Origin of the sequence: Cytobacillus praedii (genome assembly GCF_001439605.1) — a bacterium.
GTDB lineage: Bacteria > Bacillota > Bacilli > Bacillales > Cytobacillaceae > Cytobacillus > Cytobacillus praedii.
On the sequence record NZ_LMBX01000008.1, the window covers coordinates 1 to 57671 of the forward strand.

Below are 57671 nucleotides of genomic sequence, written 5' to 3' on the forward strand. Positions count from 1 at the left end.
TATTGTTCTATTTCTATTTTAAAACAAAAAAGACTGTAGGCAAACTCGATTTTCATCGAGTTTGTCTACAGTCTGAAGGAAGGAGCTAAGCTCCTTTCTTTTTTTTGCATTTATATACTAGATCTATAAATGCTAGATAAATTCAAAGGAATGCTAGAAAAACTTAAAAAGCTGCCAGATAAAAATAAAAAGCTGCTCGATAACTCTATAAAAATACTCGATAAACCCATCAACCTGCTAAAATAACTTAAATTCGCACAAACAACACTCTCTATAGCAAAAAAATTCTCATAACCCGTCCAATTTTTTCATATATTGAAGTAGCATCCCTAAAAAAGGTGAATCAGGTAAATTGTAGGAGGATTAAAAATCGGTATACATCGAGGGAAAGGAAGATGGGGATGAATAGAAAGTGGATTGTCCTGCTAATGACCGGGTCTCTCTTGACGGGGGCGGGCGGTACATATGCTGGAATGCAATGGATAAATAAAAGTGATCCTAAGGTAAGTGTAGAAAACCAATCAGCACCTACACCTGAAGGCCAAATCCCCATTTCGGCAGGTGATTTAGAAAAGGTAGAAAAAGCCTATCATTTAATATTAAGCAGTTATGTTGAAAAAGTGGAGGAAGAACAGCTGGTAGAAGGTGCTATTCAAGGAATGCTTTCCACGCTCTCTGACAAATATTCAGTGTATATGGATAAGGAAACGGTCGAACAATTTAACGAATCACTAGAATCCTCTTTTGAAGGGATCGGGGCAGAAGTAAGCATGGATGATGGAAAGGTTGTCATTGTCGCTCCATTTAAGGATTCTCCAGCGGAAAAAGCGGGTCTCAAACCAAGGGATCAAATTTTAAAGATCGATGGTGAGAGTATAGATGGACTTGACTTATTTGAGGCGACATTAAAAATTAGAGGGGAAAAAGGGACGAAAGTAAAGCTGGAAATTGCTCGTCAAGGCTTGGCTGATCCTCTAATTGTTGAAGTGAAGCGGGATGAAATTCCGCAAATTACTGTCTATTCCGATTTAAAAAGACAAAATGGCAAAGCGATTGGCTATATAGAAATCACCTCTTTCTCAGAGGATACAGCAGCAGAATTTGAAAAAAATCTTAGAGGTTTAGAGAAAAAAGGGCTAGAGGGATTAGTCATTGATGTTCGTGGAAACCCAGGGGGCTATCTGGATGCAGTCCAGGAAATTTTGAAAGGGCTTGTGACAAATGAAAAGCCAATGATTCAAATTGAACGCCGAAATGGGGAGAAGAAGAGATATTTTTCGGGCTTAACGAAAGAAAAAGAGTACCCTATTGCGGTCCTCATTGATAAAGGAAGCGCATCCGCTTCTGAAATCTTGGCAGGGGCGTTAAATGAGGCAGAAGGATATCCGCTGATTGGGGAAAAAACATTTGGAAAAGGCACCGTTCAACAGCCAGTACCGATGGGAGACGGAAGCAATATTAAGCTGACATTATTTAAGTGGCTGACACCGGATGGAAATTGGATTCACGATAAAGGGATCGAGCCTACACTTAAAGTTAAGCAGCCAGCTATTTTTAATACGCATCCACTGCAATTGGAAGAGACACTGGTACAGGATATGAATAATGAGCAGGTCAAAAATGCACAGGAAATGCTGGATGGACTAGGGTATTCTCCAGGAAGAAAAGATGGCTATTTCAGTGATTCAACAATGACTGCTGTTAAAGCCTTTCAAAAGCATTCCGGTATTCATGCAAACGGAAAGATCGATCAAAAAACGGCTGCTGCATTAGAAAAGGCAATCATTGATGAAATAAAAAAAGAGGAAAATGACATCCAGCTTCAAACCGCACTAAGATTCCTAGCACGTTAAGGCTTTTTTTAAAAGTCTTCCACGGATCACAACATTTAATAGAATGGGTATATCATTATTGGTTAGTTTTAGATAGCAGGGGGCATCCTCCTGCTATTTTTTTGTTTATTTCATATTGCAATAGGCTTTGGGTGGACATTTTGGTAGAATAAAGAGTAATAGATATTGATAACAGTGAATATTTCTAATGGAAATTTATTAATAGAGGTTGGTGGCTATGGTGGCTCAAGAATGGCTGATTGAAATCGTAAAGGGAGCGGGTAAGTTTTTTCTTCATCCTGTTTTCTATTATCTCTTCTTTTTAGCTGCTATTTTAGGTGTTTCTCGGGTGAAACGAGAGAGGGACAATTTTCATGTTCGGGCGGAGAATGCATACTTTGAGCTGAGGCAGCTCCTTCCGCTAGGCTTATTAATTGGACTTGTTTTGTCTCTAATTTCAATTGCGGCAGGTCTTGTTATCCCGCTGGAGACAATTGTCTTTACGGCAGTTTTAACCGTATTGTGGAGTTTCACAACGAAGATCCGCTGGATGGCGCCTGCTTATACGTTAGGGTTTGCCTTTTTTGCGACGATTTTTGCGGTCGAACAAAAGTGGCCGCTTCCGTCTTTCTTCACATCTATTTCTGATACGAAACCATCTGTTTTTCCAGCTATTGCTGTCCTTCTAGCTTTGCTATTAATTGGGGAAGGAATTCTTATTTTCAAAAATGCACGAAAGGGAACTTCCCCTAAGCTAATAAAAAGCAAAAGAGGACAAAGGGTTGGAATTCATGAGGTGAAGCGACTTTGGATGATCCCGTTATTCTTGGTGATTCCAGGTGAGGTACTTAAAAGCCCGTTTGAATGGTGGCCTGTTTTCTCCATTGCTGGCCATTCCTATTCTATCCTTCTTGTCCCTTTTGCGATTGGCTTTTTTCAGCAAATTCAAGGGAATCTGCCTATCGATGCGATAAAGGCAACTGGAAAAAAAGTGATTTGGCTTGGCTCGATTATCTTACTCTTATCCATTGCCGGCTATTGGTCGCCAATTGCTTCGATTGCGGTCGTAACCATTGCGATTGTTAGCAGGGAGATTATTACATTAAGACAGAGAATGGCAGATGAAAACCGTCCTTTCTTTTTTTCAAAGAGAAATCATGGTGTGATGGTATTAGGGATTATTCCTCAATCACCAGCTAATCTAATGGGATTAAAGGTTGGAGAAATTATTACGAAGGTAAACGGGATTCATGTCCATGATAAAATCGGCTTCTATGAAGCTCTTCTGAAAAACCGTGCCCATTGTAAACTGGAAGTACTTGATACAAATGGACAAATTCGCTTTGCCCAACGCGCCTTGTATGAAGGCGATCATCATGAGCTTGGCATTCTTTTTGTGCAGGATGAGAGAAATAGGGGCAGTGAAGCGGTTTAACGCAAGAGATTTATTCAGTCAGGTAAATTGGAAGATGGATACCATAGAGACAAGAACATCATTTATCAATGGTAAAAAACGGATGCGAGCCAGCATCTGTTTTTTTAATAACAACTGCCTATTTGGCTTAACAGTTAGTTTACTGAAATGTACATCGAATTTATGTCCATAAAACCCAGTAGAAAAAACCATATAAAACAATCGACAAAAAATATTAAATATCTGTACTATTAAAAGAAGAAATTAATAAATTGGAGAACAGGTGAATAGATAACTTAGAGAGCAGGGAGAAGAGACTATGAAGCATCGGCTATTACTTGTTGATGATGATCTTTCGATTAGTGAAATGGTAAAAAGCTATTTAACCAAGGAAGGCTTTGATGTGTCTATCGCATGTAATGGGGAAGATGGAGTATCAATGTTTATGAAAGATACATTTGATCTTATCTTAATTGACATCATGATGCCGAAGTTAGATGGAATTGAAGCAATCAAGATCATTCGAGAAAAAAGCTCGATTCCAATATTAATCATGTCTGCGAAAGACAGTGATATCGATAAAGCGTTAGGGCTGGGCTTCGGTGCAGATGATTATCTAGCCAAACCGTTTTCTTTGCTAGAGCTGTCAGCAAGAATAAAAGCAGCCATCCGGCGGGCAACAAAGTATTCTAATTATGAAGATTGTGGAGAAAGTAAGAATGAAATTACATTTGGTGAATTGAAAGTAGACATAAACAATTACTCTGTTTTCAAAGGGAAACAAGAGCTTAAGCTTACAGCAAAGGAATTTGAGCTGTTAAAACTATTTATTACAAATCAAAAGCGTGTATTTACAAAAGCACAACTTTACAACCTCGTTTGGAATGATGACTATTTCGGTGATGAAAACGTAATTAATGTCCATATCCGAAGGCTAAGGGAAAAAATAGAAGATGATCCATCCGAATCAAAGTATATCAAAACGCTATGGGGTATTGGCTACAAGTGGGATGGCCAATAATATGGCAATCTTTTTACTTATTATCATCCTAATTTTATGTTTAATTATCTTTGTGCTATATAAAACGAATAAAACGAGGAGTATGAATTTAAAGCAAATCCAAAGAAAATTACATGCCATTATATCCAATTCTACTAATGAAAAAGTCCTGCTTTTCACGGACGATAATGAACTTATTGCCCTTGTAAATGAATTAAATCAGCTGTTAGACGTTAATCTAAATGCATTAGCCAATTATAAAAAATCTGAGCAATCAATAAAAAAGATGATTTCTAATATTTCTCATGATTTAAAGACGCCATTGACGGTTGTATTAGGGTACATCGAAATGATTCAACTAGATAGTGAAATGAACGAGGAGGAGAAGAGCCTTTTATTATCTAAGGTTCATAAAAAAACAATTGAAGTCATTGATCTGATCCATAATTTTTTCGATTTGGCCAAATTGGAAGCTGAAGATAAACATATCTCGATGACAAGAGTACATATGAATGAGATTTGCAGAAAGAACATATTAGATTATTATGATGTTTTAACAGCTAAGGGGTTTACTGTCCATATTGAAATTCCTGATTCTCCAATCTATGCATTGGGTAATTTGGAAGTAATTGATCGAATTTTAAATAACCTCATTTCGAATGCTATTCAGCATGGGAAAGATGGGCGGACGATTGGTTTATCGTTACGAAATGAAGAGGAGCTTGTTTATATAGATATTTGGGACAGAGGAAAAGGCATAAATGAGATGTATAAAGATCGAGTGTTTGAAAGAATGTACACTCTTGAAGACTCGAGGAATAAATTTTATCAAGGAAGTGGATTAGGTCTTACCATTACTAAGAGGCTAGTTGAAAACTTGGGTGGATCCATTCAGCTGAGCAGTATACCTTATGAGAAAACAGTTTTTTCTTTTACATTAAAACGAATGTCATATTAAGAGAACTCGTTTCGTAAGTTAACGACGAGTTCTCTTTATTTGAACTTAAGAAAATTGTAAGAATTGCGTAAGGAAAAAGTGAATTCTGTTCCTTAATCTAAAAGTAAGAAATGAATTTGTAGCCATGCATGTATAATGCATCCCATCTTCACTGCAGCTTATGGCAATAGATAGGACACTGAAAAGATAAAAGGAGATTCTAAAATGACCTACATTGTAAGAACGACACAATTAACAAAGACGTATATGGGAAAAGAAGTTGTATCGAATGTCAATATGAATATTAAAAAAGGAGAAATCTATGGTTTTCTTGGACCGAATGGAGCGGGGAAAACAACGATCATGAGGATGATTACAAATCTGGTAAAACCGACGGGTGGAGAAATTGAGCTATTTGGTGAAAAATTAACGAATCACTCCTATCATCTTTTAGGAAGGATGGGAACGATTATTGAGTACCCAATCTTTTATGAAAAGCTTACAGCAAAGAAAAACTTGGAGTTTCATTGTGAGTATATGGGGTTTCATGAAAGCAAGGCCATTGATGAAGCACTCGATCTTGTACATTTGAAAAATGTGGATGATAAGTTAGTGAAGGAATTCTCTCTTGGTATGAAACAAAGGCTAGGCATTGCTAGAGCTATTATCACGAAACCGGAATTGCTTATCTTGGATGAACCGATTAATGGATTGGATCCTGTTGGAATTAAGGAAATTCGAGACCTTTTCAAATTATTAAGTGCGGAATATGGGGTAACTATCTTAATTTCTAGTCATATTTTAGGGGAGATTGAACAAATAGCAGATACAATTGGAGTAATTAACCACGGGAAGTTAATAGAGGAAGTAGCGATGGAACAGATTCGTGAAAAGAATACCGAATTTATTGAGTTTGTAACGAATGATTGCAGAAAATCCGTATTTGTATTAGAGCATATATTAAAGATTACTAATTTTAGAGTCATCGATAATCGTTTAATTAGAGTGTATGATTCCTCTGTACCACAAAGTGAAATAACAAAAACATTCGTTTTGAATGATATTATCATTGAATCTATCCATAAGAAGAATAGTTCGTTAGAAGATCATTTCTTAACGCTGTTGAACGGAGGTGGAATCAGTGCTTAAATTAATTAAATTGGAAATGAAAAAGTTTAAAATGGGAGGATATGTACGAAGCTCACTCATTACAAATGTTATTATACTAGGAGTCATTTGCCTTATTAGCTATGTGGAAAATTTGGAGGGTGCAGTAGTTTTCGAAGATTATGCTGTGGCATTGCAACTGATCGAAACAATCATCAGAGCAACATTTATCATATTTGCAGCGGTACTCATTTCAAGATTAGTCATTAATGAATATAAAAACAAATCGATAACAGTCCTTTTTATGTATCCAATAAACCGCAAATCTCTTATAATAGCCAAACTGCTAATTGTTGTTATTTTTACGTTCGTAAATATAGTAGCAGCTAACATTTTTGTAGGTGGCGGGTTTTATTTGTTAGACCAATTTGCTCAAATAGTCCCTGATCAGCTTACATTATCAGGTTTAGGAAAACATTCGGCAAGTGTTGTAATGAATGCTTTAGCAACAAGCTGTATGAGCCTTATTCCTCTCTACTTTGGGATGAGAAAGTTTTCCGGATCTACTACGATCATATCTTCCATTTTTATAGTATTAATTGTCTGTCAGGATATGAATGGTTTTACCTTAAACTCCATTGTCTTTGTACCGATTACACTCGCTGTAATTGGAGCTATTACTGCTTATTTAGCCATACGTAATATAGAAAATAAAGACGTGATTCATTAATGAATAGTAATTAAGTACCTAATCAGCCCATGAAAAATCATGGGCTTTGTTTATGCTGGTTAATAAAGGGAAATGGATGCTGGAACAAAATTAATATTATATAACTTGTTTGAAAATCTAAGGTAAGTCCTTTTTTTAAAAAAATAGACTAATAGTATTGAGACTCCTGTCAGATTAAGGTAATATGTATATTTGTTAATAGTTTCCTATTAATATATATTTTTAACTAGAGAGGAGAGAAGGATAATGAAAAAAATATTTAAAAGTGTTGCTATGCTTGTCATGGCTGTTTTCCTAGTTTCATCATTTTCAGTCAGCTCAGCATTTGCTGCATCGGACAGTGCAAAGAATTGTGTTCCTAAAAAGGTTATGTGGGGAAAAACAGAACTTAAAAGCGGTCAATTAGGAAAGGTTACTATTCTAAAAGAAACTAAGTTATATTCTTTAAAAGATAATAAACTTGTAGCCAATAAGTCGCTTCCTGCAAAAGGTGAATTTAGAGTCTACTCCTTCAAAAAAGTAGATAATAGTGATATTTATGGTGTTGGCGGCGGTCAATTTATTAAGAAGGATAGCTCTATTAAATACGAAACACCTTCGAAACGAAAGCTAGCAGAACTTAAAGCAGCTGCTTGCGCAGAAAATGAAGGCGGGTTCTTCTGGAAAGCAGAGAAGAATGGCAATACGGTCTATATGCTAGGTTCCATACATTTGGGAATCGAAGAATTTTATCCAATAAATTCAAAAATAATGAAAGCATTCAATGAATCCAAATATTTAGCTGTTGAAGCAGATATCCTTAACTTAAATCCTCTTGAATTCCAACAGACCATCCTTGAAAAGGCAGTCTATGAGGACGGTTCAACGATTGAGGATCATATCTCAAAGGAACTTTACAAGAAACTAACAGATACCTTTGTTAGCTATGGTGGAGATATGAATGAGATCAAGTATTTAAAACCTTGGTATTTAAGCATGAGTTTAGATAGTTTAAAAACAATGGATCCTAAATATAAATCTGAATTAGGAATTGATCATTATTTCTTATCTAAGGCAGGCAATAAAAAGGTCATTGAGCTAGAAGGGGCAGAATTCCAGATCAATATGCTGTCTGGATTCCCAGAAAATGTACAAATCAAGCTACTTGAAGACTCTTTAAAAACTGGTAATGCTAATGATGGACTAGCACCGCTTATAAAGGCTTGGCAAACGAGCGATGATACTGCCATTGAAAAATTGCTATTTAATGTTCCAGATAATAGCCCTGAATACAAAGTCTATATGACTGAAATGTTTGATAACAGAAATGTTGGAATGGCGAATAAAATTGAAAAGTACCTAACAGGAACTACAAAAGGAACGTATTTTGTCGTTGTAGGTGCTGGTCACTACTTCGGTGATATGAGTATTATCAAGCTGCTTGAAAAGAAAGGTTTAAAGATTGAAAAACTTCAATAGTACAATGTTTTAAGAAAAGCTAATTCCTAATGCAGAAAAGTAATAAATAACAAAGCCGCTGCCTAATAAGGCAGCGGCTTTGTTATTAACTAGTAAATACTAATTTTATTCCCTGCAATTAGGCAGCAGCACCGTAAGAGTAACAGTTCATGTTAAAGGAAACGCGTGTTTATGAGTAATAAATAGGATATTGTTTATCACTATAAAAGGTTCATTAATAACTCTTGTCTTTAGGTGGGGATTTCATATTATGAAAATTCAGAATTGTATTCCGATACTAGCTTCTATTATAATTAATGTTAAACCGTTTATCGCTGATTAACGGGCAGTAAAACATCTACTTTAGAAGAAAACCCCCGCTACTGGAAGTTTCACTTTATAGGCAGCATTTATCAAAATAACCTATCGTTGATCGAGATTGCTGATTACGAGAGGAGGAGATATTTTTGATCGGAGCCGTTAAAAAAGCATGCCAAATCATTAGCTGTTTTACAAACGAAACCCCTATATTAGGAATAGGAGAAATAGCTGCGAAGCTGGATATGAATGTTAGCACTGCACATCATTTAGTCAGCACACTCTGTAATGAAGGGGTATTAATGAAGGATAATCAAAAAAAATATCGGCTTGGCTGGAAAGTGCTTGAGTGGAATAATCATGTCATGTTTCAGCAGGATGTGTATGATAAGGCCATGCCATTAGTCAAGGAATTGATTCATAGATTCAAAGGCAGTGTGCACATTGCGATGTTTGATAAAGGGACAGTCGTTTTTGTTTTAAAGGTATCTTCAAAAGATACAACACCGATACATACGTACGTAGGATCGAGGAAACCAGCGTATGCAACAAGTTCAGGAAAAGTGCTGCTAGCTTATAACCCAGCCTATCTTCAAGAAACAATCGAAAGAGGGTTATCTTATCAGGCACCGAATACAATTACTGATATTGAACAATTAAAGGAAGAATTAAAATGGATACAGAGGAATGGATATTCTATAAGTAACAATGAAAATTCTGATGGGATGTATGGAATTGCAGCACCGATTTTATCCTATTCGAAGAAAATTATTGCAGCGATAAATTTAGTTGGTCCTGTTTCTTATATGCAAGATAGTCATCGCAGCATGATTATCCAGAGTGTTAAGAGCACGGCACAATTAATTTCGAAGGAATTGGGCTACATTGAGGTTTAATGCATTCTAGAATTTTAAATGAATAAGGAGTTTGTCATATGCCGATCATTCAAGTCCAAGTATTATCAGGGAGAGATCATGAACAGATCAAAAATTTAATTGCTGATGTAACAGATGCTGCAGTGAAAAATCTGTCTGTAAAGCCTGAACAAGTAAGAGTGTTGGTAACTGAAGTTCCCCATATGTATTGGGGAGTCGGTGGTCAAACGATGGACGAACGAAAGAACAATCCTGCTAATTCTGGAGAAAGAGATAGTCAATAGAAATAGGCATTCGATGAAAATAATGAAAAGTTACCCCAGTTTGGTCTATTGAACCGTTAAGGATTTAGTAGGCAGATGGGGTTTTTTGTCGAAATATTTATTCTTAAAATTCTAACTATTTCATAATGTGAAAAAACCTGATATGCCTATTTAACTGTTTTCACTATATTGATATTAGAATATCAAACACAAAGTGAAAGGGTGGAGAGAGAAATAGATCGATGTACGTAATCATTAGATTTATAAAGTAACAAAAATAAAATCAAAGGGAGTTTTTATAATGACAAAATCTGCAATATCTAAATTTAATGCATTTAACTTAATTAACTGGATTGAGGAAAATAAGGAGCAGCTAAAACCTCCAGTAAATAATAAGGTTCTTTGGGAGGATTCAGAGTTTATTTGTATGATTCTTGGAGGTCCGAATAGAAGACGTGATTTTCATGTGGATCCATCTGATGAATTCTTTTATCAAATTAAAGGGGATTGCTATGTTGAAGTGATCAATAATGGGAAGCGTGAAATTGTAACGATCAAAGAAGGAGAGGTCTTTATGCTTCCAGGCATGGTCCCTCATTCGCCGCATCGTGTTGAGAATACGTATGGCCTTGTCATAGAACGGAAGCGTGCTCAAGGGGAATTGGAGGATTTTGTTTGGTTCTGTGATCATTGTGATAAAGAAATGCACCGTAAGCGTGTGCAGCTGACGGATATTGAAACTCAAGTCAAGGGAGCTATTGAAGAGTTTAACAGCAGTGAAGATCTTCGCACATGTGAAAGCTGTGGACATGTGATGCCGGTAGAAGTGCAGTTATGGGATCCAAATACGACGAGAAATTAAATGATTTATGAAGTGGAGGAGAGGAAATGAGAGTAGATTTTCATACACATATCATTCCTGAGCATATTCCAAACTTTGTTGAGAAATTTGGCGGTGAGCGCTGGCCGACACTAGAAAAGACATGTTCATGTGGAGCGAATATCATGGTGGCAGGAAATGTGTTTCGCGAGGTGACCGATCAAGTATGGAGTCCTGAAAAAAGAATAAAGGACATGGATGCAGAAGGGGTAGATATCCAGGTGCTTTCTCCCATCCCAGTAACCTTTTCTTATTGGGCAGAATCTGAAGCGGCAGAAGAAATGTCGAAGACACAAAATGATTTTATAGCAGAAACCGTTAAACAATATCCGAAACGCTTTATTGGTTTAGGGACGGTTCCATTGCAGGATGTACATGTCGCTATCAAAGAAATGGAACGCTGTATCCATACACTTGGATTAAAGGGCATTGAAATTGGGACGAATATTAATGGGAAAAATCTCGATGATCCTGCGTTTCTCCCATTTTTCGAAATGGCAGAGAAGTGGGAAGTGCCATTATTTATTCATCCATGGGAGACAGTGGGCAGGGAACGTATGCCCCGCCACAATCTGATGTATACAGTGGGAATGCCAAGTGAGACTGCTTTGGCTGCTGCAAGTTTGATCAATGGCGGCATTATGGAGAAGTTCCCTCATTTAAAGGTTTGTTTTGCGCATGGGGGCGGTTCCTTCCCGTATATTTTGCCTCGCCTGGATCAGGGGTGGAAGGTGTGGCCGCATTTACGCCAGACGAGCCAGCCTCCAAGTTATTATGCAAAAAACTTTTACTTCGATTCTTTGAACTATGATCCGCTCAATCTTACCTATTTAATCGAGCGTTTTGGCTATGAAAAAATAATTATGGGCTCAGATTATCCATTTTTATTAAGAGAAATTAATCCAGGCAAGGTAATTGATGATACACCAGAGCTTCCTGCAGAACAAAGACAAGCGATATATGGAAAAAATGCACTTGCCTTTTTAAATATTGAAATAAAGGAAGAGATTATCAAATGAATACACCAGAGGAGAAGCTTGCAGAGCTGGGATTGGAATTGCCGCCTTTGCGTCCGGCATTAGGGAGCTACGTGGGTTGTGTGAAAACCGGAAATTTACTGTTCACGGCAGGGCAGGGCGTAGACGAGTATCATGGGAAATTGGGCAGGGATCTAACCGTGGAAGAAGGATATTTAGCTGCCAGACAATCTATGTTGAACCTTTTAAGCGTTGTCAAAAATGAAATTGGTGAACTCAGTAAAGTAAAGCAGTTCGTTAAAATACTGGGAATGGTGAATTGTACAGAAGAGTTCACTGATCAGCCAAAGGTAATGAACGGAGCATCAGATCTAATTGGGCTGGTTTTTGGCGAGAAGGGAAAACATGGCCGTTCTGCAGTCGGAATGGCACAGCTGCCTAATAATACAGCAATAGAAATTGAAATGGTCATAGAAATCGAAGAGTAACATAGGGAGGAGCGACAAAAGATGAAAGGAATAGTAGCAAATCAAGCAGTTCAGGATGCGAAACTTTTTATTAATGGAGAATATGTCGATGCTCTCTCAGGTGAAACCTTTGATACAGCCAACCCTGCAACAAATAAGAGGCTAGCCAGCGTAGCTAATGGTGGAATTGAAGACGCTAAATGGGCAATTGATGTGGCACAGAAGACATTTGCAAGTGGGATATGGAGCGGAATGCCTGTTGAGGAAAGATCAAGAATTCTATGCAAAATAGCGGATCTTATCATGGAAAACGTTGATAAGATTGCCTATATCGAAACATTGGACGTTGGGAAGCCAATTAAGGAAAGCCGTGGATTTGATATTCCTCGAGCTGCATCCAACTTTCGCTTCTTCGCTGAAATGGCCAAATATATGGTGCATGAGCATTTTGATATGAGCGGTCATATGTCGTATGTGCAGTATGCCCCTGCTGGCGTTACGAGTTTAATTATCCCTTGGAATTTACCCTTTATGCAAATGACCTGGAAGGCTTCGGCAGCTTTGGCGGCTGGAAATACTGTAGTCATTAAACCAGCATCCTATACTCCGCTAAGTGCGGTCTTGCTTGGCGAAATTGCCAATGAAGCTGGACTGCCGCCTGGTGTGCTGAATATATTGACTGGGCCGGGAAGTACGGTTGGAAATACGATGGCTTCGCATCCTTTTGTCAGGAGAATTTCATTTGTAGGCGAGTCTAATACAGGAAAAACGGTTATGAAAAATGCTGCTGACCATCTAATCCCTGTTTCTCTTGAACTAGGGGGCAAGTCAGCCAATATTGTATTTTCAGATGCAGATTTGGATGAGGCAGTGGCCGGCTCGATTGAGGCCATTTATCGCAATCAAGGGGAAATTTGCTTGGCAGGCTCGCGAATTCTCGTTCAAGAAGAAATTTATGATTTGTTCTTAGATAAATTTGTTTGTGCAGTAAAGAAAATTAAGGTGGGGGATCCAACCGATGAATCGACTGATATGGGGGCACTCGTATCTAAAGAACATTTAAAAACTGTTGATGATTACGTTCAAATCGGCATAGAGGAAGGGGCAAAACTTGCTTATGGCGGCAAACCTGTTGTCGATCTTCCTGAAGGAAACTTTTATGAACCAACCGTTTTATATGATGTTGATAATAAAATGAGGGTTGCTCAAGAGGAAATCTTTGGGCCAGTGCCAGTGATCATTCCTTTTAAGACAGAAATGGATGCGATTCAAATAGCAAATGACTCCATTTATGGATTAGCAGGGGTTGTCTGGACAAACGATCTAAGGCGTGCACAAAGGGTGACCTCACAAATCCATGCTGGACTATTATGGATTAATTGCTGGTATTACCGGGATTTAAGAACACCTTTTGGCGGAGCAAAGGCAAGCGGTATTGGCCGTGAAGGCGGCAGACATAGTTTTGATTTTTATACAGAAGCGAAAACAATTACCATGAAAAAATAAGAAAGCAGCGAAAGGGGGCATTCTGCCTGCCTTTTGCTGTTTTTATCGGGAGGGATTTGAATGAGCGGAAAGCATGCTGCTTATGCTAGGAAACTAGTAAATGCTGAGGAGACAAAACAGACTATGCTAGCTTTGACAGACGCTGATGCGTCATTGACGGTGGAGGATGCCTACCAAATTCAATTGGAAACTATAAAAATTAAACTGGCACAAGGGAAAAAGGTAATCGGTAAAAAAGTAGGCTTAACTAGTACAGCCATGCAAAAAATGCTGGGTGTAAATGAACCGGATTATGGTCATTTGCTAAATGATATGGTTGTAGAAAATGGTGCAGCGGTTAGAATTGATTCGCTGATTTCACCCAAAATTGAAGCAGAGATCGGCTTTATATTGGAAGAGGATTTAGAGGGGCCGAATCTTACGTATCTCGATGTTCTTATGGCTACAAGATTTGTTGTTCCTACTCTTGAAATCATTGATAGCCGTGTGGCAGATTGGAAGATTAAACTTGTTGATACAGTAGCTGATAATGGCTCATCAGCAAAAGTCGTTATTGGTGAGAAAATGTCCAAGTTAAATGGGATCGATTTACGGACGAATAGCATGGTGTTATTTAAAAATAATGAGCTAATGGCTACAGGAGCGGGGGCTGCTGCACTTGGACATCCGGCACATGCCATTGCCTGGCTTGGCAACAAATTGCATGAGTTTGGAATGGCTTTGAAAAAGGATGAATTAATTTTGCCGGGTGCATTATCGGGTGCTAATTCCGTTTCATCTGGAGATACGATTGAGGCAAAATTTGGCGCCCTGGGATCTGTGTCAGTCCATTTTGTATAAGTCTATTTTTGAATTGGAAAGAGGGGATAGGGATGGGGAAAATTAAAGCCGCAATCATCGGCTCTGGAAATATCGGAACAGATTTAATGTATAAATTAGAAAGAAGCCATTTGCTTGAATTAACAGCCATGATTGGTATTGATGAAGAATCAGAAGGGCTAAAGCGGGCAAAACAAAAGGGGTATCAAGTATTTTCAAATGGAATCGATAGCATGATCGAGAACCCAACGGTCGCAGACATCGTTTTTGATGCAACGTCTGCCAAAGCCCACATCCGCCATGCGAAAGTATTAAAGCAATTAGGCATAATGGCTATTGATTTAACACCTGCAGCAAGAGGACCTTTCTTTTGCCCGGCAGTTCATACGAATCTAAGTTCTATGAAATTAGATAATGTAAATATGATAACTTGCGGCGGTCAAGCGACCATCCCAATTGTTCATGCTATCAATCAGGTAGCTGATGTCGCATATGGAGAGATTGTCGCGACAATTTCTAGTATGAGTGCAGGCCCGGGGACGCGGGCAAATATTGATGAGTTTACAATAACAACACGCAGAGGAATTGAGGAAGTTGGCGGGGCTGATCAAGGAAAAGCGCTGATTATTCTTAATCCGGCTGATCCGCCTATTTTGATGCGGGATACAGTATATTGCGAAGTGAAAAATATGGATGAGCCACTAATCCGAGAAGCCATTGAAGCAGTTGTTGAAAAGGTTAAACAATATGTACCAGGGTATCGGCTGAAACAAGAGCCGCTGTTTGATGGGAACCGTGTGACAGTTTTCATCGAGGTAGAAGGTGCAGGTGACTATTTTCCGGCATATGCAGGCAACTTGGATATTATGACTGCAGCTGCATTAAGGGTGGGAGAAGATTTTGCCCGCTTGATGTTAAATGAACAGGCTATGAACCCATCCACATAAAAATAACCGAGAGGAGTCTGCTGAAATGAATAGACATATGGATAAACCTATTAAACTAACAGAAGTGTGTCTGCGTGATGGAAGTCATGCTGTTGCACATCAGTTTACAGAAAATCAAGTGCGTGATGTGGTTCGTGGGCTTGATGGAGCAGGGGTGCATTATATCGAGGTGAGCCATGGGGATGGCTTAGGCGGATCGACAGTGCAGTATGGAAAATCATTAATTGATGAAATGAAATTAATAGAGGCAGCTGTTGATGAATGTAAAAACTCTAAAGTTGCAGTATTGTTAATACCTGGAATCGGCACGATGAATGAATTGAAACAAGCTCATGAGTTAGGCGCGCAGTTAGTAAGGGTGGCTACACATGCGACAGAGGCGGATGTTTCGGCCCAGCATATTCATAAAGCGCGGGAACTTGGAATGGAAGCACTAGGATTTCTAATGATGTCACATTCTGTTTCAGTAAAGACGCTCATTGAGCAAGCAAAATTAATGGAAAGCTATGGGGCAGAGGCTGTTTATGTAACCGATTCAGCGGGAGCCTTACTGCCAAACGAGGTGCGTGAGCGAATCAAAGCCCTTCGGCAATCACTGCAAATTGAAGTTGGCTTCCATGCCCACAATAATTTATCACTAGCGGTTGCAAATACGATTACGGCAATAGAAGAGGGCGCGACACGCATAGATGGAAGTGTCAGGTGCTTAGGAGCCGGAGCTGGGAATACACAAACGGAAGTATTGGCTGCTGTCTTGGATCGAATGGGAATAGACATTGGCATTGATTTATATAAATTGATGGATGTTGCGGAGGATATTGTTGGCCCGCTTATTCCAGGAAGCCAAGAAATTCGGAAGGGCAGCCTTGTTTTAGGCTATGCAGGTGTTTATTCTAGCTTTTTGCTTCACGCAGAGCGGGCCGGAAAAAGGTTTAGCGTGGATCCTCGAGATATATTAGTAGAGTTAGGGAAGCTGAAGGCTGTTGGCGGACAGGAAGATATGATTCTTGATGTGGCGGCTGAATTAGCCAAAAATGACAAAGTGAGGGCCTGAAAGATGAATCTACTTACGAATAGAGACAAGGAAATCATTGAATATTTATTCGCGGCTGAGCGCGATGCTCGTGAGGTTAGTAAAGTGACAGACAAATTTCCAGAACTGACGATCGAGGATGCCTATCTTATTCAAGATGGGCTGCTTGCACGTAAGCGAATGGAAGAAGGAACAAAAACAGTTGGTATGAAATTGGGGTTAACAAGTAAGGCCAAACAGAAAATGATGGGCGTCAATGAAGCCATATATGGCTACTTGCATAGTGATATGCTTGCTTTTGAATGGGAGCCAATCTCATTTTCTCAGTTCATTCATCCAAAGGTAGAGCCAGAAATCGCCTTTTTATTAGCTGAGGACTTAAAGGGCGAACATATTACGATTGAAGACGTTTTAAAGGCAACTAAATATGTGGCGCCAGCCCTTGAGGTAATTGATAGTCGCTATAAGGATTTCCGGTTTACTTTAAATGATGTGATTGCGGACAATTGCTCGTCTGCTAAATTTGTTGTTGGAAGCAAATGGGTATCTCCAAGTGCTATTGATATTGGGAGTATTGGAATGGTGTTATCAAAAAATGGCAAACTGGAGCAAACTGGTTCAAGTGCCGCAGTACTTGGGCATCCTGCAGCCGCTATTGCTTGGGCGGTAAACCAGCTTCATACGATAGGAAAAGGATTAAGGAAAGGGGATATTGTTTTAAGTGGTGCTATGTCCGAAGCTATTGCTTTTCAAGCAGGTGATTCTGTCATTGCTGCATTTGATGGCTTAGGAAGTGTATCGATGTATTGCGAGTGAAATGCATACGAACAAATGGAAAGGGACCGTTATTAAAAATAAGGGCCCCTTTTTCATGCAATTTTTTAGAGTGGTGAAACACCTTCTGTTTTTTCTATCTTTGGAACCCCTTTTAGCGGTTTGCCCAGTAGTGGGGTAGACAGCAAGTACATTCCATGGTTTGAAAATGCCCAAATTAAATTTCGATCCCATTCTACATAGATACTCTGCACAGGATTGGAATGCTCACTAGGGCGTGTAGTTTTGCCATCTTCGTTAGGGATTTCTCCATACATTTTTGGTACAAAATATGCTGCAACAGATGTGTTTTTAGGATCCTTCACATCAAAAATTTGGACGCCTGCATTATAGAAAGCATACGGCATATAGCGTTGGTTTGGTTCACCCGGCTGAACGGCAGCATACCCGCTGCGTTTAGGGCCGAAGCTTCCCCTCCGCTGGCAATAGTCCGTGAATGGCGCCTCTTTTGGCGGTTTAGGTCTTTCGAGCGTTGAGACCACTTTAGGCTTTTTAGGGTCTCGAACATCAATCGCATAAATTTCTTTATATGGTTCATAGCAATCCTCGTTCAAAGGATAGCCGCTAAAATAAACCATTCCTGTTGTTTCAACTTTTGAAACATCGATATTATCCCCTTCTGTCCCGCTTACACTCATCGGCAGCTCGATGTGGGAAACGGTTTTCATATTGGCTGGATCCGAAATATCCACCACATAAAAGCCGAAGCCCCCCATTGCTGCATACCCGTATTTCCCGCCTTCTTCCACAGATTTTGGTATGAACAGAGGCATTCGCGAACCCATCCAGCTAGTCTTATTGCCAGCTCTAGGGTTTAAATTATATTGCTTTTCCTCACCAACACGCTGACCAGGTACCCACCAAGTGGATAAGCGTTTTGGATTAGTTGGGTCAGAAATATCATAGGCCATTTGCGCGCCTGAATATAAATAGCTTTTATATTCGGTATTCGCAAAGCTATCGTCAGGTGCACCAGCTACAAATAGATATTGATCTCCTGAATAGACCGGAACGTCTTGGCATCCAGAACCTTGCTGAACGGATGCCCCAGGTTCTGCACTTTCATCAAGCGGCGTTTCGGATAATACTTCCCAATCCGTCCATAAAGGACCTGTTACTTCATAGATTCTAAATCCACGAAGCATTTCACGCTCTCTGATCTTTTTTACTTCGTCGGGGTTAAGATATTTATTTGATAATACACCAAATCGAGGTACTTCATAGCATTGGACGGCAATCGTCTTATCCAATGATTGATTGTATTTAATATTCATGGGACCAAATTGGTGCTCTCCCTTTTTAGTATCAAATGTTTTTCGGGCAATCCGTTTTGCTTTCTTTGGGTCTGTAATATCAAATACATTATACATATCTGTTTCATAATCGTATAAATAGCGGCGTCCCTTCCAGTCGAATGTCGCTTGCCAGCTATGCCCCCATCCAACTACATAAGGATAAAACGCTTCTACTTTCATATTTTTACTGTACTGATTAAGGTCGAGATAAGGGAGACTTCCTTCAAAAGGATGTGGCCCCTCCCCAGGATCTGGAGTCATAGAAGGGTGTGTAAACTCGCCTGTCTCTGGATCATAGCCCCAGCTGTTCGGATCAGGATGTACCGGCTCCCCAGGCATAAGCTGGTGCTCCTCTTCAGGGGCTGGATCAGGTGCAGGCGGTGCATTTTTATTTGCATCATTCGCATTTGCCGAGCCAAAGATTGGGGTTGATTGTGAGAAAATAACGCTAATGATAAGAATGGTTAAAATAATAATTCTTTGTATTCGACTGTTAATCGGAATTCGTCGCAAAAAAATCACTCCTCAAATAGAATGTGAACGAATGGCTTTTGAATAACATAGTGGGTTTCTTGATTCAATTCGGATTTCCGTGCAGGTTCAAAGGTGAGGGTGTGTAGGATTTGATTGTATTTATTAAGCGGAAATCGCTTACAAAGATGTAGATGACAAAAATCTAATAACCGATCAATAAAAATAAAAAAGTCCCGGAACTAAAAAAATCTTATAATATATCCGACTTAGTGTCAATATTATTTTTTCAGAATATTTAAAATAAATTCACGCAGAAAACAGCCTCTATCTATTTGAATGTGCACCTGCATTTACGAGACTGCTAGAAAACTTATCCATCGTCTAGATTTCTTTTTCCCTTTTTTTGGGCTATCATAGAGCTAACAATATATTTCGGGTGGTAAATATGAGAGAACAAAATAACATTGAAGACGGAAGACATTTAAGGGCATTTATAACTCGCAATAAAATTATCAATTCCGCTCAAGAGGTTTTTCTTAAAGATGGTTTTCAAAAGACCACAATTAAACAAATTATGGAGCATGCGAAAATTGGATATGGAACAATATATGGCCACTTTAAGGGAAAAGATGATCTTCTAGTTCTATTGATGGAAGATGTTATGGAAAAGTTTTTTGCTATTGCCAATACCCCGTTTTTTCCATCTACAACAGAGGAAGCGAGAGAGATTATTCTTAGTCAGGTCCTGGATTTTTTAAGAGTAGCTGACACAGAAAGAGACATGATGCGGGTTTTTTCTGAAGGGATTGGACTTTCTGCTGTTATTTCGGAAAAATGGGAGGAAATTAGATTAAGATTTATCCAAAGTATTATAAAGGATATAACCTATTCCCAAGTTAAAGGGCTGGCGCGTCTTGATCTAAGAGCTGAAATTGTTGCTAAAGGCTGGTTTTTTACAAATGAGATGTACCAATGGGAAATTGTATTTAATAAAAATGAGTACCCGCTTGAGGAAATAGCGGAAACGATTACAACGATGTATGTAGAATCAATCTATCTATAAATATATAAGCTGAATGTATCATGCATTATTTCAGAAAGTATTCTTTGTTTCAAACAAGGCTTTCTGGAGTAATGCTTTTTTATTGTGGAAATTTATAGGTTAAATAGAATTCGATTATATGTCTATATATTCAATTTATTAATAACCTACTAATAAATTTAGTATGACTATTACTGACAAAACCATTGAAAAATAATTTAGACACACAGTCGAATATAATATAGACATTTGGATTATCTCGTATTATAATTTGAATTATTGGAATATGCTGAATATTTTAAAGGGAGGTGGATCTTCATCACAAAAATACTATTAGCACGTTCAAGTGCTTAATAAAGTAATAAGGGGCATCTAGTAGAATGAACATCTCGAAAAAAACAAAATTAAGAGGTGGATAAGATGAAACTTAATGAGAATTTACAAAACATTATTGACAGGGAGAAAGGGTTAAACAAGACGTTAAAAACATCCCAGCTTACAATGATTGCCATTGGAGGAGCTATCGGTACAGGATTGTTTTTAGGAAGCGGGCTTGCTATTGGCACGGCTGGACCGAGTGTAATCATTAGCTATGCCATTGGTGCGATCATTGCGCTGCTTCTTATGGGATGTCTTGCTGAAATGACAGTAGCACACCCGACATCTGGGTCCTTCGGGGCTTATGCAGAGAGCTATCTTAATCGATGGTCAGGATTTACCGTCCGTTATTCATATTGGTTCAGTCTCGTCTGTGCGATAGGTACGGAAGTTACGGCTGTTGCTATTTATATGAAACATTGGTTTCCTACCGTTCCAGGTGTTGTGTGGGTTTTATTATTTTCCGCCATCCTGATTTATGTAAACGCCTCCAGTGTAAATATGTTTGGTGCAGTAGAGTATTGGTTCTCCTTTTTAAAGATTGTTGCAATTATTGGTTTTATTATATTAGCGACTTATGTAATTGTTGGGGCAGATGCGTCTTCAAATATTGGTGCACAGAATTTAACAGCACACAGTGGTTTTTTTCCAAACGGTGTATGGGGAATGTGGATAGCAATTTTTATCTCCCTCTTCAGTTATTTAAGTATTGAGATGATTGCTGTAAGTGCAGGTGAAGCCAAGGATCCTGAAAAGGCTGTTCCAATTGCATTGCGTTCAGCTGTTATTAGACTGATCCTGTTTTACTTATTGACATTGTCTTTAATGCTAATGATTGTCCCTTGGACAGCAGCTGGAGGAGATCAAAGCCCGTTTGTTAAGGTTATGGAAATTCTAAACATCCCGGGTGCGGCAGGTATTATGAATTTTGTAGTTCTTGTTGCCGCTCTTTCAGCAATGAACAGTCAATTATATATCTCAACAAGAATGATGTTTTCATTATCTCGAGCAGGGTATGCGCCTAAAGCCTTTGGGAAGTTAAGCAAAAAGAAGGTACCTACATTAGCGCTGTTTACATCAGCCATTGGAATTGGGATTGCAACGATCTATACGGTTGTTTCTCCTGACAAAGCCTTCACACAAATGATTTCAATTTCAAGCTTTGGAGCGATGTTTGCGTGGTTTATGATTTTCATTACACATTTATCGTTTCGGAAAAAATGGACTGAAATGGGTGGCAGGAAGCTGCCTGTGCGTATGATTGGTTATCCATATCTCACAGTGATTGGAGCAGTGCTGTTAGTATCAGTCGTTCTTTCAACCTGGTTCTCTCCTATGTTCAAGGACACTTTAATTCTAGGATTCCCTTGGTTGATTTTTATCTCAATCGCGTATTTTATTTGGAAACGATCCAGTACAAAAGACCATGATCAGAAAATAGAAACAAAGGATCATACAATGTAAGTTAATTGAGATATGAATAAACATCGACATTATACTAACCAATTTAATCGTTGCTTACTATTAAGACAAAAAGGGTGAAAAACAGTGCAGGCATTTGAATCAAGTTTACATTTTGCAAAGCAAAAAGATACAGAGGATCCGCTGAGAAACTTCCGCGAACGCTTTATAAATAATCAAGGACAAATTTATATGGACGGCAATTCGCTTGGTCTATGTTCAAAGGATGCAAAGGAAGCATTGTATCATGTAATTGAAATGTGGGAGAAGCATGGAATAGATATTTGGAGTATTGAGGATAGTAAATATTTTCTCTATCAAAAGGTTTTAGGAGAGAAGTTAGCTAAATTAATTCATGCGAATAATGATGAAGTAACAGTTATGACAAATACAACAATAAATATCCACCAGGGGATCAGTACATTTTATCGACCAACTAAAGAACGCTATAAAATTCTTGTAGATGACCTCAATTTTCCAACCGATCGATATGCAGTAGATAGTCAAGTGAAATTAAAAGGTTATACCGTCGAGGAAGCTGTAAAGGTAATTTCAAGCCAGGATGGACGTTTTATTTCAGAAGATCTTATTATTGAAGGAATGACAGATGATGTGGCCCTAGTTCTGCTCCCATCCGTTTTATACAGAAGTGCCCAGCTCCTGGATATGAAGCGGATTACAGAAGAAGCACATAAAAGAGGAATTATAATAGGATGGGATCTATGCCATTCGATTGGTGTAGTTCCGCATGATTTTCAAGATATCAATCCGGATTTTGCGGTATGGTGCAATTACAAATATTTATCAGCTGGTCCGGGTGCGATTGCTGGATTTTATATCAATAAGAAACACTTTGAAAAAGAGCCAGGACTTGCAGGCTGGCACGGGAATAAAAAAGAAACGCAATTTAAATTGCTGAACAAATTTGATCACGAATTAAGTGCTCATGGATGGCAGACGGGTACACAGCCGTTATTCTCTATGGCTCCTCTTGAAGGGGTATTGAATATTTTTAATGAAGCTGGAATTAAGAATATTCGTTTGAAGTCACTGGATATAACTGCGTATCTTATGTATCTGGCAGACGAAAGACTTACTAAGTATGGGTATGCGATTGGAAATCCGCGTGAGGATGAAAAGCGTGGCGGACATGTTTGCTTAGAACATGAAGAAGCGTATCGAATATGCCAAGCGCTAAAAGATCATCAAGTGATTCCGGATTATCGGGAATCAAATGTAATAAGGCTGGCACCGGTTGCGCTCTATATTTCATATGAAGAAGTGTATCGATTAGTTGAGATTTTAGAGGATATTGTTAAGAACAAGGAATATGAGAAATATAGCAATAAGCGGACGCTAGTTGTCTAATTAGAGCCGTATTGTAGAAGTTTTAAATGATAAGCCAAATACCTGCAGACTAGGTATTTGGCTTTTATTGTTAGTTGAAGGACAGACAGCTTTGTTACATATTAGGAATGTATTATAATTAATGCAAGGTCAAAAAAAATTCACATATTTTAATGAAACAGCCCTTTACATACTATACGGGGGTATAATATAATAAACGCAAGGGGGAAAACCATATGGGTTTCGAACTAGAAAAAGATGCAATGCTGCCAGAAGAAGAAAACTGCTGTTCAAGCGGGAGTGAAAGAAAGAGCCATCATTCCGATAAGGTAAAAAGCAATCTTGTCACACGATTAAATCGAATCGAAGGACAAATCCGCGGAATAAAAGGCTTAATCGAAAGAGACACTTATTGTGATGATGTGATCACGCAAATTTCTGCGACGCAATCAGCTTTAAATAGTGTTGCGAAAATACTTCTTGAAGGGCATTTAAAGGGCTGTGTTGTTGACCGTCTCCAAGAAGGAGATACAGAAGTATTAGATGAGGTTCTCGTAACCATTCATAAATTGATGAAAAAATAAGGAGCTGTTAAATTTGGAAAAAGCAACTTTAAACGTAACCGGTATGTCATGTGGCCATTGTGTAAAAGCTATCGAAGGAAGCGTAGGCGAATTAGCTGGTGTTTCTAAAGTCAGCGTTCATCTTGAAAATGGAACTGTAGATGTTGAGTATTCTTCAACAGAAGTATCTTTAGATAAAATAAAAGAAACAATCGATGATCAAGGATATGATGTAAACTAATATTTCGCATTCTAGCCGTGCTAAAAGTTTAGCACGCTCTCTTTTTCAAAAAAACATACCCCGTATAGGTATAGGAGGCTTGAAGATATGAGTGAAAAAGTGCTTGAAAGTCAGTTTCAAATTACGGGAATGACCTGTGCAGCATGTGCAACTCGAATTGAAAAGAGCTTAAATAAAATGGAAGGTGTGTCAGAGGCAAATGTGAATCTGGCACTTGAGAAGGCAACAGTAAAATTCGATGCAGCTAAGATGGGACCTGCTGATATTCAGGAAAAAATCAGAGCGCTAGGCTATGATGTCATTACTGAAAAGGTGGAGCTTGTTTTAACTGGAATGACCTGTGCAGCATGTGCAACTCGAATTGAAAAAGGTCTAAATAAAATGGATGGGATTATAAATGCGAATGTGAACCTTGCTTTAGAAAAGGCAGCTGTTGAGTATAATCCTTCTATCTTATCACCAGCCGAGATGACACAAAAGGTAGAAAAGCTTGGCTATGGAGCAAGTGTGAAAAGCGAGGATAATGAGAAAGAGACGGTTGACCATCGATTAAAAGAAATTGAAAGACAGCAGGGGAAATTTATTTTTTCTCTGATCCTATCACTGCCGCTTCTATGGGCAATGGCAGGCCACTTTAGCTTTACTTCTTTCATCTACGTGCCTGATGCGTTTATGAATCCGTGGGTGCAAATGGCTCTTGCTACACCTGTTCAATTCTATATTGGCAAACAGTTTTATGTAGGTGCTTATAAAGCGTTAAGAAATAAAAGTGCGAATATGGATGTGCTCGTTGCTTTAGGAACGTCCGCTGCATACTTTTACAGCTTGTATTTATCTTTAAGAACAATTGGAAGCGATGCGCATCCAGAAGGGCTTTATTTTGAAACAAGTGCAGTGCTTATCACATTAATTATTCTTGGCAAAGTGTTTGAGGCAAAAGCGAAGGGGCGTTCCTCAGAAGCGATCAAGAAATTAATGGGCTTGCAGGCAAAAACAGCTACCGTTATCCGCGAAGAAAAAGAAATGGAAATCCCGCTAGAAGAAGTAATTGCAGGAGATATGATTCTAGTAAAGCCTGGTGAGAAAATTCCAGTTGATGGTGAAATCCTAGAAGGACAGTCTGCCCTTGATGAATCAATGATTACAGGGGAAAGTGTTCCGGTTGATAAGACAGTTGGGGATACAGTCATTGGGGCAACAATAAACAAAAATGGCTTTATTAAAATAAAAGCAACAAAGGTAGGGAAAGAAACAGCCCTTGCTCAAATTATTAAAGTGGTAGAAGAAGCACAAGGTTCAAAAGCGCCAATTCAGCGTCTGGCAGATTCTATCTCTGGTGTTTTTGTACCCATTGTTGTAGGGATTGCTGTCCTAACATTTTTCATCTGGTACTTGTTCGTTGCACCGGGTGACTTTGCAGAAGCACTTGAAAAATTAATTGCTGTACTCGTTATCGCATGCCCATGTGCACTTGGTCTTGCGACACCTACATCTATTATGGCAGGATCTGGTCGTGCAGCAGAATATGGTGTTCTCTTTAAAGGCGGAGAGCATCTTGAAATGACCCACCGAATAAACACAGTTATTTTAGATAAAACAGGTACAATCACTAATGGAGCACCTGTATTAACAGATGTCATCACAAAATTAGATGAAGCAGAATTTTTAACATTAGTCGGTTCAGCAGAAAAGCAATCAGAGCACCCGCTTGCTCAGGCGATTGTTGAAGGAATTCAAGAGAAGCATATCACTCTTACCCACCCTAGCGCGTTTGAAGCAATCCCTGGCTATGGAATTAAAGCACTTGTTAATGGGAAAGAGGTGCTGGCTGGAACAAGACGTTTAATGAAAAAATTTAATATTGAAATCGAACATGTGTCAGACGATATGCTTGCTCTTGAAAAGCAAGGAAAAACAGCGATGCTGGTAGCAATCGATGGCGCTTTTGCAGGAATTGTTGCGGTCGCTGACACAATCAAGGAAACGTCAACAGAAGCCATTAGTCGTTTAAAGGATTTAGGACTTGAAGTGATTATGATTACAGGCGACAACGAGCAAACAGCACAAGCAATTGCGAAGCTTGCTGGGGTAGACCGTGTAATTGCAGAAGTACTCCCAGAGGGTAAGGCAGAAGAAGTGAAGAAGCTTCAGCAGCAAGGAAAGAAAGTTGCAATGGTAGGAGACGGAATTAACGACGCTCCGGCATTGGCAGTTGCTGATATTGGAATGGCAATTGGAACAGGTACGGACGTTGCAATGGAAGCAGCTGATATAACTTTAATTAGGGGTGACTTGAACAGTATTGCCGATGCCATTTTTATGAGCAAGAAAACGATTCGCAATATTAAGCAAAACCTATTCTGGGCCTTTGGTTATAACACACTTGGCATTCCAATTGCAGCTTTAGGTTTCCTTGCTCCATGGCTTGCAGGTGCAGCAATGGCCTTCAGTTCTGTCTCTGTTGTACTAAATGCACTGCGTTTGCAACGAGTAAAATTATAAAGGAGACATTCATATGAAAAAGTGGGTACTTTCAGCAATCGTTTATCTGTTAGTTGTCGTAGGTGGATATTACACGTATGAAGCAGTTGCAGGATCACCAGTTGAGGACCCTGGTCATTCTGATACGGAGCAGCATGAAAAATAAGATGAAATAGGTTGTTTAAATAGATCCCCAAGGCTGCACTAGACGGCAGTGGGGATCTTTTTTAGTCAATGAAGTCTGAAAATATAAATAATTCTATGTTCAATTATTTACACGATAGAATGAACATTTTATAATCAAAGGAATGGGCTGTAATAAAAAGAAAAAGTGAGGGGAAATGGAGGATAGGATCGTATTGTTTTCTTTTGTTCTATGTAAAAAGAAGCAGGAGGGAGAACAGTGAAAATAGCCTATTTTCAGCTTGCCTTATCTATGGCTTTTGTAGGCGCAAATGTCGCAGTTGGCAAAATAATTGTTGAGGAAGTCCCAATCTTTCTTTTTTCTGAAATAAGATTCCTGATTGCTTTACTTTTTTTAATTCCAATGATGCTGATCAGCCGGCCGCAAGCGGTTAAGCTGCAGAAAAGTCATTGGGGCTATTTAATTTTGCAGTCTTTTTTTGGCGTCTTTTTGTTTAGTGTTTTAATGCTGTATGGGGTACGTTTTACATCAGCTACCGCGGCAGGAATTATTACAAGTACTGTTCCGGCAGTCATAGCCCTTCTGTCATTTTTCTTTTTAAAAGAAAGAATAACTTCCCCACAGGCTATTTCTATTTGTCTTGCCGTATTGGGCATATCTATAATTACCTTTCAAACGAACTCTTCAACTTTAGGAAGCTCTTCATTTTTATTTGGAAATTTACTAGTTTTTGGTGCTGTTATTTCGGAGGCTTTATTTACTATTTTTGCAAAAAAGCTATCTGGGGTTTTGACACCGATCCAAATGGCAGCGGGAGTTAATGTCATAGGCTTTATATTATTTCTCCCTTTTTCTATTAAGGAGGCTGTCACATATAATTTCTCAGCGTTAGGATTATCTGTATACCTCCTTATCGTTTATTATGCGATAACTGCAAGTGTACTTTCGTTCGTTCTCTGGTATAAAGGAGTTGCGAAGGTAAGTGCTAATATTGCTGGGATTTTCACAGGATTTATTCCAATAACAGCTACATTGATAGGGATTGTATTATTAAAAGAGCCTTTTGGTTTAAATCAACTAGTAGGAATCATGTGTGTGTTAGGTGCAATATACCTTGGAACAAGAGGAGTAAGTATAAAAAATGCGGAACAGGCCTCCCAACACACAAAAACGTACCATTGATCAATGTAAATTAATTTTAAAATAACAGTTGACTTTTTGTTTTTTTGATTGTAAAGTATATTTCAAGTTAACCAAATTGAATATCTGATGTACTTCTTATCAAGAGAGGTTGAGGGACTGGCCCTATGACACCTCGGCAACGGACTTATTGCACCGTGCCAATTCCAGCAAGCATGTCTTGATAGATAAGAAGAGGCGCAACGTTGAATTCTGTCCTCTTCTTTTAAAGAAGAGGTTTTTTGTTGTAAACGGCAAAGAAAAGAATTCAAGTTTTTTTACGCGATAAACATAGTTTTCACATTGGAATAATAAAAATAAAATACACATTCTTATCGAGAGAGGCAGAGGGACTGGCCCGATGAAGCCTCGGCAGCGGATTCCGTTATTGGAATCTATGCCAAATCCAGCAAGCGAAATGCTTGAGAGATAAGAAGAGACCCCCTGACCTTTATTTTTGAATAAAGGCATGCCCTCTTCTTGTTTTTTCGGAAGAGGGATTTTTTATTTCCTTTTCATAAGGGGTCTGGGGCAATTGAACAAAAAGATCAATCGTTTACCTATACATCCTGCAGGTAATTCTTAAAGATAATGGTGTCAGTCACCGGGAGGAGAGAGAACAAAATGATTGAATTTCAAAATTTGAAAAAGGTGTATAACAGCGGCGGACAGCAGGTTGCGGCCCTAAATGGAATTGATTTAACGATTAATAAAGGTGAGATATTCGGTGTAATTGGGTTTAGCGGTGCGGGTAAAAGCTCGCTGATCCGCTGTGTCAATTGGCTCGAGCAGCCTACATCTGGCCGCGTGATCGTGGATGGCTATGATCTGACCGTTCTATCAGCAAAGGAAATCCGCGAGGTAAAAAGAAATATTGGGATGGTCTTTCAGCATTTCAATCTTCTAAACTCTAAAACAGTGTTTGCGAATGTGGCCATGCCATTAATTTTAGCGAAGGTGCCAAAAGAAGAAATCAAGAAACGAGTCAATGAGCTTCTGGAATTTGTTGGTCTGTCAGATAAAGCAAATAATTACCCTGATCAGCTATCAGGAGGGCAGAAGCAGAGGATCGGCATTGCTCGGGCACTCGCTACAAAGCCATCCATTCTACTGTGTGATGAGGCAACTTCTGCACTTGATCCGCAGACAACAAGCTCAATCTTGGAGCTATTGAAAAAAATTAATCGAGAATACAATATTACAATTCTTATCATTACGCATGAAATGGCAGTCATACGAGAAATTTGCGATCGGGTTGCAGTCATTGAAGCCGGAAAGATTATAGAAGAAGGGACTGTATTCAATGTCTTTTCTTCACCGAAAACAGTGACAGCAAGAAACTTTGTCAGCTCTGTGATGAATGATCAAATTCCTGACTCTATTAGAAAAATTGTTGAGGAAAATGCAGGGCTTCAAAGGATCTTTCGAATCAATTTTATCGGCAATTCAGCTGGACAGCCGCTGCTTTCGCAGCTGGCGAAGAAATTCGACATTCACATCAATGTTCTTTTTGGAAATATTACCGAGCTGCAAGGCACACCTTTTGGGAACTTGATCGTTGAGTTTCAAGGGGCTGAAAGTGAAATCAATCGTGCGTTAATGTTTATCAGCCAAGAGAAGGTAACAGTAAAGGAAGTGAAAGCACATGCTAGTTAATTCAGACCAAATTATTGAAGCGCTAATTGAAACGATTCAGATGGTAGCATTTTCTCTATTATTTTCAGCTGTTCTCGGTTTGCCGCTAGGGATTTTACTCGTTGTTACTAGAAAGGGGCATCTGCTGCAAAATCTGCCAGTCTTTAATGTAATCAACGGAATTATTAATATATTCAGGTCAGTGCCATTCATTATTCTAATGGTGGCAATCATTCCGGTAACAAGATTGATTGTAGGCACATCTATCGGAACAGCAGCAGCAGTCGTTCCACTCGTTTTTTACGCTGGACCATATATTGCTAGATTAATAGAAAATTCCTTGCTTGAAGTGGACCCAGGTGTCCTTGAAGCCGCTCAGGCGATGGGAGCAACACCAGCGCAAATCATTTTCAAATTCCTCATCCCAGAGGCGCTTAGCTCTTTAGTATTAGCTTTTACGATTGCAACAATTGGTTTAGTAGGAGCTTCTGCGATGGCTGGAGCAGTTGGCGGGGGAGGACTTGGTGACTTAGCTATTACATATGGCTATCAGCGTTTCGATACCATGGTCATGCTGATCACAGTAGGCATCTTAGTCGTAATGGTTCAAGGACTGCAAACCTTTGGCAATATATTATCAAAACGAATTCGCAGACGATAAACAGGAGGATGACAACAATGAAAAAATTATTTCTCGCATTCATTATTTTAACACTAGCTGTTTTTAGTACAGCATGCTCAAGCGAAACAAGCGGTAAAGAAAAAACAGTAAAGGTGAAGATTGGCGTTAGCGGATCAGATAACCGCATTTGGGACTTCGTAGCAGAAAAGGCGGCGAAGGAAGGAATCGAAGTAGAAATTATCAGCTTCTCCGATTATGTTCAGCCGAACATTGCTCTAGCTGAAGGTGAACTAGATGCGAATGCATTCCAAACAGTCGCATATTTTGATTCTTTTATTAAGGAACATAAGTTAGATTTAGTGCCAATTGCAACGACAGTCCTTGCACCAATGGGGATTTATTCAGAAAAATACAAGTCTGTTGATGACATTCCTGAAGGAGGGAAAATTGCTGTACCGAATGATGTATCCAATATGGGAAGAGCACTTCTTCTCCTTGAAGAAGCTGGCTTGATTAAGCTGACAGACGATTATGATGGCAATGGATCTTTAGATAAAATTGTCGAAAATCCAAAGAATCTTGAAATTGTCGAAATGGTCGCTGCACAAACACCGCGTGTTCTGCCAGATGTAGCAGCGTCAATCATTAATAATGGAATTGCAGTAGACGCAGGCTTCAACCCAACAAAGGATTCTATTTTCCATGAGAGTGCAACAGCCACTCCATATGTCAACATCATTGCCACAAGAGCAGAAGACAAGGAAAACAAACATCTAAAGAGATTGGCTGAGCTTTATCAAGAAGATGACGTAGCTGAATTTATCGAAAAGGAATACAAAGGAAATTCTATTCCAACATTTATTCCATTAAGTGATATTGGCTGGTAATTCGTATTTGTAAAGGAACTTTTTAAAGCAACTAAAAAGATTTTGTTGGTCGGAGTGTAATGTGCAAGACTTCTGTAGGAGGCGTGGACAGGTGAGCCCCTGCAGGAGCGTCAGTGCTCACCGTCCACCCCGCGGAAAGCGAGCATTCTGGAGCAGAAGTGTATGTATTAATTAGCAACAATGGGTAAAGAAACAACAAATAAAACAAAAATTAGGGAGGAACAAACCATGTCAACGCCATTAAAAACAATTGATGAATTAAAAGAAGCGATTATTAAGAATGTAGAAAGCAATAAGGAGCTGTATCTATCAACAAGTCATCAAATTCATGCAAAGCCTGAAATTGGAAATGAGGAATATTTTGCTTCAGGCCTGCTGATTGACATTCTTGAAAAGGAAGGATTTGAGGTAGAAAAGGCGGTAGCTGGGCATCATACTTCTTTCCTTGCTCGTAGAAAATCATTCCTAGAAGGACCGACCATCGCGTTTTTGGCTGAGTATGATGCGCTACCTGGTCTTGGTCATGCATGTGGCCATAATATCATTGGAACAACGAGTGTTGGAGCAGCGATTGCATTAAGCAAGGCTTTAGATGAAACGGGCGGTGAGGTGGTTGTACTAGGTACTCCAGCTGAAGAAGGCGGTCCGAATGGGAGTGCGAAGGGAAGCTTTGTAAAGCATGGGCTATTAGAAGGGATTGACGCGGCATTAATGATTCATCCTTCTAATCAAACAAGGCTGACGAGTACATCATTAGCTGTCGATCCACTTGACTTTGAATTTATTGGCAAGCCCGCACATGCAGCAGCAGCTCCACACGAAGGCATTAATGCCCTTGATGCGGTGATCCAGCTATTCAATGGTATTAACGCGCTGCGCCAACAATTAAAGGATGATGTCCGCATTCATGGGATTATTACAGACGGCGGGGATGCACCGAATATTATTCCTGAATATGCAAAAGCAAGATTCTTTATCCGTGCAGCAACAAGAGCGCATTTAAATGAAGTAACCAAGAAGGTTAAAGCTATTGCTGAAGGTGCAGCACTTGCGACGGGTGCTACCCTTAATGTCATCGCTTTCCAAAATGAAGTGGATAATCTTCTATTAAATAGGAAGTTTGATGAAGTATTTCATAGCATCATCGAGGAATTAGGGGAAACGGTTGTCTTAAATGATAAGGATGGCATTGGTTCTACAGATGCTGGGAACGTCAGCCAAGTGGTGCCGACAATTCACCCGTATATTAAAATTGGTTCAGATGATCTCGTTGGTCATACCGTTCCGTTTAGAGAAGCAGCTGCTTCTAAAAAGGGAGATGAAGCTTTAATTACTGGAGCGAAGGCACTTGCTTTAACCGGATTGGAATTAATAATCAAACCTGAATTATTAACAGCGATTAAAGATGAATTTAATGAAAGAAAAGCTGCAGAGGACAAATAGAGAGATTTGAGTATTCTCATAAACGAGATCTATGGGACAGAAATGCTGAAAAATCTAGATGAATTGTCTCATAGAAGCGAACTTTGGGACAGAATCTCGGGATAAATCCAAAGGAATTGTCCCATAGAAGAGATCTACGGGATAGAATTGCTGAAAAATCCAGATGAGTTGTCCCATAGAAGTGATCTATGGGACAGAATTGCTGAAAAATCCAGATGAATTGTCTCATAGAAGCAATCTATGGGACAGAATTGCTGAAAAATCCAGGTGTATTGTCCCATAGAAGAGATCTATGGGATAGAATTGCTGAAAAATCTAGATGAATTGTCTCATAGAAGTGATCTATGAGACAGAATTGCCGAAAAATCCAGATGAGTTGTCCCATAGAAGTGATCTATGGGACAGAATCCCCGGTAAATCCAAAGAATATATCTCATAGAAGAGGTCTATGAGACCAAAAATCTAATGGAATAGGCTGATTCAAAAAAATTGTTACTTCAACAATCTTTTGAGTCAGCCTTGTGTTTTTAGAATAGTTATTTTCGCATTTGCTCTTGTGCCATACGCACAAGCTCTTTCACCATGTTGCCGCCAATTTCTCCGCCAACTTTCCCTGCTTCTTTTGAAGTTAGACTGCCGTTATACCCCTTTTGAAGAGGAACACCGACTTCGTTTGCTACCTCATATTTGACATGATCGGGATTTTCTTGATCGATCGGGTATCCTTTGTTTTTCATTACTTGATTCTTCAATAAATCTAATGCTTGACGTGATTCTGGAACGAGCGGACGTCGCTTTCTTCTGGCCATTGTATGAAAGCCTCCCTGAGATTTTATATGGTTATCATTTGGAGACATACATCGAATCATTCATTTAAATCGGTGGTGCATGTTACCAAAATACGCTATTCTATTGATAAGCGAAATATGTAAAAGAAGGTGTAGTAATTGGGATTAAAATTTTTATCTGCCCTGCTGATTCCAGGCTTGCTTGTCGTGCTTTTTACAAGGGTGGCATATAATCATGTGATTGCCCTTGTCCTGACGGTAGCATTAATTGCCGCTTCTGTTTATAAAGGCTATACAGATTCATTCTGGTTAATTGTCGTTGATGCCTTCTCTTTGACTGTTGGGTTTTGGTACTCACAGCGGATGAAGAAGAACTTTCAGAAAAAATCCTGAATAAAACATATTGCAGACCTGTCGATGCTTATTCGACAGGTATTTTTATGATCATTTAATCATTATAAATTTTAGTCAAACGTTTGATTAATGATCCTTCGACCCATTCTCCTATAATTTGAAAAATGTATAAGCATTAAGTGTAAATATATCTCATATTTCTTGGGAAATTGTCGAGAGAAAATCAGTGTGTTTTTATAAAAATTAGATTTGCTATGTAACTAATCAAACATTTGATTAATGATATTTCGGCAAAAGGAACCAATTTCCGATAAAAACTTCCTGCTCCAGACTAACTTACAGAAAAATAAAACGAATATTCGTTCGCATATTGCTGGTTTGCATTAACAGTTTTGTGGTAGAATGTTTATATATGAATAAAGTTAAAAAATGACAAATCAGCCAACAGCCAGTCCTCATACATTCAAGCTGACTGATAATAGAGAAAAGTATAAATGAACTGGAGGCTTTTTAGTGAAGGACCAATTTAAACTAGTCTCGAAGTATTCCCCACAAGGCGATCAGCCAGAGGCAATCAGAAAAATTGTTGAAGGGATTCAATCGGGAAAAAAGCATCAGACTCTTTTAGGAGCAACAGGAACAGGAAAGACTTTTACTATTTCAAATGTGATTAAAGAAGTGAATCGGCCGACGTTAATTATTGCCCATAATAAAACATTAGCTGGCCAGCTTTACAGTGAATTTAAAGAGTTTTTCCCAGATAATGCGGTAGAGTATTTTGTCAGTTATTACGATTATTTTCAGCCGGAGGCATATGTTCCATCCACTGATACTTTTATAGAAAAAGACTCAAGTGTGAACGATGAAATTGATAAGCTCCGTCACTCTGCGACATCCTCATTATTTGAACGGCGGGATGTCATTATCATTGCCAGTGTTTCCTGTATTTATGGTTTGGGATCACCGGAAGAGTATAGGGAACTTGTCCTGTCTCTTCGCACAGGGATGGAAATTGAAAGAAATCAATTGCTGAGAAAACTTGTGGACATTCAATATGAACGCAATGACATTAACTTTCAGCGCGGGGCATTTCGTGTTCGCGGCGATGTGGTGGAAATATTCCCTGCTTCGAAGGATGAGCATTGCTTACGCGTGGAGTTTTTCGGGGATGAAATTGAACGGATACGTGAGGTTGATGCACTGACCGGAGAGATAATTGGCGAAAGAGATCATGTCGCTATTTTCCCGGCATCTCACTTCGTTACCCGTGAGGAGAAAATGCTTGTAGCCATTCAAAATATCGAAAAGGAATTGGAAGAACGGTTAGTGGATTTGCGTGAAAATAACAGGCTGCTTGAAGCACAGCGCTTAGAACAGAGAACACGTTATGATCTCGAAATGATGAGGGAAATGGGCTTTTGTTCAGGAATTGAGAACTATTCCAGGCATTTGACATTAAGGCCCCCGGGTTCAACGCCCTATACATTGCTGGACTATTTCCCAAAAGATTTGCTTATCGTCATTGATGAGTCACATGTGACGCTTCCGCAAATACGCGGAATGTACAATGGAGACCAGGCAAGGAAATCAGTTCTCGTTGAACATGGCTTCCGTCTTCCATCGGCACTAGATAACCGGCCGTTAATGTTTCCAGAGTTTGAGAAACATATTGATCAAATTGTTTATGTTTCAGCAACGCCAGGTCCATACGAACTTGAACATACTCCGGAAATGATTGAGCAAATTATCCGTCCAACGGGGCTGCTTGATCCAACGATCGATGTTCGTCCGATTGAAGGACAAATTGATGACCTGATTGGTGAAATCCAAGATCGAATTAAGCGCAATGAACGTGTGCTCATTACTACATTGACGAAAAAAATGTCTGAAGACTTGACTGACTATTTAAAAGAAATCGGGATTAAAGTTCAATACTTGCATTCAGAGGTAAAAACATTAGAGCGGATTGAGATTATCCGTGAGCTGCGCCTTGGAACGTACGATGTTCTTGTAGGAATCAACCTTTTAAGAGAAGGGCTGGATATTCCGGAGGTTTCATTAGTGGCGATTTTAGATGCTGACAAAGAAGGCTTCCTTCGTTCGGAGCGTTCGCTTATTCAGACGATTGGACGTGCAGCCCGAAATGCAAATGGGCATGTCATCATGTATGCGGACAAAATTACCAACTCAATGGAATTAGCTCTCAGTGAGACGAAACGGCGCCGTACCATGCAGGAGGAACACAATCTTAAACATGGAATCACACCACAGACGATCCAAAAGGATATTCGCGAAGTCATTCGTGCCACTCATGCAGCTGAAGAGCAAGAGGAATATAAAGCTTCATCTCAAATCGGCAAGTTAAGCAAGAAAGAACGAGAAAAACTAATCACAAATATGGAAAAAGAAATGAAGGAAGCAGCGAAGGCACTCAATTTCGAGCGTGCAGCTGAGCTTCGTGATTTATTATTAGAGTTGAAAGCGGAAGGATGACGAACAGATGGCGATGGAAAAATTAATTGTAAAAGGCGCCAGAGCCCATAATTTAAAAAATATTGATGTCACCATTCCGAGAGATAAGCTTGTTGTATTAACGGGGCTTTCCGGTTCTGGAAAGTCCTCGCTTGCTTTCGATACAATTTATGCGGAAGGGCAGCGCAGATATGTGGAGTCTTTATCCGCCTATGCTCGTCAATTTCTTGGACAAATGGACAAGCCTGATGTTGATGCAATTGAAGGGCTGTCACCGGCGATATCAATAGATCAGAAAACAACGAGCAGAAACCCTCGATCAACAGTGGGAACAGTGACAGAAATATATGATTATTTACGGCTCTTGTATGCAAGGGTTGGCCGCCCAACTTGTCCAATTCATCATATTGAAATCTCATCACAAACAGTTGAGCAAATGGTTGACCGGATTCTTGAATATCCGGAACGGACAAAGCTGCAAATCCTTGCACCCCTTGTTTCTGGCCGAAAAGGAACGCATGTGAAAATTCTTGAGGATGTTAAGAAGCAAGGATTTGTCCGTGTGCGTATTGATGGTGAGATGTACGATCTTGGAGAAGAGATTGAACTTGAAAAGAATAAGAAGCATTCCATTGAAGTAGTTATAGACCGAATTGTAGTCAAAGATGGCATTGCCGCACGTCTTGCAGACTCAATGGAAACAGCCTTAAAGCTTGGCGATGGAAAAGTTCTGATCGATGTAATTGGCGAGGAAGAGCTGTTATTCAGTGAAAATCATGCTTGCCCACATTGCGATTTTTCAATCGGGGAACTTGAGCCGCGAATGTTTTCCTTTAATAGCCCATTCGGTGCTTGTCCTGAATGTGACGGGCTTGGTTCTAAGCTTGAAGTGGATGTAGACCTTGTCATTCCGAATCGAGACCTATCATTAAAACAGCATGCCATTGCACCATGGGAGCCAACAAGCTCACAATATTACCCGCAGTTGCTAGAGGCTGTCTGCACTCATTATGGAATCGACATGGATATCCCTGTTAAGGATATTCCTTCTCATCTCTTCGATAAGGTTTTATATGGCTCAAACGGAGAAAAAATCTTCTTTCACTACGAAAATGACTTCGGTCAAGTAAGAGAAACGACGATTGAATTTGAGGGTGTTATACGAAATGTTGAGCGAAGATTTAAAGAAACAAGCTCTGACTATATTCGTGAACAAATGGAGAAGTATATGGCTCAGCATGCTTGCCCAACATGTAAGGGCTATCGTCTGAAAAAGGAAACGCTTGCTGTACTTATTTCAGATCAGCATATTGGTAAAGTGACGGAACTATCAATTGCTGAAGCACATCAATTTTTTGATAGCTTGTCATTAACGGAAAAAGAGATGAAAATAGCAAATCTTATTTTCCGTGAAATCAAGGAGCGTCTAGGCTTTTTAGTAAATGTCGGACTGGATTATTTAACTTTAAGCCGTGCGGCAGGAACCCTCTCAGGCGGTGAAGCTCAGCGGATTCGCTTGGCAACCCAGATTGGTTCAAGACTGACTGGCGTTCTTTATATACTTGATGAACCCTCCATTGGCCTCCATCAGCGGGATAATGACCGCTTGATTGAAACGCTTAAGAATATGCGTGATATTGGAAATACATTAATTGTTGTTGAGCATGATGAAGATACGATGCTAGCTGCTGACTATTTAATCGATATTGGTCCAGGGGCAGGCGTACATGGCGGAGAAATTATTTCTGCAGGAACACCTAACGAAGTAATGGAAGATCCAAATTCGTTAACAGGACAGTATCTTGCAGGAAAGAAATATATTCCGCTCCCTATCGAACGCCGTAAAAATGATGGGCGTTTTATAGAAATAAAAGGTGCAAAAGAGAATAATCTTAAAAATGTAAACGTAAAATTTCCATTAGGTACATTTATTGCTGTCACTGGAGTATCAGGCTCAGGGAAAAGTACGCTTATAAATGAAATTTTGCATAAGTCATTGGCACAAAAGCTCAATAGAGCAAAAAGCAAGCCTGGTGAGCATAAAGAGATTAAAGGAATTGAGCAATTAGAAAAAGTCATCGATATTGACCAGTCGCCGATTGGAAGAACACCGCGTTCGAATCCAGCCACATATACAGGTGTATTTGATGATATTCGTGATCTTTTTGCAACGACAAATGAAGCGAAGGTTCGAGGATATAAAAAGGGCCGTTTTAGCTTCAATGTGAAAGGCGGACGCTGTGAAGCATGCCGTGGCGACGGTATTATCAAAATCGAAATGCATTTCTTGCCTGATGTATATGTGCCATGTGAAGTATGCCATGGAAAACGCTACAACAGGGAAACGCTTGAAGTGAAGTATAAAGGAAAAAGCATTGCGGAAATTTTAGATATGACAGTAGAGGATGCGGTTGAATTTTTCGAAAACGTTCCAAAGATTAGCCGTAAACTTCAGACAATCTATGATGTTGGTCTGGGATATATAAAGCTTGGACAGCCTGCTACAACTCTTTCAGGTGGGGAAGCCCAGCGTGTAAAGCTTGCTTCCGAGCTGCACCGACGATCAAACGGTAAATCATTTTATATTCTTGATGAGCCTACAACCGGCTTGCATGTCGATGATATTTCCAGATTGCTCATCGTTCTTCAGCGCCTCGTAGAAAATGGGGACACTGTCCTTGTGATTGAACATAATCTGGATGTAATTAAGACTGCGGACTTTATTGTTGACCTTGGACCAGAAGGCGGGAATAAAGGTGGTACAATCGTTGCGACTGGCACACCAGAAAAAATTGCCGAAATACCTGAATCCTATACGGGAAAATATCTAAAACCAATTTTGGAACGTGACCGCTTAAGAATGAAAACAGAAATAGAAGAAAAAGAAGCGAGTGTAACAAATGCGTAATTTTATGAAGCAGTACGATATGTACTGCTTTTTTTGAAGAAAACTTATCTAAAAATTGAAACCATTGATTAACAATTTTCGTATATAAAAGAAAAACGGCTGGAGGAGATAGGTATGCAAGAGGAACGTTTAAGAATACTAAAGATGATTGAGGATGGGAAACTGACAGTAGAGGAAGCGTTACTATTATTAGAAGGACTGGATCAATCAAATAAAGCGGCTAATGAGAAACAGAATGACCTTTTCCCAGATCTTTCTACAGTTAAATTTGAGGAAGCAAAAAAGGAAGACCCGCTTAATTACAAATTTCAGTCAGCAAAGGATAAAATTATCGACTTTGTTGATCAAGCCTATAAAAAAATTAAGGATTTTGATCTTGATTTTAATTTTGGAAAATCTATTGATATTTCACATATTTTCGAGCAAGCAGACGTGGACTTGAAGGAGATAGATATTGATCTCGCCAACGGGATGGTTAAGGTTCTTCCATGGGAGCAAAATAATGTGCGCATCGAGTGTCAAGCAAAGATCTATCGCGTAGAGACACAAGATGAGGCAAGAAGAAAATTCTTAAATGAAGTCGTATTTATGATTGACAGTCAAAGGCTGCGGTTTTCAACCCAGCAAAAATGGATGAAAATTGAAGCCGTTATTTACATCCCACAAACAGAGTATGAAAATATAAAAATTCGCATGTTCAATGGATCGATTGAAAGTGAACATTTAACTGCAGAAAACTATAAAGCTAAAACAGCAAATGGGAAGATTACTCTTAGTGATATTAAGGGGAGCTATGCCGAAGCAGAGACTTCGAATGGGCAAATCTTAATTCAAAGGAGCTTCGTGGGTCAACTTGAAGCAGAGACGCTAAATGGAGCGATCACCCTTGATGGCGAATATCGAAAAGTTGATTTACAATCCTTCAATGGAGATATTTTCTGTGCATTCACAGGTGGTGTTTGTGAATTTATAGATGCTAAAGCGGCGACTGGCGGCATCGAGCTGCAAATTCCAAATCAAACAGCAGCGGTAGAAGGAGAACTGAAAACAAATCTTGGCGGTTTTAATGTGAATCTTGAAGGAATTCAAGTTGTGGAAGAAAAAAGTGATGTGATCCAAAAAGTAATGCGCTTCAAATCACTCAATAATCCTGAACAGGCACTAAGGATTTTGGCAGAAACTAAAACAGGATCCATTCAGGTGAAAAAGGCTAAATCAGAGGTATTCTAAATTGATTAGTTCAATAGAAATAGCGAACACTAATCATTAGAAGCAGGAAGTTAATTTGTGCTGGTTTCTTTATCCACACCGCCAGAACAGAGGTGTAAAGTAAATGAGATGGTTGATCGGCATTTTAATTAATGCCATCCTATTTGTGGCGATTGCAGGATTTTCAGAAGAATCCTTTTATGTATCGAGTTTTGGAGCAGCAATTGGAGCAAGCTTTATTCTGTCTATCTTAAATATTCTTGTTCGGCCGATATTAATAATCCTTACGCTCCCAGTCACTTTAGTGACACTTGGATTATTTCTATTTGTCATTAATGCGATCACTTTACAAATTACGGATAATATTATGGGCAGTTCCTTTGAAATTGCAAGCTTTGGTACAGCACTGCTTGTTGCGGTTATCATGGCAATTGCGAACATAATCATTCAAAAGGTTGTCTTTGAACCGGCAAAGGATAATAAGGAATAGATTGTCAGCAATTGAAGCATTGGAAAAAAGCCAGCACTAGGATATGTGCTGGCTTTTTCTATACGAGCAGGAAAAGGCGAGGGAAGCTAGTTTAAACTGAAGATTAACGGGCTGTTCGACTTTTGCTTCAAGAAATGGATGGAACAGAAATCTCTCTTATGACGGTTCAACCAAAAACAGTGGGGATGCTGATTGAGTTTCATTTTTATCCACAAATTCGTCAGCATCCTTTTTTATCATTTGAAAGATTCAACTTATATCTCGTTTGAAGGTACTGAAGAAGGGCTATTCAAAGGACTTGTCCATCCTTTTCAAACGGAATTGATCCACGACTCCTTTGACAATGGCTTCTGCACAAGTTTTTCGAAAGCTATCTGAACGCAATTGCTTAACTTCCTCACGATTTGTCATAAATCCGCATTCTACCAAAACGGCAGACATCATTGTTTCTCTTAGTACATGGAAGTTAGCCTCCTTTACACCTCGATCCTTTAACCCTGTGGAATTGATTAAGTGTTGATGGATTTTTTGTGCAAGTTCGGTTGTTTTCTTCGGTCTAATTGGATGGACGTATGTTTCGATTCCATTTGCATCATTCCAGCTTGAGCCGAAGGCATTCGCATGAATGGATACATAGCAATCAACCTTTAGACGGTTTGCCTTGTCTGTCCGTACTTTAAGCGGAATGTCCTGTTTGTCTGAGTGAGCAAAATAGACAGTCACCTGTTGATACGATTCAAGAAGGACCTTTGCGTAATTAACGACATCTCGATTGAATTCATATTCCCGCATCCCATCGGGACTTCGTTTCCCGGCTGTTGAATACCCATGTCCTGCATCCAGCATAATTTTCATTTTCCCGCTCCTTTCAATAGGTTATATTCATTTGTAAACAAATCTCCTGCCGTGTCAAGGTGCCAAAAAAAACTTGTTATCTTTACTATATAAATGAAGCGAAGAAAAGGACATGTATAATAGAAAAATGGCATAATTATAAGCGGTTCATTTGGTTCTGAGGTAAAAAGTGCTAAAATGAAGGGAAACTGCCATAATAAAATGGAAACAGCGAGATATCACTTTCCTGAAAAGGAGGAAATGAAATGGCTAAAGTATGTACTAAAGATATTATCGAAAAATTTGACCTCGAACTTATAAGCGGCGAAGAAGGAATCAATCGCCCAATTGTCACAAGTGATCTATCAAGACCTGGTATTGAACTAGCCGGATATTTTAATTTTTATCCAGCTGAAAGAATTCAGTTAATTGGTAAAACAGAGCTAACCTTTACGGAAAGATTAAATGATATGGACCGGCAAGACCGCTTCGAACGTCTATGCACGGATATAACTCCCGCAATAATAATCTCAAGAGGGATGGAAGTGCCGAATGATTTATTGGTGGCCTCGGAAAGAGAGTCCGTGCCGCTTTTAAGAACGAGGCAAAAGACGACTCGATTTTCGAGTTTACTTACAAACTACCTTGAAAGTAAGCTTGCTCCAACAACAGCTGTCCATGGTGTGCTCGTTGATGTCTATGGCATTGGTGTACTCATTACGGGAAAGAGCGGTGTAGGTAAAAGTGAAACAGCGTTGGAACTTGTAAAACGGGGGCATCGTCTCGTCGCTGATGATTGCGTGGAAATTAGGCAGGAAGATGAAAATACGCTCGTTGGAACCTCCCCAGAGCTGATTGAACATTTACTGGAGATTCGTGGCCTTGGAATTATTAATGTCATGACATTATTTGGTGCTGGAGCTGTAAGAAGCTATAAACGAATATCAGTAGTGATGGATTTAGAGCTGTGGGATCAAAACAAACAATATGATCGACTCGGACTAGACGAGGAGAAATTGAGAATTATTGATATGGACTTGCCTAAGCTAACAATTCCCGTTCGCCCAGGCCGAAATCTTGCTGTCATCATTGAAGTAGCAGCTATGAACTTCCGTTTAAAAAGAATGGGAGTCAATGCAGCCGAGCAATTCTCAAACCGCCTTGCTGATGTTATAGAAGACAGCGAGTAATAAAATCAAAGGTTTCGCAAAAATATAGCAGGATTTGCAAATATAATGCAGATCTTGCAAATATAATGTGAACTATGCAAAAAGATCAGCATTTTAAAAAATATTGCTAACTTGCAAAAAAAGTTTTCGCAGTAGTTATATGTATCCTCGTTTTTTTGCATTAAAATAGAAAAAATGAAAGATTAAAAGGAGCAGTGATTATGGAATCGATTATTCAACCGCTTGACCCGATCGCCATATCTCTTGGGCCAATAAATATCCGCTGGTACGGATTGATTATTGGTATCGGGATTGCCTTAGCACTAATGCTGGTTATGCGAGAAGGAGAAAAAAGAGGGATTAAAAAAGAAGTATTTGCAGATTTAATGCTTTGGGCTATTCCGATCGCCATAATTTCAGCCCGCATCTATTATGTTATCTTTCAATGGGATTATTATGCCCAGAACCCTGGTGAGATTATTAAAATATGGGAAGGCGGCATTGCCATCCACGGAGCATTGATTGGATCTGTGATAACTGCTGTTGTCTTCGCAAAAAAGAGAGGCATTTCCTTCTGGAAAATTGCTGATATTACAGCACCAGGTATCATTTTAGGGCAGGCAATTGGACGATGGGGAAACTTTATGAATCAGGAAGCGCATGGTGGAGAAGTAACACGGGCATTCCTAGAAAACCTTCATCTGCCAGAGTTTATCATCAATCAAATGTACATTAACGGTACGTATTATCAACCTACATTTTTATACGAATCGGTATGGAATATTATTGGTTTTATTATTCTCATTTTATTAAGAAGAGTTAATTTACGACGCGGGGAACTATTCCTCACATACGTAATCTGGTACTCAATTGGGCGCTTCTTTATTGAAGGAATGCGGACCGACAGTTTATGGCTAATAGAGGGGCAGTTAAGAATGGCACAAACCATTTCTATTGTTCTTGTGATTGGAGCTGTCATTCTTCTAGTGGTAAGAAGAATGAAGGGGTATGCAGATGTTCGTTATTTAGATAAAAGTGTTTAATTTTACAAGCGAACCTACATAAGAGAGGGGAAGAGACATGCTGGTCGAATCGTCCAAAAAGGGGATCATGGTTGGCTTAAAGACGACTTGGACGTTAGGAAAGATCATCTTTCCCGTTACCTTAATCGTTGCTCTGCTGCAGCATACGCCTATCCTGCCATGGGTAATTAAGTTAATCACGCCGCTTATGAATCTAATTGGCTTGTCGGGGGATACAGCCATTCCGCTTGTTTTAGGGAACTTCTTAAATCTTTATGCGGCAATTGGGGCGATATTGACGCTTGATTTGACTGTAAAAGAGGTATTTATCGTTGCAGTTATGCTTTCCTTTTCCCATAATATGCTTATTGAATCAAGCGTAGCCGTTAAAGTAGGTGTGAAGCTTTGGATTGGTGTCGCAGTGAGGATGGGGCTAGCGCTCATTTCTGCGATTGTGATTAATCTTGTATGGCACGGGGGATCTGAAATAGCTAAGTACGGCATGATTCCAGCCAAAGAAGAGGAAGTTACAGGCTGGTTTGCTATTCTTCTAGATGCCTTGCAGAAGGCAGGTTTAGGTATTTTTCAACTGGCTATCATTGTCATTCCGCTTATGATTGTGATTCAAATATTAAAGGATTTAAAGTGGCTTGCTGTTTTTTCAAAATGGATGGCTCCAGTAACAAGAATGCTCGGCATGAAAGAAAACACATCGACAACACTTGCAGCTGGTTTGTTGTTCGGTCTTGCCTATGGGGCAGGAGTCATGATCCAGGCTGTGAAGGAGGATGGAGTCAGTAAAAAGGATGTAACGATTGCCTTTGTCTTTCTAGTTGCCTGCCATGCGGTTGTTGAGGATACGCTGATTTTTGTTCCATTGGGTATCCCGGTATTGCCGCTTTTACTTATCCGCTTAGGCGTCGCGATTCTCTTAACTCTGATTGTCGCATTTATTTGGAACCGTACAGATATGGCTAAAAGAAAGGAAGCATCATATGAGCACACAAGTTAATACTGTTTTATTCGATTTAGATGGAACATTAATTGATACAAATGAATTAATCATTTCCTCTTTTTTGCATACGTTAGGAACATATTATCCTGATCGTTATAAGCGGGAAGATGTCCTTCCTTTTCTAGGTCCAACGCTTACGGAAACGTTTGAGTCGATTAATCCTGAAAAGGTAGAGGAAATGATTCGTATATATAGAGAGTTTAATCTTGGCAATCATGACTTGCTTGTGAAGGAATTTAATGGGGTATTTGAAACGATCCGTTCATTGAAAGAAGCAGGCATCAAAATAGGAATAGTCACAACAAAGGTACTAATGGTCGTTGAAAAAGGCTTGAAGCTAACAAAACTGGACCAGTTCTTTGATGTTGTTGTTGCATTGGATCATGTTCAAAACCCCAAGCCAGATCCAGAGCCGATTTTAAAAGCGCTTGAACTTTTGGGCTCGAAGCCGGAAGAGGCGATCATGGTCGGCGATAATTCCCATGATATTCTCGGCGGGAAAAATGCAGGTACGAAAACAGCTGGTGTTGCTTGGAGTGCGAAGGGGAAAGAATTCTTACTTCAATTTAATCCAGATTATATGCTCGAAAACATGGCAGACTTGCTTGATGTTCTTGAGGTTGATAGAAAATGAGAAAGACGGAGCGATTTCCGGTAGAGGGTGCCAACTCTCTTTGGCATGTATACAAGACAGTCCCTTTTTGGAAAGTAGTCAAGAACTTTGCCGTGATTCAGCTGGCAAGATATACACCTTTTCTAGGGATGAAAAATTGGCTGTACCGGACCTTTCTGCGAATGAAAGTGGGCGAACACACTTCTTTTGCACTAATGGTCATGCTCGATGTCATGTTTCCGGAAAAAATAAGCGTTGGCCGCAATACAGTGATTGGCTACAATACGACCATTCTGGCACACGAATATTTAATTAAAGAATATCGCCTCGGGCATGTTGACATTGGCAGTGAAGTAATGATTGGCGCTAATTCAACAATCCTACCAGGCGTATCAATTGGGGACGGTGCCATTGTATCAGCTGGCACACTCGTGCATAAAGATGTCCCTCCTGGCTCCTTTGTCGGCGGAAATCCAATGCGCGTAATTTATACAAAAGAAGAAATGGCTAAAAGATGGGCAGACGATCCCATCTACGGCAAGGAAAAAGAATAATTTTGAGTCCTGCATCCTGCAGGGCTCTTTTTTTGTTCTGTGAAGAAGTATATGTCCATCCTTAAAAAATTTTATTACTATTTGATTGCTGATCTAGTTATTGAGCAAGTTTATTGATTTATCTAGCATTTTGAATGGTTTATCTAGTAACTATCTCTTTTTATCGAGCATTTCAGTTTAGAGTTCCAATTTATCGTGTATTTCCCATCGTTTATCTAGCGTTTTTCACTTTATATCGAGCATTTGCATAAAGTTATCTAGCAGCTTTCTTATTTTATCGAGCATTTCAGTTTGAGATTATCTTTATCGAGCATTTCTCATCGTTTATCTAGCATTTTTCACTTTATATCGAGCACTCGCATAAAGTTATCTAGCAGCTATCTCATTTTATCGAGCATTTCAGTTCGAGAGCAGCTTTATAGAGTAATTCCCATCGTTTATTTAGCATTATTCACTTTATATCGAGCATTTGCATAAAGTTATCTAGCAACTATCTCTTTTTATCGAGCATTTCAGTTTGAGATCCGCTTTATCGAGTAATTCATATCGTTTATCAAGCATTTTTTACTTTATATCTAGCATTCACATAAGTTTATCTAGCAGCTTTTTCATTTTATCGAGCATTTCAGTTCGAGAGCAGCTTTATCTAGTAATTCCCATTGTTTATCAAGCATTATTTACTTTGTATCGAGCATCCATATGAAATTATCTAGCAGCATCGTCCCATTATCGAGCATTTCCCGACATTCCTACATACTAGGTACTATTTTCTGAATTATTTGTTGACGGAACTAAGAGAGGGAGTTAAAATACATATATCTTTAATTTACTACCATATTAGCGAACTAAAGGATTTTGAGGTGAACGTCATTGACCCGCTTATTTATGTTTGAAAAACCGCTAGGGATGAGAGATACATTACCCGATTTATATGATCGAAAACAAAAAATAAAATTATCCATAGAAAATGAGATGAAGAGTTGGGGCTATCAATTTATGGAGACTCCAACACTTGAATATTATGATACGGTCGGTGCCGCGTCTGCCACACTCGATCAGCAGTTATTCAAACTTCTTGATCAGCAAGGGCAAACACTCGTCATGCGGCCGGATATGACAGCGCCTATTGCACGTGTTGCTGCATCAAAGCTATTAAAAAATGATCTTCCGATTCGATTAGCGTATTCTGCAAATGTATTTCGTGCACAGCAGAGAGAAGCTGGACGCCCAGCTGAGTTCGAACAAATTGGTGTGGAGTGCATTGGAGATTCTACAATCAGTGCGGATGGAGAAGGAATTGCCTTAATGATTCATTCATTACAAGCAGCCGGATTAGAAGACTTTCGCCTTTCCATCGGGCATATTGGATTTGTGCAGACATATTTCCTGCAGATTTTAGGAACGGATGAAAGAGTAGAAGCATTAACAAGATATTTATATGAAAAAAACTATGTAGGCTACCGGGAGCATGTAAATGAATTAGCACTATCATCCATAGATAAACAAAGATTACTAGAATTCTTAACCCTTAGAGGCGGGCGTCCGATCATTGAAAAGTTTTTTGATTTGCTTGAGAATGACATAGGAAAAAGAGCAGTGACCGAACTTCAGCAGCTGTGGGACATCATTTCTGATTTTGGGTTAGATGAAAAGGTGACCTTCGACCTCACTTTGGTAAGCCATATGAGCTACTATACAGGAATAGTATTTGAGGTATATGCAGGAAACGTCGGCTTTCCAATTGGCAATGGGGGCAGGTATGATTTATTGCTGCGGAAATTCGGAAAGCAAGCAGGTGCGACTGGATTTGCGATTCGAATAGATCGACTTTTAGAAGCATTTGTTGTTGATAATGAAGAATATGAGCGTGCCTCCTGTGTATTATTTAGTTCGGAGCGGCGAAAGGAAGCTTTTGAATATGCACAAAAGCAAAGGCAGTTAGGAAATAAAGTCGTACTGCAGGATATAATCGGAGTCAAGGATATCGATGGCTGCACAAGCCAATACGTGGATATTACCTTTCTAGTCGGAAAATCGGGAACGGAGGTGGTGTTAAAATGAAGGACTTTTTAACGATCGCCATGCCAAAAGGGAGGATATTTGAGGATGCGGCCCAATTGCTTAGACAGGCAGGCTTTCAATTGCCGCCTGAATTCGATGATTCACGAAAACTGATCATTGAAGTGCCTGAAGAAAAATTCCGATTTATTTTAGCTAAGCCGATGGATGTTCCGACCTATGTAGAGCACGGGGTGGCTGACCTTGGGATTGCAGGGAAAGATGTCATGCTCGAGGAAGAACGGGATGTTTATGAATTGCTTGATTTAAAAATAAGTGCCTGCTACCTCGCTGTTGCTGGATTGCCTGAATCAAAAACCAATGATGTAGCGCCAAAGGTGGCAACTAAATATCCACATGTAGCTGCAGCTTATTTTAGAGAGCAAGGGGAGCAGGTAGAGATTATTAAGTTGAATGGTTCGATTGAGCTGGCCCCTCTTATTGGGCTGGCTGATCGAATTGTCGATATTGTTTCAACGGGGAGAACGTTAAAGGAAAATGGCTTGGTCGAGTATGAGCAGATGGTGAAAATCACCTCCAGACTGATTGTGAATCCAGTTAGCTTTCGACTGAAGGATGAGCGAATTAACGAGCTTGTCGAACGGCTAAGCAAGATAAAGTGAAACTAACCATCAGTGGGAGTCTTACTGCCCTGCGATAAAAACTGGAGGGAACGTGCATGAGAATCTTTAAAGTGAGTGATCAGCCTTCTATTAAAAGGTCAGTCGATAGTGGCACAAAGGAACAGCGAGCAACAGTCAAAAACATTATCAAATCAGTTCGAAAAGATGGGGATCAGGCATTAAAAGCTTATTCATTAGAATTTGATGGGGTGCATCTGGAGGACTTCACGGTAACAGAAGAAGAGAAAAGGGAAGCATATAAAGAAGTCGATGATACAGTCTTAGGAGTTATCAGAGAGGCTGCAGATAATATCCGAATCTATCATGAAAAACAGCTGCGCACTTCCTGGATGACAACCGATGAAAATGGCTCGATTCTTGGGCAAAAAGTAACTCCTCTTGATTCGGTGGGCTTGTATGTTCCAGGGGGAACGGCAGCTTACCCATCATCGGTCTTAATGAATGTCATTCCTGCAAAGGTAGCTGGAGTCAAGCGAATTGTCATTGCCACTCCTCCTGATAAAAAAACAGGGAAGCTGCCGCCAGCCGTTCTTGTAGCTGCTCAAGAGGCAGGTGCAAAAGAAATGTATAAAGTTGGCGGAGCACAAGCGATAGCGGCTCTTGCCTACGGAACAGAGACGATTGCTTCTGTTGATAAAATTACAGGTCCAGGGAACATTTATGTAGCGCTAGCGAAAAGAGAAGTGTTCGGCGATGTGGATATTGATATGATCGCAGGACCAAGTGAAATAGCCATTATAGCTGATGCCACAGCCAAACCGAATGAAGTGGCAGCAGATCTATTGTCTCAAGCAGAGCACGATCAATTATCGTGCAGTGTGCTAGTTACACCTTCAGAAGAGCTAGCTGAAGCGGTTGCCGATGAGGTTGAAAAACAATTGAATGTGCTCCCGCGCCAGGAAATCGCTAGACAGTCGATTGAAAACTATGGAGCAATATATGTAACTGAAACAATGGAGGAGGCTGTTCAAACAGTCAATCGCCTTGCACCTGAGCATTTAGAAATTATAACGGAAAATGCATTGTCGTTAATAGGACAAATTAGACATGCTGGAGCGATTTTTATTGGCAGATTTAGCCCTGAACCGGTTGGTGACTATTTTGCTGGACCGAATCATGTGCTGCCAACAAACGGCACGGCACGATTTTCTAGCCCGTTAAGTGTAGAAGATTTTCAAAAAAAATCGAGCATTGTTTTTTATAGTGAAAAGGCATTGAAAGAGAATGGGGAAAAAATTGCCTCGTTTGCGCGTCTTGAGGGTCTAGAAGCTCATGCACGCGCGATTGAAGCAAGATTAAAGGGGTGAAATCATGTCCAGAGTTTCTGAGATTAAGAGAATTACAAATGAAACAGAAATAAAGCTCTCATTAAATATAGATGGCGAAGGCACAAGCAAGCTTGAAACGGGTGTCCCGTTTTTAACCCATATGCTTGATTTATTCGCTAAACACGGTCAGTTTGATTTAACTGTTCATGCAAATGGAGATACAGAAGTGGATGATCATCATACAACAGAGGATATTGGTATTTGTCTTGGACAGGTGCTGAAGGAGGCACTTGGCGATAAAAAGGGCATCAAGCGTTATGGGAATGCATTTGTTCCGATGGATGAGGCGCTTGCCCAGGTGGTTGTTGATTTAAGCAATCGCCCGCATTTAGAATTTCGTGCAGACCTTCCAAGTGCAAAGGTAGGAACATTCGATACGGAGCTTGTTCATGAATTTCTATGGAAGCTTGCGTTAGAAGCAAGGATGAATCTGCATGTGATCGTTCACTATGGAAAGAACACACATCATATCATTGAAGCCATTTTTAAAGCACTTGCACGGGCATTAGATGAAGCGACAGCCATCGATCCAAGAATTAAAGGAGTTCCGTCTACGAAAGGGATGTTATAAATGATCGGCATCATTGATTATGGCATGGGTAACCTGTTTAGTGTGAGCAAGGCTCTAGAAAGATTAGATGTGCCTTACTTTATTTCGGAAAAAGCAGAAGAGCTGATGAAGGCGAATGGATTAATCCTGCCAGGAGTTGGTTCCTTTAAAGATGCAATGGAGCGGTTAAATCAGACTGGCTTATCAGCTATGATTAAAGAATTTGTGGAGATGGGAAAGCCCTTCCTTGGCATCTGTTTAGGGATGCAGCTTTTGTTTGAAGGAAGCAAAGAAAATGGGGAGACAATCGGCTTAGGATTACTCACAGGATATGTTGAAAAATTTTCGGGAGTAACAGCGGATGGCAGTCGATATAAAGTGCCGCATATGGGGTGGAATCAGTTGGAATGGACGCAAATTCCTTCGATTTTTCAGCAAATAGAGGATTATGCTTATTTTGTGCATTCATATTATGTTGATCATATGGACCAGGATGTTTTACTAGCAAAGTGCAGGTATGATGTAGAAGTCCCCGCGGTTGTTGGAAGGGGAAACCTATATGGCATGCAATTTCATCCCGAGAAAAGCAGCAGACTGGGCATAGAGCTATTGCGTAATTTTACGGAACTCGCACGTGAAAGGGTGAATGCAAGATGAGCTTTACAATTTTTCCAGCGATCGATATGAGAAGCGGGAAATGTGTCCGTCTGCTCCAGGGAGACTATAATCAGGAAACTGTGTATGGGAATTCCCCGTTTGAAATGGCTAGAAGTTTTGCAAGCGCTGGGGCAAGCTGGATTCACATGGTTGACCTTGACGGGGCGAAGGATGGGTTAAGGGTAAATGATTCTTTTGTCGTTAAGGCAGCAAATGAACTAACTGCCAAAATTCAAATCGGCGGGGGCATCCGAACAGAAGCGGATATCGCTCATTATTTAGAAAATGGGATTGCCCGTGTCATCCTTGGAAGCATCGCTGTCTCTGATCCTGACTTTGCGATTGAAATGATTCAAAAATACGAAGATCAGATTGCGATTGGACTTGATGCGAAAAACGGCTATGTCGCAACGCAAGGCTGGCTTTATACATCGAAGGTGAAAGCAGTCGAGCTGGGCAAACGTTTTGCGGACGCTGGTGCAGAAACCTTTATATTTACAGATATTGCAACAGACGGCATGCTTTCAGGACCGAATGTGGAAGCGGTTAGGATGCTGGCACAGGAAACAGGGAAATATGTGATTGCTTCAGGTGGTGTTAGCAGTCTTGCTGATTTAAGAAAACTGAACGAATTAAATAAGGCTGGCGTGATTGGGGCGATTGTCGGTAAAGCACTTTATGAAGGCCGTTTTTCTGTTTCAGAGGCATTAAGCGAGGTGTCGGTATCATGTTAACGAAGCGAATTATTCCCTGTCTTGATGTAAAGGATGGACGAGTCGTGAAGGGGGTTCAATTTGTGGAGCTGCAAGATGCAGGTGATCCTGTTGAATTGGCACGCTTTTATGATGAACAAGGGGCGGATGAGCTTGTTTTTCTAGATATCTCTGCATCTGTAGAAGGCCGAAAAACAATGATTGACGTTGTTAGAGCCGTTGCAGCTGAATTGGCCATTCCCTTTACAGTTGGCGGCGGAATCAACTCATTGAAAGAGATGAAGGGAATTTTAAGAGCAGGTGCGGATAAAGTTTCGTTAAATACGGCTGCTGTTAAAAATCCAAGCTTAATAACAGAAGGGGCGAATTTCTTTGGTTCCCAATGCATGGTTGTGGCAATAGACGCGAAATACGAAATAGAGCAGGGATTATGGCGTGTCTATACCCATGGGGGGCGAACACCTACTGAACTAGATGTCATCGAGTGGGCAAGGAAAACGGCCGAGCTTGGTGCGGGTGAAATTCTCCTTACAAGCATGGACTCAGATGGGGAGAAAAATGGGTTTAATATCGAGCTGACACGGGCAGTGAGTGAGGCTGTATCCATTCCTGTGATTGCATCTGGAGGAGCAGGATGTGCGGAACATTTTGCCGAAGTTTTTACAGAAGGAAAAGCAGATGCAGCACTTGCAGCGTCCATTTTTCATTATAAAGAGACATCCGTTGCAGAAGTAAAGACATACTTAAATGAAAAAGGAGTGCTTGTCCGATGAATGTTCAGTTTGATGAAAAGGGGCTTGTGCCGGCAATTGTTCAGGATGCACGTACGAAAGAAGTGCTGACCCTTGCTTATATGAATAAGGAATCATTAGAAAAGTCGATAGAAACAGGGGAAACCTGGTTCTTCAGCCGTTCGCGGCAGGAGCTTTGGCATAAAGGCGCAACAAGCGGGAATACCCAGAAAATCATCGAAATGAAAGTAGATTGCGATCAAGATGCAATTGTTGTGCTAGTCGAACCAGCTGGACCAGCCTGTCATACAGGAGAAACCAGCTGCTTTTCTGATCCGATGATTCTCTTCAAGCTTGAACAAGTCATTAAAGATCGTGAAAAAAACCGGCCAGAAGGTGCCTATACAACCTACTTATTTGAAAAAGGCCTGGACAAAATCCTGAAAAAAGTAGGAGAAGAGTCTGCAGAGGTCATTATCGCTGCAAAAAATCGAGATAAAGAAGAACTCAAATGGGAAGCCGCTGATTTAATTTACCATTTACTTGTATTACTAAGAGAGCAGGACCTGCCGTTATATGAAATTCTGAAAGTCCTAGAGAAAAGACATGAACCAAAACCGGCCGAATAATGGCTGGTTTTTTTCTATATTATATGAAAAGAGGGCCACAAATCGAATTGCTAGATAACATAAAATAGATGCTAGATAAACATATAGAAATGCTAGATAAATCATGTAGATTGCTTGATAAAGAGTTCCACAAATCGAATTGCTAGATAACATAAAAAAGCTGCTAGATAAACATATTCAAATGCTAGATAAAATAGAAAAGACGCTCGATAAATCATGTAAATTGCTCGATAAAGAGAATCACAAATCGAATTACACGATAACGTAAAAAAGCTGCTAGATAAACATATCCAAATGCTAGATAAACTAAGAAAGCTGCTCGATAAATTATGTAAATTGCTCGATAATGAGAATCACAAATCGAATTACACGATAACGTAAAAAAGCTGCTAGATAAACATATTCAAATGATAGATAAAATAGAAAAGACGCTCGATAAATCATGTAAATTGCTCGATAATGAGAATCACAAATCGAATTGCACGATAACGTAAAAAAGCTGCTAGATAACCAAATCGAAATGCTAGATAAAATAGAAAAGACGCTCGATAAATCATGTAAATTGCTCAATAAAGAGTTCCACAAATTGAATTACTCGATAAGATGAAAAAACTGCTAGATAAACATATCCAACTGCTAGATAAAATAAGAATGCTGCTCGATAAATCTAGATAAATAACTCAATAAGAGCAATCATTACATAAATTCACCAAAATGTAACAAATTCAGAGAAACAAACGAACTTAAATGCAGGATTTCCCCTAACAAAAAAAGAAATTAGCTTCCAATCATATAAAGGAGGGAGCAAATTGATTGTCAAAGAACGAAGCATACCAATTAGAATACAAAAGAACGAAGCATTATTAAGGAGGCTTCCAAAAGATCATATAAAAAGACAAGAAATCGAGGAGGATCTACGAAAGCGCTGGGCAGGTTATCGAGGAGAGCAATCCGTCGATTATTATTTAGGAAAATTGCCGGAAAAGGATTTTCTAATCTTTCATGGCATTCGCCTTTCCAATGGCGAATACATCTTTCAAATAGATACACTCCTTTTGACCCCATATTTTGCGCTTATTCTAGAAATAAAAAACTTTTCAGGCACTTTGTATTTTGACCCACTATTTAATCAATGGATCCAAACAGCACAAACGGGTGAAAAAGGGTACCCGTGTCCAATTGAACAAGCCAACCAGCAGAAACAAGGACTTAAAAAATGGCTAGAAGCACGCAATATATCCATTCCTATTGATTTCCTCGTAGTTATAAGCAAACCCTCGACCATTCTTAAAACTGCACATGGGAACACGCCTATCCTTCAGAAGGTTTTACATATTCAATTCCTGCTCGATAAAATTCAAAAATTAACATCCAAGGAAACAATTTTGAATCATAAAGAATTAAAAAGAATAGCACGCCTTATGGTAAAAGAGCACAGATCAGAAACATTTGATATTCTAACATTTTATAAAGTTCTTCCATCAGAATTAATAACGGGTGTCTTCTGCAGCAATTGCATATCAATCCAAATGACTAGATGTTACGGAAATTGGATTTGCCCCGAATGCAAGCAGAAAGACCCGCATGCACACGTTCGAGCAGTCGAGGATTACTTCCTATTATTTAATGATACCCCCTTATCCAATCAGAGATTTCGTGACTTTCTTCATTTAACATCTCCTTATATTGCCAATCGCCTGTTATTATCTATGAATTTGCCTTTTACCGGTTCGAGAAAGGATAGGCTTTATCACTCGTCAGCGGCTTGGTAATGTCAAATATCCCTCAATCCCTTCTCTATAAGGTTGCTCATGTGATATACTACTTGAGTTGATTAAGAAAGATGGAGGATTTCATGAGCAAAGACTCTAAAGCAAGACAACCAAAAGGAAAATTACTAACATTTAACCCGACCGGTGAGTATTATTTTGCCAAAGGACTAAAGGCTTACCATAAAAGGGATCTATATAAAGCAAAAAAATATATACAGCGAGCGATGCAGCTAGAGCCTGGAGAACCAATGATAGTTTGTCAATTAGCGATTATTTGCTCGGAATTGGGTGACTATCAGGAGGCAAACACGTTTCTTCACACGATTCTGGAGGAATTGGATGCGGATATGGTGGAATGCCACTATTTCCTTGCAAACAATTATGCCCATTTAGGCTTCTTCAAGGATGCTTATCATCATGCCAATTTATATTTGGAGCTGGATGAGGATGGTGAATTTGTCGATCACACGATGGATTTACTTGAATTGCTGACAATGGAAGCGGAAGAGATGGATGAAGAGTTATATGATCAGGACGATCTTATTACAAAGCAGGAGCATGCACGGGAACTTCTGGAATCTGGGCATTTTCCAAAAGCGGTGGAACTGCTAAATTCAGTGATCGATGAGTATCCTGAATACTGGTCTGCCTATAACAATCTTGCGCTTGCCTATTTTTACCTTGGTGATAATCAAAAGGCTGCTGATATTCTAGAAAAGGTGTTTCAAGAAAATCCTGGGAACTTGCACGCCCTATGCAATAAGCTCGTGTTTGCGTTTTATCAGCATGATCTGCCTGAAGTTAAAGCATTGAAGGACATGTTGAAAAAGATTAAGCCGATATCAATTGAGCATCAATTTAAGCTTGGGGCAACATTTGCTTTAACAGGCGAATATGATGAGGCTTTTTCATTGCTGCGCAGCCTTCAGAAAAAGGGTTTTGATGGAGATGGCACCTTTTTTTATTGGCTTTCCTATGCTGCGTACTATACAGGCAGGGAAGCAATTGCTCAATCTGCATGGAAAAAAGCGATTCAAATGAATCCAGAAAAAGAAGGCAGCGAGCCATGGAACGAGGATAAGACTGTCCTTGACGGTTTTGAAAACCACCATGTATCCATTCTGAAAAAATTGGAAAGCGATTATATTGAGGAACGCCTATTTGCCTTATTCTTAACTTCCGTGTCAGCGGGAAAAGATGAGATTCTGGGTTCAAAAGAAATGAAGCAAAATCAAAGATTCTCACATTTAGAGCGGAAATATTTATCGTTTTTACGGACAAAAGAAGAAATGGCTGACCAGGCACTACACGAAACAGCCATACTTCTTTATCAAAATTATCATCCAATCGGTACAGTAGAAGCTGGATTGTTTTTAATGTGGTTTGCTGTTTTTGTCAAGATGGAAAGCAGCAGCCTGCCAGTCAAAAACAATAAGGCATGGGCAGCTGCAGTTGAATATATCTGGATGAAAATGCGAGAAGAAAAGGTTTCTCAGCAGCAGCTTGCTGGAAAATATGGTGTTTCCTCTTCTACCTTACAAAAATATGTAAAAATGGTTAAAAATCTCCTTTCGTGAGCAAATATTTGGACGGAATCCTTTAATTTTTATAGGATATGAGTAGATGGTCATAATAGAATAAAGATCCCTTTTCTTAGGAGTGAAATAACATGACGGAAGAGAAAATTTATGATGTCATTATCGCAGGTGCCGGCCCAGCTGGAATGACTGCTGCTGTTTATACATCACGGGCAAATTTATCAACTTTAATGATTGAGCGCGGTGTTCCTGGTGGACAAATGGCTAATACAGAAGAAGTAGAAAACTATCCAGGTTTTGATCATATTTTAGGACCTGATTTATCAACTAAAATGTTCGAGCATGCGAAGAAATTCGGTGCTGAATATGCATATGGCGATATCAAGGAAATTATTGACGGTGAAGAGTACAAAACAGTTGTTGCAGGATCTAAGCAATATAAAGCTCGTGCTGTCATCATTACGACTGGAGCTGAGTACAAGAAGCTTGGTGCACCAGGAGAGAAAGAATTAGGCGGCCGCGGCGTTTCCTACTGTGCGGTATGTGACGGAGCCTTCTTTAAAGAGAGAGAGCTTGTTGTCATCGGCGGCGGGGATTCTGCAGTAGAAGAGGGTGTGTACTTGACTCGTTTCGCATCAAAAGTAACGATCGTACACCGCCGTGATGAGCTTCGTGCTCAAGCAATTCTGCAGCAGCGCGCATTTGATAACGAAAAAATTGATTTCATTTGGAATCATACAGTTAAGCAAATCAATGAAAAAGACGGCAAGGTTGGAAGTGTAACTCTTGTTTCAACTGAAACAGGTGAAGAGCAAGAGTTCAGAACGGATGGTGTCTTCGTCTACATCGGAATGATCCCATTATCTAAGCCGTTTGCAAGCCTTGGTATTACTAATGAAAATGGCTATATCGAGACAAATGAGCAAATGGAAACGAAAATTCCTGGCATCTTTGCTGCTGGTGACATTCGCGAAAAAATGCTTCGTCAAATCGTCACTGCAACTGGAGATGGAAGCATCGCAGCACAAAGTGCTCAACATTATATCGAAGAATT

Annotated in this window: 53 protein-coding genes and 2 riboswitches (1 of these 55 running past the window's edge); of the genes, 50 read left to right on the plus strand and 3 right to left on the minus strand. The window is 39.6% G+C overall.

What is annotated here, in order from left to right:
* The first annotated feature begins 401 nt into the window (after positions 1–401).
* From ASU02_RS10305 to ASU02_RS10385, 17 genes are all read left to right on the plus strand, one after another.
* On the plus strand, positions 402–1853 hold the full coding sequence (locus ASU02_RS10305; protein ID WP_057763553.1) for a S41 family peptidase: 1452 nt from the start codon (positions 402–404) through the stop codon (positions 1851–1853).
* Positions 1854–2073: 220 nt separating this feature from the next.
* The gene (locus tag ASU02_RS10310) at positions 2074–3267 is read left to right on the plus strand and encodes a PDZ domain-containing protein (protein WP_057763555.1); all 1194 of its coding nucleotides are present in this window, start codon (positions 2074–2076) and stop codon (positions 3265–3267) included.
* Positions 3268–3565: 298 nt separating this feature from the next.
* Entirely contained in the window at positions 3566–4267 is a 702-nt protein-coding gene (locus tag ASU02_RS10315) for a response regulator transcription factor (protein ID WP_057763338.1), read from the plus strand.
* Between the two features lies 1 nt (position 4268).
* Entirely contained in the window at positions 4269–5204 is a 936-nt protein-coding gene (locus tag ASU02_RS10320) for a sensor histidine kinase (protein WP_057763339.1), read from the plus strand.
* A gap of 204 nt (positions 5205–5408) precedes the next feature.
* Positions 5409–6332 (plus strand): ABC transporter ATP-binding protein, encoded by a 924-nt coding sequence (locus ASU02_RS10325; protein ID WP_057763340.1) that lies wholly within the window; start codon positions 5409–5411, stop codon positions 6330–6332.
* On the plus strand, positions 6325–7020 hold the full coding sequence (locus ASU02_RS10330) for an ABC-2 family transporter permease (protein ID WP_057763341.1): 696 nt from the start codon (positions 6325–6327) through the stop codon (positions 7018–7020). Before ASU02_RS10325 ends, ASU02_RS10330 begins: the two co-directional genes overlap by 8 nt.
* Positions 7021–7266: 246 nt before the next feature.
* A complete protein-coding gene (locus ASU02_RS10335) occupies positions 7267–8478 on the plus strand; it encodes a TraB/GumN family protein (protein ID WP_057763342.1) in 1212 nt (403 codons plus the stop codon).
* A gap of 446 nt (positions 8479–8924) precedes the next feature.
* The gene (locus ASU02_RS10340; protein WP_057763343.1) at positions 8925–9671 is read left to right on the plus strand and encodes an IclR family transcriptional regulator; all 747 of its coding nucleotides are present in this window, start codon (positions 8925–8927) and stop codon (positions 9669–9671) included.
* 38 nt (positions 9672–9709) lie between these two features.
* The gene (locus ASU02_RS10345; RefSeq protein ID WP_057763344.1) at positions 9710–9934 is read left to right on the plus strand and encodes a 4-oxalocrotonate tautomerase; all 225 of its coding nucleotides are present in this window, start codon (positions 9710–9712) and stop codon (positions 9932–9934) included.
* A gap of 280 nt (positions 9935–10214) precedes the next feature.
* Positions 10215–10775 carry a 3-hydroxyanthranilate 3,4-dioxygenase gene (locus tag ASU02_RS10350; RefSeq protein WP_057763345.1) on the plus strand — a complete coding sequence of 187 codons (561 nt, stop codon included), beginning with the start codon at positions 10215–10217 and terminating at the stop codon, positions 10773–10775.
* 26 nt (positions 10776–10801) lie between these two features.
* Positions 10802–11812 carry an amidohydrolase family protein gene (locus ASU02_RS10355; protein ID WP_057763346.1) on the plus strand — a complete coding sequence of 337 codons (1011 nt, stop codon included), beginning with the start codon at positions 10802–10804 and terminating at the stop codon, positions 11810–11812.
* Positions 11809–12258, plus strand: a complete 450-nt coding sequence (locus ASU02_RS10360; RefSeq protein ID WP_057763347.1) for a RidA family protein — start codon at positions 11809–11811, stop codon at positions 12256–12258. Before ASU02_RS10355 ends, ASU02_RS10360 begins: the two co-directional genes overlap by 4 nt.
* A 21-nt stretch (positions 12259–12279) precedes the next feature.
* A complete protein-coding gene (locus tag ASU02_RS10365; RefSeq protein WP_057763348.1) occupies positions 12280–13743 on the plus strand; it encodes an aldehyde dehydrogenase in 1464 nt (487 codons plus the stop codon).
* Positions 13744–13803: 60 nt separating this feature from the next.
* Positions 13804–14583, plus strand: coding sequence for a 2-keto-4-pentenoate hydratase (locus ASU02_RS10370; protein WP_057763349.1), 780 nt, complete (start codon positions 13804–13806; stop codon positions 14581–14583).
* A 32-nt stretch (positions 14584–14615) separates the two neighbouring features.
* Positions 14616–15509 (plus strand): acetaldehyde dehydrogenase (acetylating), encoded by an 894-nt coding sequence (locus tag ASU02_RS10375; RefSeq protein ID WP_057763350.1) that lies wholly within the window; start codon positions 14616–14618, stop codon positions 15507–15509.
* 25 nt (positions 15510–15534) lie between these two features.
* A complete protein-coding gene (dmpG, locus tag ASU02_RS10380; protein ID WP_057763351.1) occupies positions 15535–16563 on the plus strand; it encodes a 4-hydroxy-2-oxovalerate aldolase in 1029 nt (342 codons plus the stop codon).
* A 3-nt stretch (positions 16564–16566) separates the two neighbouring features.
* The gene (locus ASU02_RS10385) at positions 16567–17358 is read left to right on the plus strand and encodes a 2-keto-4-pentenoate hydratase (RefSeq protein ID WP_057763352.1); all 792 of its coding nucleotides are present in this window, start codon (positions 16567–16569) and stop codon (positions 17356–17358) included.
* 65 nt (positions 17359–17423) lie between these two features.
* Here ASU02_RS10385 and ASU02_RS10390 read toward each other — a convergent pair whose 3' ends face one another.
* On the minus strand, positions 17424–19184 hold the full coding sequence (locus tag ASU02_RS10390; protein ID WP_057763353.1) for an LVIVD repeat-containing protein: 1761 nt from the start codon (positions 19182–19184) through the stop codon (positions 17424–17426).
* Between the two features lie 406 nt (positions 19185–19590).
* Between ASU02_RS10390 and ASU02_RS10395 the strand changes: the two genes are divergently transcribed.
* The 12 genes from ASU02_RS10395 to ASU02_RS10445 all read left to right on the plus strand — a co-directional run bounded on the left by ASU02_RS10395 (position 19591) and on the right by ASU02_RS10445 (position 32569).
* Positions 19591–20208, plus strand: coding sequence for a TetR/AcrR family transcriptional regulator (locus ASU02_RS10395; protein WP_057763354.1), 618 nt, complete (start codon positions 19591–19593; stop codon positions 20206–20208).
* Between the two features lie 399 nt (positions 20209–20607).
* Positions 20608–22029 (plus strand): amino acid permease, encoded by a 1422-nt coding sequence (locus ASU02_RS10400; protein WP_057763355.1) that lies wholly within the window; start codon positions 20608–20610, stop codon positions 22027–22029.
* Positions 22030–22113: 84 nt separating this feature from the next.
* Positions 22114–23394: a kynureninase gene (gene kynU / locus ASU02_RS10405; protein WP_057763356.1), complete on the plus strand. Its 1281-nt coding sequence runs from the start codon at positions 22114–22116 to the stop codon at positions 23392–23394.
* A 215-nt stretch (positions 23395–23609) separates the two neighbouring features.
* Complete coding sequence (locus ASU02_RS10410; RefSeq protein ID WP_057763357.1) at positions 23610–23957, plus strand: metal-sensitive transcriptional regulator; 348 nt, start codon at positions 23610–23612, stop codon at positions 23955–23957.
* Positions 23958–23970: 13 nt separating this feature from the next.
* Positions 23971–24177 carry a copper chaperone CopZ gene (gene copZ / locus ASU02_RS10415; RefSeq protein WP_057763358.1) on the plus strand — a complete coding sequence of 69 codons (207 nt, stop codon included), beginning with the start codon at positions 23971–23973 and terminating at the stop codon, positions 24175–24177.
* 87 nt (positions 24178–24264) lie between these two features.
* Positions 24265–26679, plus strand: coding sequence for a heavy metal translocating P-type ATPase (locus ASU02_RS10420; protein ID WP_057763359.1), 2415 nt, complete (start codon positions 24265–24267; stop codon positions 26677–26679).
* 13 nt (positions 26680–26692) lie between these two features.
* Positions 26693–26824 (plus strand): hypothetical protein, encoded by a 132-nt coding sequence (locus ASU02_RS27200; protein ID WP_269745973.1) that lies wholly within the window; start codon positions 26693–26695, stop codon positions 26822–26824.
* 237 nt (positions 26825–27061) lie between these two features.
* Positions 27062–27985, plus strand: coding sequence for a DMT family transporter (locus tag ASU02_RS10425; RefSeq protein ID WP_082631757.1), 924 nt, complete (start codon positions 27062–27064; stop codon positions 27983–27985).
* 93 nt (positions 27986–28078) lie between these two features.
* A riboswitch (SAM riboswitch) is annotated at positions 28079–28177 on the plus strand.
* Positions 28178–28311: 134 nt separating this feature from the next.
* A riboswitch (SAM riboswitch) is annotated at positions 28312–28418 on the plus strand.
* Positions 28419–28606: 188 nt separating this feature from the next.
* Positions 28607–29638: a methionine ABC transporter ATP-binding protein gene (locus ASU02_RS10430; RefSeq protein ID WP_057763360.1), complete on the plus strand. Its 1032-nt coding sequence runs from the start codon at positions 28607–28609 to the stop codon at positions 29636–29638.
* Entirely contained in the window at positions 29628–30278 is a 651-nt protein-coding gene (locus tag ASU02_RS10435; protein ID WP_057763361.1) for a methionine ABC transporter permease, read from the plus strand. Before ASU02_RS10430 ends, ASU02_RS10435 begins: the two co-directional genes overlap by 11 nt.
* Positions 30279–30295: 17 nt before the next feature.
* Positions 30296–31126 carry a MetQ/NlpA family ABC transporter substrate-binding protein gene (locus ASU02_RS10440; RefSeq protein ID WP_057763362.1) on the plus strand — a complete coding sequence of 277 codons (831 nt, stop codon included), beginning with the start codon at positions 30296–30298 and terminating at the stop codon, positions 31124–31126.
* A gap of 228 nt (positions 31127–31354) precedes the next feature.
* Entirely contained in the window at positions 31355–32569 is a 1215-nt protein-coding gene (locus ASU02_RS10445; protein WP_057763363.1) for a M20 family metallopeptidase, read from the plus strand.
* 536 nt (positions 32570–33105) lie between these two features.
* Here the strand turns inward: ASU02_RS10445 and ASU02_RS10450 are convergent.
* A complete protein-coding gene (locus ASU02_RS10450; RefSeq protein WP_057763364.1) occupies positions 33106–33378 on the minus strand; it encodes an alpha/beta-type small acid-soluble spore protein in 273 nt (90 codons plus the stop codon).
* Between the two features lie 138 nt (positions 33379–33516).
* Between ASU02_RS10450 and ASU02_RS10455 the strand changes: the two genes are divergently transcribed.
* The 5 genes from ASU02_RS10455 (at position 33517) to ASU02_RS10475 (ending at position 40790) form a co-directional block, all read left to right on the plus strand.
* Positions 33517–33750: a CsbA family protein gene (locus ASU02_RS10455; RefSeq protein ID WP_057763365.1), complete on the plus strand. Its 234-nt coding sequence runs from the start codon at positions 33517–33519 to the stop codon at positions 33748–33750.
* A gap of 474 nt (positions 33751–34224) precedes the next feature.
* Positions 34225–36204 (plus strand): excinuclease ABC subunit UvrB, encoded by a 1980-nt coding sequence (gene uvrB, locus ASU02_RS10460; protein WP_057763366.1) that lies wholly within the window; start codon positions 34225–34227, stop codon positions 36202–36204.
* A gap of 7 nt (positions 36205–36211) precedes the next feature.
* Positions 36212–39091 carry an excinuclease ABC subunit UvrA gene (gene uvrA / locus ASU02_RS10465; protein ID WP_057763367.1) on the plus strand — a complete coding sequence of 960 codons (2880 nt, stop codon included), beginning with the start codon at positions 36212–36214 and terminating at the stop codon, positions 39089–39091.
* Between the two features lie 114 nt (positions 39092–39205).
* Entirely contained in the window at positions 39206–40321 is a 1116-nt protein-coding gene (locus tag ASU02_RS10470; protein ID WP_057763368.1) for a DUF4097 family beta strand repeat-containing protein, read from the plus strand.
* 103 nt (positions 40322–40424) lie between these two features.
* Positions 40425–40790, plus strand: a complete 366-nt coding sequence (locus ASU02_RS10475; RefSeq protein WP_057763369.1) for a phage holin family protein — start codon at positions 40425–40427, stop codon at positions 40788–40790.
* A 285-nt stretch (positions 40791–41075) separates the two neighbouring features.
* Here the strand turns inward: ASU02_RS10475 and ASU02_RS10480 are convergent, their stop codons facing one another.
* Positions 41076–41645, minus strand: coding sequence for an N-acetylmuramoyl-L-alanine amidase (locus ASU02_RS10480; protein ID WP_057763370.1), 570 nt, complete (start codon positions 41643–41645; stop codon positions 41076–41078).
* 245 nt (positions 41646–41890) lie between these two features.
* Here ASU02_RS10480 and hprK point away from each other — a divergent pair, with 245 nt between their 5' ends.
* The 16 genes from hprK to trxB all read left to right on the plus strand — a co-directional run.
* Positions 41891–42814 carry an HPr(Ser) kinase/phosphatase gene (gene hprK, locus ASU02_RS10485; RefSeq protein ID WP_057763371.1) on the plus strand — a complete coding sequence of 308 codons (924 nt, stop codon included), beginning with the start codon at positions 41891–41893 and terminating at the stop codon, positions 42812–42814.
* A 200-nt stretch (positions 42815–43014) separates the two neighbouring features.
* Positions 43015–43836 carry a prolipoprotein diacylglyceryl transferase gene (lgt, locus tag ASU02_RS10490; RefSeq protein WP_057763372.1) on the plus strand — a complete coding sequence of 274 codons (822 nt, stop codon included), beginning with the start codon at positions 43015–43017 and terminating at the stop codon, positions 43834–43836.
* Between the two features lie 37 nt (positions 43837–43873).
* Positions 43874–44827 carry a nucleoside recognition domain-containing protein gene (locus ASU02_RS10495; RefSeq protein ID WP_057763373.1) on the plus strand — a complete coding sequence of 318 codons (954 nt, stop codon included), beginning with the start codon at positions 43874–43876 and terminating at the stop codon, positions 44825–44827.
* Positions 44811–45464, plus strand: a complete 654-nt coding sequence (gene ppaX, locus ASU02_RS10500; protein ID WP_057763374.1) for a pyrophosphatase PpaX — start codon at positions 44811–44813, stop codon at positions 45462–45464. The genes ASU02_RS10495 and ppaX overlap by 17 nt, the downstream gene beginning before the upstream one ends.
* Positions 45461–45997 carry an acyltransferase gene (locus tag ASU02_RS10505; protein WP_057763375.1) on the plus strand — a complete coding sequence of 179 codons (537 nt, stop codon included), beginning with the start codon at positions 45461–45463 and terminating at the stop codon, positions 45995–45997. Before ppaX ends, ASU02_RS10505 begins: the two co-directional genes overlap by 4 nt.
* A gap of 870 nt (positions 45998–46867) precedes the next feature.
* The gene (locus ASU02_RS10510; RefSeq protein WP_057763376.1) at positions 46868–48058 is read left to right on the plus strand and encodes an ATP phosphoribosyltransferase regulatory subunit; all 1191 of its coding nucleotides are present in this window, start codon (positions 46868–46870) and stop codon (positions 48056–48058) included.
* Entirely contained in the window at positions 48055–48678 is a 624-nt protein-coding gene (gene hisG, locus ASU02_RS10515; protein WP_057763377.1) for an ATP phosphoribosyltransferase, read from the plus strand. Before ASU02_RS10510 ends, hisG begins: the two co-directional genes overlap by 4 nt.
* Positions 48679–48734: 56 nt before the next feature.
* Entirely contained in the window at positions 48735–50006 is a 1272-nt protein-coding gene (gene hisD, locus ASU02_RS10520) for a histidinol dehydrogenase (RefSeq protein WP_057763378.1), read from the plus strand.
* Positions 50007–50010: 4 nt separating this feature from the next.
* Positions 50011–50598: an imidazoleglycerol-phosphate dehydratase HisB gene (gene hisB / locus ASU02_RS10525; RefSeq protein WP_057763379.1), complete on the plus strand. Its 588-nt coding sequence runs from the start codon at positions 50011–50013 to the stop codon at positions 50596–50598.
* Positions 50599–51234 (plus strand): imidazole glycerol phosphate synthase subunit HisH, encoded by a 636-nt coding sequence (hisH, locus tag ASU02_RS10530; protein WP_057763380.1) that lies wholly within the window; start codon positions 50599–50601, stop codon positions 51232–51234. It begins immediately after the preceding gene.
* Positions 51231–51968, plus strand: a complete 738-nt coding sequence (hisA, locus tag ASU02_RS10535) for a 1-(5-phosphoribosyl)-5-[(5-phosphoribosylamino)methylideneamino]imidazole-4-carboxamide isomerase (RefSeq protein ID WP_057763381.1) — start codon at positions 51231–51233, stop codon at positions 51966–51968. The genes hisH and hisA overlap by 4 nt, the downstream gene beginning before the upstream one ends.
* A complete protein-coding gene (gene hisF, locus ASU02_RS10540) occupies positions 51962–52720 on the plus strand; it encodes an imidazole glycerol phosphate synthase subunit HisF (RefSeq protein WP_057763382.1) in 759 nt (252 codons plus the stop codon). The genes hisA and hisF overlap by 7 nt, the downstream gene beginning before the upstream one ends.
* Positions 52717–53307, plus strand: coding sequence for a bifunctional phosphoribosyl-AMP cyclohydrolase/phosphoribosyl-ATP diphosphatase HisIE (gene hisIE, locus ASU02_RS10545; protein ID WP_057763383.1), 591 nt, complete (start codon positions 52717–52719; stop codon positions 53305–53307). The genes hisF and hisIE overlap by 4 nt, the downstream gene beginning before the upstream one ends.
* Positions 53308–54116: 809 nt before the next feature.
* On the plus strand, positions 54117–55079 hold the full coding sequence (locus ASU02_RS10550) for a nuclease-related domain-containing protein (protein WP_057763384.1): 963 nt from the start codon (positions 54117–54119) through the stop codon (positions 55077–55079).
* A gap of 83 nt (positions 55080–55162) precedes the next feature.
* On the plus strand, positions 55163–56656 hold the full coding sequence (locus tag ASU02_RS10555; RefSeq protein WP_057763385.1) for a tetratricopeptide repeat protein: 1494 nt from the start codon (positions 55163–55165) through the stop codon (positions 56654–56656).
* A 92-nt stretch (positions 56657–56748) separates the two neighbouring features.
* A protein-coding gene (trxB, locus tag ASU02_RS10560; protein WP_057763386.1) for a thioredoxin-disulfide reductase crosses the window boundary here: on the plus strand, positions 56749–57671 show its 5' portion. It continues 28 nt past the right edge of the window; 923 of the gene's 951 nt are visible here — the first part of the coding sequence; it begins with the start codon at positions 56749–56751; its stop codon lies off the right edge, out of view.

What these genes read in the sequence shown, in the direction of transcription:
- ASU02_RS10305 (WP_057763553.1), top strand. Translation starts at nt 402, where the DNA reads ATGAATAGAAAGTGGATTGTCCTGCTAATGACCGGGTCTCTCTTGACG.
- ASU02_RS10315 (WP_057763338.1), top strand. Translation starts at nt 3,566, where the DNA reads ATGAAGCATCGGCTATTACTTGTTGATGATGATCTTTCGATTAGTGAA.
- ASU02_RS10320 (WP_057763339.1), top strand. Translation starts at nt 4,269, where the DNA reads ATGGCAATCTTTTTACTTATTATCATCCTAATTTTATGTTTAATTATC.
- ASU02_RS10325 (WP_057763340.1), top strand. Translation starts at nt 5,409, where the DNA reads ATGACCTACATTGTAAGAACGACACAATTAACAAAGACGTATATGGGA.
- ASU02_RS10335 (WP_057763342.1), top strand. Translation starts at nt 7,267, where the DNA reads ATGAAAAAAATATTTAAAAGTGTTGCTATGCTTGTCATGGCTGTTTTC.
- ASU02_RS10345 (WP_057763344.1), top strand. Translation starts at nt 9,710, where the DNA reads ATGCCGATCATTCAAGTCCAAGTATTATCAGGGAGAGATCATGAACAG.
- ASU02_RS10350 (WP_057763345.1), top strand. Translation starts at nt 10,215, where the DNA reads ATGACAAAATCTGCAATATCTAAATTTAATGCATTTAACTTAATTAAC.
- ASU02_RS10355 (WP_057763346.1), top strand. Translation starts at nt 10,802, where the DNA reads ATGAGAGTAGATTTTCATACACATATCATTCCTGAGCATATTCCAAAC.
- ASU02_RS10360 (WP_057763347.1), top strand. Translation starts at nt 11,809, where the DNA reads ATGAATACACCAGAGGAGAAGCTTGCAGAGCTGGGATTGGAATTGCCG.
- ASU02_RS10365 (WP_057763348.1), top strand. Translation starts at nt 12,280, where the DNA reads ATGAAAGGAATAGTAGCAAATCAAGCAGTTCAGGATGCGAAACTTTTT.
- ASU02_RS10370 (WP_057763349.1), top strand. Translation starts at nt 13,804, where the DNA reads ATGAGCGGAAAGCATGCTGCTTATGCTAGGAAACTAGTAAATGCTGAG.
- ASU02_RS10375 (WP_057763350.1), top strand. Translation starts at nt 14,616, where the DNA reads ATGGGGAAAATTAAAGCCGCAATCATCGGCTCTGGAAATATCGGAACA.
- dmpG (WP_057763351.1), top strand. Translation starts at nt 15,535, where the DNA reads ATGAATAGACATATGGATAAACCTATTAAACTAACAGAAGTGTGTCTG.
- ASU02_RS10385 (WP_057763352.1), top strand. Translation starts at nt 16,567, where the DNA reads ATGAATCTACTTACGAATAGAGACAAGGAAATCATTGAATATTTATTC.
- ASU02_RS10395 (WP_057763354.1), top strand. Translation starts at nt 19,591, where the DNA reads ATGAGAGAACAAAATAACATTGAAGACGGAAGACATTTAAGGGCATTT.
- ASU02_RS10400 (WP_057763355.1), top strand. Translation starts at nt 20,608, where the DNA reads ATGAAACTTAATGAGAATTTACAAAACATTATTGACAGGGAGAAAGGG.
- ASU02_RS10410 (WP_057763357.1), top strand. Translation starts at nt 23,610, where the DNA reads ATGGGTTTCGAACTAGAAAAAGATGCAATGCTGCCAGAAGAAGAAAAC.
- ASU02_RS10420 (WP_057763359.1), top strand. Translation starts at nt 24,265, where the DNA reads ATGAGTGAAAAAGTGCTTGAAAGTCAGTTTCAAATTACGGGAATGACC.
- ASU02_RS27200 (WP_269745973.1), top strand. Translation starts at nt 26,693, where the DNA reads ATGAAAAAGTGGGTACTTTCAGCAATCGTTTATCTGTTAGTTGTCGTA.
- ASU02_RS10430 (WP_057763360.1), top strand. Translation starts at nt 28,607, where the DNA reads ATGATTGAATTTCAAAATTTGAAAAAGGTGTATAACAGCGGCGGACAG.
- ASU02_RS10435 (WP_057763361.1), top strand. Translation starts at nt 29,628, where the DNA reads ATGCTAGTTAATTCAGACCAAATTATTGAAGCGCTAATTGAAACGATT.
- ASU02_RS10440 (WP_057763362.1), top strand. Translation starts at nt 30,296, where the DNA reads ATGAAAAAATTATTTCTCGCATTCATTATTTTAACACTAGCTGTTTTT.
- ASU02_RS10445 (WP_057763363.1), top strand. Translation starts at nt 31,355, where the DNA reads ATGTCAACGCCATTAAAAACAATTGATGAATTAAAAGAAGCGATTATT.
- ASU02_RS10450 (WP_057763364.1), bottom strand. Translation starts at nt 33,378, where the DNA reads ATGGCCAGAAGAAAGCGACGTCCGCTCGTTCCAGAATCACGTCAAGCA.
- uvrA (WP_057763367.1), top strand. Translation starts at nt 36,212, where the DNA reads ATGGCGATGGAAAAATTAATTGTAAAAGGCGCCAGAGCCCATAATTTA.
- ASU02_RS10470 (WP_057763368.1), top strand. Translation starts at nt 39,206, where the DNA reads ATGCAAGAGGAACGTTTAAGAATACTAAAGATGATTGAGGATGGGAAA.
- ASU02_RS10475 (WP_057763369.1), top strand. Translation starts at nt 40,425, where the DNA reads ATGAGATGGTTGATCGGCATTTTAATTAATGCCATCCTATTTGTGGCG.
- ASU02_RS10480 (WP_057763370.1), bottom strand. Translation starts at nt 41,645, where the DNA reads ATGAAAATTATGCTGGATGCAGGACATGGGTATTCAACAGCCGGGAAA.
- hprK (WP_057763371.1), top strand. Translation starts at nt 41,891, where the DNA reads ATGGCTAAAGTATGTACTAAAGATATTATCGAAAAATTTGACCTCGAA.
- lgt (WP_057763372.1), top strand. Translation starts at nt 43,015, where the DNA reads ATGGAATCGATTATTCAACCGCTTGACCCGATCGCCATATCTCTTGGG.
- ASU02_RS10495 (WP_057763373.1), top strand. Translation starts at nt 43,874, where the DNA reads ATGCTGGTCGAATCGTCCAAAAAGGGGATCATGGTTGGCTTAAAGACG.
- ppaX (WP_057763374.1), top strand. Translation starts at nt 44,811, where the DNA reads ATGAGCACACAAGTTAATACTGTTTTATTCGATTTAGATGGAACATTA.
- ASU02_RS10505 (WP_057763375.1), top strand. Translation starts at nt 45,461, where the DNA reads ATGAGAAAGACGGAGCGATTTCCGGTAGAGGGTGCCAACTCTCTTTGG.
- hisG (WP_057763377.1), top strand. Translation starts at nt 48,055, where the DNA reads ATGAAGGACTTTTTAACGATCGCCATGCCAAAAGGGAGGATATTTGAG.
- hisD (WP_057763378.1), top strand. Translation starts at nt 48,735, where the DNA reads ATGAGAATCTTTAAAGTGAGTGATCAGCCTTCTATTAAAAGGTCAGTC.
- hisB (WP_057763379.1), top strand. Translation starts at nt 50,011, where the DNA reads ATGTCCAGAGTTTCTGAGATTAAGAGAATTACAAATGAAACAGAAATA.
- hisH (WP_057763380.1), top strand. Translation starts at nt 50,599, where the DNA reads ATGATCGGCATCATTGATTATGGCATGGGTAACCTGTTTAGTGTGAGC.
- hisA (WP_057763381.1), top strand. Translation starts at nt 51,231, where the DNA reads ATGAGCTTTACAATTTTTCCAGCGATCGATATGAGAAGCGGGAAATGT.
- hisF (WP_057763382.1), top strand. Translation starts at nt 51,962, where the DNA reads ATGTTAACGAAGCGAATTATTCCCTGTCTTGATGTAAAGGATGGACGA.
- hisIE (WP_057763383.1), top strand. Translation starts at nt 52,717, where the DNA reads ATGAATGTTCAGTTTGATGAAAAGGGGCTTGTGCCGGCAATTGTTCAG.
- ASU02_RS10555 (WP_057763385.1), top strand. Translation starts at nt 55,163, where the DNA reads ATGAGCAAAGACTCTAAAGCAAGACAACCAAAAGGAAAATTACTAACA.